Source organism: Superficieibacter sp. (assembly GCF_032071645.1).
In the GTDB taxonomy this organism is placed as follows: domain Bacteria; phylum Pseudomonadota; class Gammaproteobacteria; order Enterobacterales; family Enterobacteriaceae; genus Superficieibacter.
In genome coordinates, this window is sequence record NZ_DAMAPU010000003.1 from 51,282 (window position 1) to 108,952 (window position 57,671).

General features: G+C 56.5%; 54 protein-coding genes and 1 pseudogene (1 of these 55 only partly in view). 29 read left to right on the top strand and 26 right to left on the bottom strand.

Features of this window, described 5'->3' with window-relative positions:
• Positions 1-485: 485 nt before the first annotated feature.
• The 4 genes from RT197_RS07055 to poxB all read right to left on the bottom strand — a co-directional run bounded on the left by RT197_RS07055 (position 486) and on the right by poxB (position 5,780).
• Entirely contained in the window at positions 486-1,499 is a 1,014-nt protein-coding gene (locus RT197_RS07055) for an NAD(P)-dependent oxidoreductase (RefSeq protein WP_312948707.1), read from the bottom strand.
• 85 nt (positions 1,500-1,584) lie between these two features.
• Positions 1,585-3,015, bottom strand: coding sequence for a DUF2867 domain-containing protein (locus RT197_RS07060; RefSeq protein ID WP_312948708.1), 1,431 nt, complete (start codon positions 3,013-3,015; stop codon positions 1,585-1,587).
• A 10-nt stretch (positions 3,016-3,025) separates the two neighbouring features.
• Positions 3,026-4,024, bottom strand: a complete 999-nt coding sequence (ltaE, locus tag RT197_RS07065) for a low-specificity L-threonine aldolase (protein WP_312948709.1) — start codon at positions 4,022-4,024, stop codon at positions 3,026-3,028.
• 37 nt (positions 4,025-4,061) lie between these two features.
• Positions 4,062-5,780 (bottom strand): ubiquinone-dependent pyruvate dehydrogenase, encoded by a 1,719-nt coding sequence (poxB, locus tag RT197_RS07070; RefSeq protein ID WP_312948711.1) that lies wholly within the window; start codon positions 5,778-5,780, stop codon positions 4,062-4,064.
• A 150-nt stretch (positions 5,781-5,930) separates the two neighbouring features.
• Between poxB and RT197_RS07075 the strand changes: the two genes are divergently transcribed.
• The gene (locus RT197_RS07075; RefSeq protein WP_312948713.1) at positions 5,931-6,365 is read left to right on the top strand and encodes a DoxX family protein; all 435 of its coding nucleotides are present in this window, start codon (positions 5,931-5,933) and stop codon (positions 6,363-6,365) included.
• A 34-nt stretch (positions 6,366-6,399) separates the two neighbouring features.
• Here RT197_RS07075 and hcr read toward each other — a convergent pair whose 3' ends face one another.
• The 3 genes from hcr to RT197_RS07090 form a co-directional block, all read right to left on the bottom strand.
• Positions 6,400-7,368 (bottom strand): NADH oxidoreductase, encoded by a 969-nt coding sequence (gene hcr, locus RT197_RS07080; protein WP_312948715.1) that lies wholly within the window; start codon positions 7,366-7,368, stop codon positions 6,400-6,402.
• 11 nt (positions 7,369-7,379) lie between these two features.
• Entirely contained in the window at positions 7,380-9,032 is a 1,653-nt protein-coding gene (gene hcp / locus RT197_RS07085) for a hydroxylamine reductase (RefSeq protein ID WP_312948717.1), read from the bottom strand.
• A gap of 143 nt (positions 9,033-9,175) precedes the next feature.
• A complete protein-coding gene (locus RT197_RS07090; RefSeq protein WP_312948719.1) occupies positions 9,176-10,075 on the bottom strand; it encodes a lysine exporter LysO family protein in 900 nt (299 codons plus the stop codon).
• Between the two features lie 201 nt (positions 10,076-10,276).
• On the opposite strand from RT197_RS07090, the gene RT197_RS07095 reads away from it, so the two are divergent.
• The 3 genes from RT197_RS07095 to macB all read left to right on the top strand — a co-directional run bounded on the left by RT197_RS07095 (position 10,277) and on the right by macB (position 15,081).
• Positions 10,277-11,935 (top strand): ATP-dependent endonuclease, encoded by a 1,659-nt coding sequence (locus tag RT197_RS07095; protein WP_312948720.1) that lies wholly within the window; start codon positions 10,277-10,279, stop codon positions 11,933-11,935.
• 90 nt (positions 11,936-12,025) lie between these two features.
• Positions 12,026-13,141 carry a macrolide transporter subunit MacA gene (gene macA / locus RT197_RS07100; RefSeq protein WP_312948721.1) on the top strand — a complete coding sequence of 372 codons (1,116 nt, stop codon included), beginning with the start codon at positions 12,026-12,028 and terminating at the stop codon, positions 13,139-13,141.
• Positions 13,138-15,081, top strand: a complete 1,944-nt coding sequence (gene macB, locus RT197_RS07105) for a macrolide ABC transporter ATP-binding protein/permease MacB (protein ID WP_312948723.1) — start codon at positions 13,138-13,140, stop codon at positions 15,079-15,081. The genes macA and macB overlap by 4 nt, the downstream gene beginning before the upstream one ends.
• Positions 15,082-15,149: 68 nt before the next feature.
• Here macB and cspD read toward each other — a convergent pair whose 3' ends face one another.
• The gene (gene cspD, locus RT197_RS07110; RefSeq protein ID WP_312948725.1) at positions 15,150-15,371 is read right to left on the bottom strand and encodes a cold shock-like protein CspD; all 222 of its coding nucleotides are present in this window, start codon (positions 15,369-15,371) and stop codon (positions 15,150-15,152) included.
• 179 nt (positions 15,372-15,550) lie between these two features.
• Between cspD and RT197_RS07115 the strand changes: the two are divergent.
• From RT197_RS07115 to clpA, 3 genes and pseudogenes are all read left to right on the top strand, one after another.
• Positions 15,551-15,596 (top strand): annotated as a pseudogene (locus RT197_RS07115) (hypothetical protein).
• A gap of 100 nt (positions 15,597-15,696) precedes the next feature.
• Positions 15,697-16,017, top strand: coding sequence for an ATP-dependent Clp protease adapter ClpS (gene clpS / locus RT197_RS07120; protein WP_312948727.1), 321 nt, complete (start codon positions 15,697-15,699; stop codon positions 16,015-16,017).
• A gap of 29 nt (positions 16,018-16,046) precedes the next feature.
• Positions 16,047-18,323: an ATP-dependent Clp protease ATP-binding subunit ClpA gene (clpA, locus tag RT197_RS07125; protein ID WP_312948729.1), complete on the top strand. Its 2,277-nt coding sequence runs from the start codon at positions 16,047-16,049 to the stop codon at positions 18,321-18,323.
• Positions 18,324-18,368: 45 nt separating this feature from the next.
• On the opposite strand, the gene RT197_RS07130 is transcribed toward clpA, so the two are convergent.
• The gene (locus tag RT197_RS07130) at positions 18,369-18,758 is read right to left on the bottom strand and encodes a helix-turn-helix domain-containing protein (RefSeq protein ID WP_312948731.1); all 390 of its coding nucleotides are present in this window, start codon (positions 18,756-18,758) and stop codon (positions 18,369-18,371) included.
• A gap of 81 nt (positions 18,759-18,839) precedes the next feature.
• Between RT197_RS07130 and RT197_RS07135 the strand changes: the two genes are divergently transcribed.
• Positions 18,840-19,625, top strand: coding sequence for an NAD(P)H-dependent oxidoreductase (locus RT197_RS07135; protein WP_312948733.1), 786 nt, complete (start codon positions 18,840-18,842; stop codon positions 19,623-19,625).
• A 93-nt stretch (positions 19,626-19,718) separates the two neighbouring features.
• On the opposite strand, the gene RT197_RS07140 is transcribed toward RT197_RS07135, so the two are convergent.
• Together RT197_RS07140 and RT197_RS07145 are read right to left on the bottom strand one after the other, a co-directional pair.
• Positions 19,719-20,273, bottom strand: a complete 555-nt coding sequence (locus tag RT197_RS07140) for an NUDIX hydrolase (RefSeq protein WP_312948734.1) — start codon at positions 20,271-20,273, stop codon at positions 19,719-19,721.
• Positions 20,274-20,284: 11 nt separating this feature from the next.
• Entirely contained in the window at positions 20,285-21,061 is a 777-nt protein-coding gene (locus tag RT197_RS07145; RefSeq protein WP_312948735.1) for a DeoR/GlpR family DNA-binding transcription regulator, read from the bottom strand.
• Between the two features lie 156 nt (positions 21,062-21,217).
• Between RT197_RS07145 and RT197_RS07150 the strand changes: the two genes are divergently transcribed.
• Together RT197_RS07150 and RT197_RS07155 are read left to right on the top strand one after the other, a co-directional pair.
• Positions 21,218-22,366: an MFS transporter gene (locus RT197_RS07150; protein WP_312948736.1), complete on the top strand. Its 1,149-nt coding sequence runs from the start codon at positions 21,218-21,220 to the stop codon at positions 22,364-22,366.
• A gap of 239 nt (positions 22,367-22,605) precedes the next feature.
• A complete protein-coding gene (locus RT197_RS07155) occupies positions 22,606-23,679 on the top strand; it encodes an iron-containing alcohol dehydrogenase family protein (RefSeq protein WP_312948738.1) in 1,074 nt (357 codons plus the stop codon).
• Positions 23,680-23,699: 20 nt separating this feature from the next.
• Here RT197_RS07155 and RT197_RS07160 read toward each other — a convergent pair whose 3' ends face one another.
• On the bottom strand, positions 23,700-24,719 hold the full coding sequence (locus tag RT197_RS07160) for a malate/lactate/ureidoglycolate dehydrogenase (RefSeq protein ID WP_312948740.1): 1,020 nt from the start codon (positions 24,717-24,719) through the stop codon (positions 23,700-23,702).
• A 275-nt stretch (positions 24,720-24,994) separates the two neighbouring features.
• On the opposite strand from RT197_RS07160, the gene RT197_RS07165 reads away from it, so the two are divergent.
• The 3 genes from RT197_RS07165 to RT197_RS07175 are packed head-to-tail and all read left to right on the top strand — an operon-like array spanning position 24,995 to position 27,672.
• Positions 24,995-25,972, top strand: coding sequence for an ABC transporter substrate-binding protein (locus RT197_RS07165; RefSeq protein WP_312949464.1), 978 nt, complete (start codon positions 24,995-24,997; stop codon positions 25,970-25,972).
• A gap of 19 nt (positions 25,973-25,991) precedes the next feature.
• Positions 25,992-26,834 (top strand): ABC transporter ATP-binding protein, encoded by an 843-nt coding sequence (locus RT197_RS07170; protein WP_312948742.1) that lies wholly within the window; start codon positions 25,992-25,994, stop codon positions 26,832-26,834.
• Positions 26,806-27,672 carry an ABC transporter permease gene (locus tag RT197_RS07175; RefSeq protein WP_312948743.1) on the top strand — a complete coding sequence of 289 codons (867 nt, stop codon included), beginning with the start codon at positions 26,806-26,808 and terminating at the stop codon, positions 27,670-27,672. The genes RT197_RS07170 and RT197_RS07175 overlap by 29 nt, the downstream gene beginning before the upstream one ends.
• A gap of 177 nt (positions 27,673-27,849) precedes the next feature.
• Here RT197_RS07175 and RT197_RS07180 read toward each other — a convergent pair whose 3' ends face one another.
• Complete coding sequence (locus RT197_RS07180; protein WP_312948744.1) at positions 27,850-28,776, bottom strand: AraC family transcriptional regulator; 927 nt, start codon at positions 28,774-28,776, stop codon at positions 27,850-27,852.
• A 158-nt stretch (positions 28,777-28,934) separates the two neighbouring features.
• Here RT197_RS07180 and RT197_RS07185 point away from each other — a divergent pair, with 158 nt between their 5' ends.
• From RT197_RS07185 to RT197_RS07215, 7 genes are all read left to right on the top strand, one after another.
• Positions 28,935-29,072, top strand: a complete 138-nt coding sequence (locus RT197_RS07185) for a hypothetical protein (RefSeq protein ID WP_312948745.1) — start codon at positions 28,935-28,937, stop codon at positions 29,070-29,072.
• 123 nt (positions 29,073-29,195) lie between these two features.
• Positions 29,196-29,942: an SDR family oxidoreductase gene (locus RT197_RS07190; RefSeq protein WP_312948747.1), complete on the top strand. Its 747-nt coding sequence runs from the start codon at positions 29,196-29,198 to the stop codon at positions 29,940-29,942.
• 18 nt (positions 29,943-29,960) lie between these two features.
• Positions 29,961-30,674 (top strand): SDR family oxidoreductase, encoded by a 714-nt coding sequence (locus RT197_RS07195; RefSeq protein WP_312948749.1) that lies wholly within the window; start codon positions 29,961-29,963, stop codon positions 30,672-30,674.
• Between the two features lie 112 nt (positions 30,675-30,786).
• Complete coding sequence (locus RT197_RS07200; RefSeq protein ID WP_312949499.1) at positions 30,787-30,975, top strand: hypothetical protein; 189 nt, start codon at positions 30,787-30,789, stop codon at positions 30,973-30,975.
• A 281-nt stretch (positions 30,976-31,256) separates the two neighbouring features.
• On the top strand, positions 31,257-32,246 hold the full coding sequence (locus RT197_RS07205; protein ID WP_312948750.1) for a hypothetical protein: 990 nt from the start codon (positions 31,257-31,259) through the stop codon (positions 32,244-32,246).
• Between the two features lie 558 nt (positions 32,247-32,804).
• Positions 32,805-33,251: a DUF3290 domain-containing protein gene (locus tag RT197_RS07210; RefSeq protein WP_312948752.1), complete on the top strand. Its 447-nt coding sequence runs from the start codon at positions 32,805-32,807 to the stop codon at positions 33,249-33,251.
• 9 nt (positions 33,252-33,260) lie between these two features.
• Positions 33,261-33,896: a DUF421 domain-containing protein gene (locus RT197_RS07215; RefSeq protein ID WP_312948754.1), complete on the top strand. Its 636-nt coding sequence runs from the start codon at positions 33,261-33,263 to the stop codon at positions 33,894-33,896.
• Positions 33,897-34,095: 199 nt separating this feature from the next.
• Here the strand turns inward: RT197_RS07215 and RT197_RS07220 are convergent, their stop codons facing one another.
• The 8 genes from RT197_RS07220 to RT197_RS07255 form a co-directional block, all read right to left on the bottom strand.
• Positions 34,096-35,349 (bottom strand): thioredoxin family protein, encoded by a 1,254-nt coding sequence (locus RT197_RS07220; RefSeq protein ID WP_312948755.1) that lies wholly within the window; start codon positions 35,347-35,349, stop codon positions 34,096-34,098.
• Between the two features lie 37 nt (positions 35,350-35,386).
• On the bottom strand, positions 35,387-36,829 hold the full coding sequence (gene tldD / locus RT197_RS07225) for a metalloprotease TldD (protein WP_312948757.1): 1,443 nt from the start codon (positions 36,827-36,829) through the stop codon (positions 35,387-35,389).
• Between the two features lie 11 nt (positions 36,830-36,840).
• Complete coding sequence (locus RT197_RS07230; RefSeq protein ID WP_312948759.1) at positions 36,841-38,190, bottom strand: metallopeptidase TldD-related protein; 1,350 nt, start codon at positions 38,188-38,190, stop codon at positions 36,841-36,843.
• A 118-nt stretch (positions 38,191-38,308) separates the two neighbouring features.
• The gene (locus RT197_RS07235; protein ID WP_312948761.1) at positions 38,309-38,728 is read right to left on the bottom strand and encodes a biopolymer transporter ExbD; all 420 of its coding nucleotides are present in this window, start codon (positions 38,726-38,728) and stop codon (positions 38,309-38,311) included.
• A 12-nt stretch (positions 38,729-38,740) separates the two neighbouring features.
• Positions 38,741-39,469 (bottom strand): MotA/TolQ/ExbB proton channel family protein, encoded by a 729-nt coding sequence (locus RT197_RS07240; protein ID WP_312948763.1) that lies wholly within the window; start codon positions 39,467-39,469, stop codon positions 38,741-38,743.
• 36 nt (positions 39,470-39,505) lie between these two features.
• A complete protein-coding gene (locus RT197_RS07245; protein WP_312948765.1) occupies positions 39,506-40,357 on the bottom strand; it encodes an energy transducer TonB in 852 nt (283 codons plus the stop codon).
• 127 nt (positions 40,358-40,484) lie between these two features.
• Positions 40,485-41,462, bottom strand: a complete 978-nt coding sequence (locus RT197_RS07250) for a FecR family protein (protein ID WP_312948767.1) — start codon at positions 41,460-41,462, stop codon at positions 40,485-40,487.
• 4 nt (positions 41,463-41,466) lie between these two features.
• Positions 41,467-42,003, bottom strand: a complete 537-nt coding sequence (locus tag RT197_RS07255) for a sigma-70 family RNA polymerase sigma factor (RefSeq protein ID WP_312948769.1) — start codon at positions 42,001-42,003, stop codon at positions 41,467-41,469.
• A gap of 558 nt (positions 42,004-42,561) precedes the next feature.
• Between RT197_RS07255 and RT197_RS07260 the strand changes: the two genes are divergently transcribed.
• Together RT197_RS07260 and RT197_RS07265 are read left to right on the top strand one after the other, a co-directional pair.
• Positions 42,562-44,763: a TonB-dependent receptor gene (locus RT197_RS07260; RefSeq protein ID WP_312948770.1), complete on the top strand. Its 2,202-nt coding sequence runs from the start codon at positions 42,562-42,564 to the stop codon at positions 44,761-44,763.
• Positions 44,753-46,531 (top strand): ABC transporter ATP-binding protein/permease, encoded by a 1,779-nt coding sequence (locus tag RT197_RS07265; protein WP_312948771.1) that lies wholly within the window; start codon positions 44,753-44,755, stop codon positions 46,529-46,531. The genes RT197_RS07260 and RT197_RS07265 overlap by 11 nt, the downstream gene beginning before the upstream one ends.
• Before the next feature lie 13 nt (positions 46,532-46,544).
• Here RT197_RS07265 and RT197_RS07270 read toward each other — a convergent pair whose 3' ends face one another.
• Positions 46,545-47,480, bottom strand: coding sequence for a LysR substrate-binding domain-containing protein (locus RT197_RS07270; protein ID WP_312948773.1), 936 nt, complete (start codon positions 47,478-47,480; stop codon positions 46,545-46,547).
• A gap of 168 nt (positions 47,481-47,648) precedes the next feature.
• Between RT197_RS07270 and RT197_RS07275 the strand changes: the two genes are divergently transcribed.
• From RT197_RS07275 to RT197_RS07305, 7 genes are read left to right on the top strand one after another with little or no spacing between them, the layout of a single operon-like run.
• Positions 47,649-48,599, top strand: coding sequence for a branched-chain amino acid ABC transporter permease (locus RT197_RS07275; RefSeq protein WP_312948774.1), 951 nt, complete (start codon positions 47,649-47,651; stop codon positions 48,597-48,599).
• Positions 48,600-48,607: 8 nt separating this feature from the next.
• A complete protein-coding gene (locus tag RT197_RS07280; protein ID WP_312948776.1) occupies positions 48,608-49,717 on the top strand; it encodes an ABC transporter permease subunit in 1,110 nt (369 codons plus the stop codon).
• Positions 49,714-50,481 carry an ABC transporter ATP-binding protein gene (locus RT197_RS07285; RefSeq protein WP_312948778.1) on the top strand — a complete coding sequence of 256 codons (768 nt, stop codon included), beginning with the start codon at positions 49,714-49,716 and terminating at the stop codon, positions 50,479-50,481. The genes RT197_RS07280 and RT197_RS07285 overlap by 4 nt, the downstream gene beginning before the upstream one ends.
• Positions 50,474-51,196 (top strand): ABC transporter ATP-binding protein, encoded by a 723-nt coding sequence (locus RT197_RS07290; RefSeq protein WP_312948780.1) that lies wholly within the window; start codon positions 50,474-50,476, stop codon positions 51,194-51,196. The genes RT197_RS07285 and RT197_RS07290 overlap by 8 nt, the downstream gene beginning before the upstream one ends.
• 25 nt (positions 51,197-51,221) lie before the next feature.
• On the top strand, positions 51,222-52,379 hold the full coding sequence (locus RT197_RS07295; protein ID WP_312948782.1) for a branched-chain amino acid ABC transporter substrate-binding protein: 1,158 nt from the start codon (positions 51,222-51,224) through the stop codon (positions 52,377-52,379).
• Positions 52,380-52,396: 17 nt separating this feature from the next.
• Positions 52,397-52,879 carry an L-2-amino-thiazoline-4-carboxylic acid hydrolase gene (locus tag RT197_RS07300; RefSeq protein WP_312948784.1) on the top strand — a complete coding sequence of 161 codons (483 nt, stop codon included), beginning with the start codon at positions 52,397-52,399 and terminating at the stop codon, positions 52,877-52,879.
• Complete coding sequence (locus RT197_RS07305) at positions 52,876-54,102, top strand: Zn-dependent hydrolase (protein ID WP_312948786.1); 1,227 nt, start codon at positions 52,876-52,878, stop codon at positions 54,100-54,102. The genes RT197_RS07300 and RT197_RS07305 overlap by 4 nt, the downstream gene beginning before the upstream one ends.
• Before the next feature lie 233 nt (positions 54,103-54,335).
• Here the strand turns inward: RT197_RS07305 and infA are convergent, their stop codons facing one another.
• The 4 genes from infA to cydD form a co-directional block, all read right to left on the bottom strand.
• A complete protein-coding gene (gene infA, locus RT197_RS07310) occupies positions 54,336-54,554 on the bottom strand; it encodes a translation initiation factor IF-1 (RefSeq protein ID WP_001040187.1) in 219 nt (72 codons plus the stop codon).
• A 262-nt stretch (positions 54,555-54,816) separates the two neighbouring features.
• Positions 54,817-55,521 (bottom strand): leucyl/phenylalanyl-tRNA--protein transferase, encoded by a 705-nt coding sequence (gene aat / locus RT197_RS07315; RefSeq protein WP_312948796.1) that lies wholly within the window; start codon positions 55,519-55,521, stop codon positions 54,817-54,819.
• Positions 55,522-55,564: 43 nt separating this feature from the next.
• Positions 55,565-57,286, bottom strand: coding sequence for a heme ABC transporter ATP-binding protein/permease CydC (gene cydC, locus RT197_RS07320; protein WP_312948797.1), 1,722 nt, complete (start codon positions 57,284-57,286; stop codon positions 55,565-55,567).
• Positions 57,287-57,671, bottom strand: partial view of a heme ABC transporter permease/ATP-binding protein CydD gene (gene cydD, locus RT197_RS07325; RefSeq protein WP_312948799.1) — the 3' portion only. 1,382 nt of this gene lie beyond the right edge of the window; the window shows 385 of its 1,767 coding nt (coding positions 1,383-1,767); the start codon falls outside the window, past its right edge; its stop codon occupies positions 57,287-57,289.

Genomic DNA, 57,671 nt, shown 5'->3' on the forward strand with positions numbered 1-57,671 from the left:
ATGCACCAACCCTGTTGCGGGGCACTGACCACTCCCTCTCCCTTGAGGGAGAGGGGGAACATCTGGTGAAATGGGGTGAGTGCGGGGATACGTCTTCGCCCTCTCCCTGACCCTCTCCCCCGGGAGAGGGGACCGACCGGCGTGGTGAGTGGATTTGTTATTTTTACTCAGGCTTGAGTGATGCACCAACTCTGTTGCGTGGCACTGACCACTCCCTCTCCCTTGAGGGAGAGGGCAGGGGAGAGGGGGAACGTCTGGTGAAATGGGGTGAGTGCGGGGATACGTTTTCGCCCTCTCCCTGACCCTCTCCCCCGGGAGAGGGGACCGTCCGGCGTGGTGACTGGATTTGTTATTTTTACTCAGGCTTGAGTGATGCACCAACCCTGTTGCGGGGCACTGACCACTCCCTCTCCCTTGAGGGAGAGGGCCGGGGAGAGGGGGCGAGTCCGGTGACATCAGGCAGGCACAAGGATATCCATTCCCCGTCAGCGGTGTAACTTCCCGTGATCCCGCAGCCACGCCGCAGTGCGCTCGATCCCTTCATTCAGTGTGATCACCGGCTGATATCCCAGCTCCTCCCGCGCCCGCGTAATATCGAGCGTGAAATCGAAATTCAGTTTGGAAACGCCGTAGTGGGTAAACGCCGGTTCTTTAGCGGTTTTATTGCCGAAGCGCTCCATGCTGCGGGCGATAATGTCCAGCATTGGATACGGCACCGAGCGGATGCGGCAGTGAATATTCAGTTCATCAATCAGCGTCTGCACGATGCTGCGCAGTTTTTTCGACTCGCCGTTGGTGATGTTATAGGCCCGTCCTGACAGCAGGCCGTCGCAGGCAGGTTGACTGGCCAGCCACATGGCGTGGATGGCGTTCTCGTAACAGGTCATATCCACCAGCGCATCGCCGCCGCGCGGCAGCAGCACGCTGCCGTAGTGGTGCATCATCTGTGCGAGGCGCGGGATAAACACTTTGTCATGCGGGCCGAACAGACTTTGCGGGCGCAGAATAGTAAAGCGGGTTTGCGGATTTGCCCGCGCCAGAAGCTGGATCACCTCTTCACCCGCCGCTTTACTGCGGGCGAATTCGTTGGCGAAGCGGTGCGGACGAAACTCTTCGTTCACATTGCGATGATGATGGTAGTCGAAGTACAGCGAGGGCGAGGAAATATGAATAAAGTTGCGCACCCCCCAGGCCACGGCCCATTCGCCCAGACGGCGGGTGGCGCGGACGTTAGCGAGATCAAACGCTTCCTGCGTCCCCCACGGGGAGGTAAAGCTGGAACAGTGCCACAGGGTATCAATACCGGCGAGCATCACTTTAGCCTGCGAAGAGACCAGCTCGGTAAGATCGGCCTGAACGAACTCCGCGCCCATTTTTTCCAGCAGCCTGCCCATCGCTTCATTGCGACCGGTTGCTCTGACGCTGATGCCTTTATGCCGCAAAAACTCGACCGCGTTTCGGCCTAAACCGCTGGTTGCGCCCGTGACCAGAACCTTCATATCAATCCGCTGTGTTTTAAAGAATTTCGTGCGCATTCTTCCGGTATTTTCGGCGCTATGCAATGGGAAAAATACAAGAAAGCGGTCAGTTTTGCATTTTTTCCGCCAGACGAGCGATACGTTTTGCCATTCCGCGAAAAATAAACAGATGCGCCGGGATCATCAGCAGCCAGTAAAACAGCCCCGGCATTCCGTGTGGATGCCACCAGGCGCGCACGTCAAGCTCCCGGTAGTCGCCTTTGTCCTCCAGCGTAAAGCACAACCGCCCCAGCCCCGGCGCTTTCATGCCGAACAGCAGGACCAGCGATTTTTCCGACTCGACAATAATCACCTTCCAGCTATCGACCGTATCGCCCACCTGTAAATACGTCCGCGCCGGACGGCCTGTCGCCAGCGGATGCCCGATAAGTCTGTCCATCAGCGCCCGGGTTTGCCAGAGAGGATTGCCGAAGAAATACCGCTCGTCGCCACCGATCTGATTAACAACCTGCCACAGCGCGGCGCGGCTGGCGGAGGTTTTTACCGTGAAGCCCGCCTGTTTAGCAAAATAGCCATAGTCGGGCCGCCAGCGGGCGAATGCCTGCGCGTCATAGCCCCAGTCGCTGGAGTTGACCAGCTTCTCTTCCTCTTGCAACGTGCGGCGCACCGCCTCATCAAAGGTGATGAGCGTTTGCGGGATGAGCGCGCGCAGGGCGCGGTCATCGGCCAGCAAATCGTGCCTCAGACCCTGGATCAGCGCTTTCGCCAGGGTGGGGGGCACTGAGGTGATGACGTTTAAAAACCAGACTGAAATCCAGCTTGTTGGTAACGGGATGGGGATCAGCGGACGATGGCGACCGCTGACCGCCATAAAATGTTCAAACTGCTGCTGGTAGCTCAGCACCTGCGGACCGGCGGCCTCAAAAATGCGGTGTTCGCAGGCGGGGTGATCGAGCAGGCCCACCAGATAGCAAAGCAGATTTTCCAGCGCAATCGGCATCGTGCGCGAGCGCACCCAGCGTGGCGGAGTGAGAACCGGCAGGTTGTAGACCATATCACGCATCACCTCAAAGGCGGCGGACCCAGCGCCAACGATAATCCCGGCACGCAGTTCCGTGACCGGTACGCCAGCGTCGCGCAGAATGTCCGCCGTCAGCTGACGAGCGCGCAGATGATCGGAGCGCTCATGCTCTGGCACCTGAAGCGAGCTGAGGAAAATAAGTTGACTGATCGGATTTTCACGCAGCGCATCGCGCACGTTAAGCGCCACCTGGCGCTCATGGGCGACGAAATCACCACCTTCACCCATGCCGTGAACCAGATAATAAAGCGTATCAACGCCCTGAAGCAGATCCGGCAACCGTTCTGGCCAGTTGAGATCGAGTGGATGACAGCTTACGCCGGGCAGGGCCATTTTTTGCAGGCGTTCGACGCGCCGTGCCGCCGCCAGCACCTGATGCCCCTGCTGGCTTAGCGCCCTGATCAGATGCTGACCAATGTAACCACTGGCGCCCAGCACCAGAATACGTTGCGGCACGGCAGGCTCCTTAACGGTTTAAAAAGGTCTGCCAGTGGGCGACGACCTGCGCGAGCTGTTCCCGGCTGACGTCGATATGAGTGACCAGGCGAACTACCGGCGAGGCGTTGATCAGAATATCCTGCGCCCGCAGATGTTCACCGAGCGCGACGTGGGCATCGCCGACGCGGACAAACAGCATATTGGTGTCATGACGCATGACGTCTGCACCAATGGCACGCAGCTGCGCGGCAAGCCAGGCGGCATTGTCATGATCGTCGCGCAGGCGATTAACGTTATTTTGCAGCGCGTACAGTCCTGCCGCCGCCAGAATGCCCGACTGGCGCATTCCGCCGCCGGTCATTTTACGCCAGCGGTTAGCGCGTTTGATGTCGTCGTGGCTACCGACCAGCAGCGAGCCAACCGGCGCGCCCAGCCCTTTGGAAAGGCAGATGGTGAAAGAGTCGCAGTACCGGGCGATCTCTTCCAGCTCGCAGTCGTATTCCACCAGCGCGTTGAAAATCCGCGCGCCGTCAACGTGCAGCCCCAGATTGTGCTCGCGGGTAAATTCCCACGCCGCCTGAAGATAATCGCGCGGCAGCACTTTGCCGTTGTGGGTATTTTCCAGGCTAAGGAGGCGGGTGCGGGCGAAGTGGATATCATCGGCTTTAATTTTTGCGGCGACCTTATCCAGCGGCAGGGTGCCGTCCGCTGCGGCGTCGATGGGCTGCGGCTGAATACTGCCCAGCACCGCAGCGCCGCCTGCTTCGTACAGATAATTATGCGCACCCTGGCCGACGATATACTCTTCACCGCGCTCGCAGTGGGTCAGCAGGGCGACGAGGTTGGCCTGGGTGCCGGTGGGCAAAAACAGCGCGGCTTCTTTACCGGCTAAATCGGCGGCATAGCGCTGGAGCTGGTTAACGGTGGGATCGTCTCCGTAAACGTCATCCCCGACCGGGGCGGCCATCATGGCATCCAGCATGGCGCGTCCGGGGCGGGTGACGGTATCACTTCTTAGGTCAATCACGGCAATTCCTTTGTTGATTCAGGATGATGCCTTCTTTTTACCTGAGCCAGTTGGTTTTTGCCAGTTCCAGCACCTCATCGCCGCGCCCGTTAATGATCGCGCGCAACATATAGAGGCTAAAGCCTTTGGCCTGCTCCAGTTTGATTTGCGGCGGGATTGCCAGTTCCTCTTTGGCAACCACCACATCGACCAGCACCGGACCGTCAATGGCAAATGCCCGTTGCAGCGCATCGTCCACGTCGGCGGCCTTCTCAACGCGGATCCCGGCGATGCCGCAGGCGTCGGCGATGCGGGCGAAGTTAGTGTCGTGCAGATCGGTGCCGTCGGTCAGATAACCGCCCGCTTTCATCTCCATCGCCACAAAGCCGAGCACGCTGTTGTTAAAGACCACGATTTTCACCGGCAGCTTCATTTGCACAATGGAAAGGAAATCGCCCATCAGCATACTGAAACCGCCGTCGCCGCACAGCGCGATAACCTGACGGTCCGGCGCGTGAGCCTGCGCGCCCAGCGCCTGCGGCATGGCGTTAGCCATTGAGCCGTGGTTAAACGAGCCGAGCAGCCGACGCTTGCCGTTCATTTTCAGATAGCGCGCGGCCCAGACGGTCGGGGTGCCGACATCGCAGGTAAAAATGGCATCATCGGCGGCAAAGCGGCTAATTTCCTGCGCCAGATACTGGGGATGAATGGCTTTTTCGCCTGGTTTCGCCAGGTCATCGAGATCTTTGCGCGCCTCGCGGTAATCCTTCAGCGCTTTATCCAGGAAGCGGCGGTCGGTTTTTTCTTCCAGCAGCGGCAGAAGGGCGCTGAGCGTGGCTTTAATATCCCCAATCAGCGCCATATCCACCTTACTGTGCGCGCCAATACTGCCCGGATTAATATCAATCTGAATGATTTTCGCGTCGGTGGGATAAAACGCCCGGTAAGGGAACTGGGTGCCGAGCAGCACCAGCGTGTCGGCGTTCATCATCGCGTGGAAGCCGGAAGAGAAGCCGATAAGCCCGGTCATGCCGACGTCATAGGGGTTATCGTATTCCACATGCTCTTTGCCGCGCATGGCGTGGATAATGGGCGCTTTCAGCTTACCGGCAAATTCCACCAGTTCGCTGTGCGCCCCGGCGCAGCCGCTGCCGCATAGCAGCGCAATATTGCTGGAGTAGCGCAGTAGCTGCGCCAGCTTTTTCAGTTCCTCTTCGGCGGGGGTCACTACCGGCTGCGGGGCAGGATACCAGTGGCTGCTGGCGCTTTCCGGGGCGGCCTGAAGCGCCACATCGCCGGGCAATACCACCACCGAAACGCCGCGATTCAGCACCGCTTTACGCATGGCAATCGCCAGCACCTGGGGGATCTGCTCCGGGGATGAAACCAGCTCGCAGTAGTGGCTACATTCGCGGAACAGCTCCTGCGGGTGGGTCTCCTGGAAATAACCGCTACCGATCTCGCTGGAAGGGATATGCGCGGCAATCGCCAGCACAGGGACATGATTGCGGTGGCAGTCAAACAGGCCGTTAATTAAATGCAAATTGCCCGGTCCGCACGATCCGGCGCACACCGCCAGTTCCCCGGAAAGCTGCGCTTCCGCGCCTGCGGCAAAAGCGGCAACCTCTTCATGGCGCGTGGGCATCCAGTCAATGGTGCCCATTTTATTCAGGCTATCGCTCAGACCATTGAGGGAATCGCCGGTGACGCCCCAGATTCTTTTAACGCCCGCCTGCTCCAGGGTTTTGGCAACATAAGCGGCAACGGTTTGTTTCATGGTTTTCCATCTCCTTTGTGTGATACCGCTTACAAGCTTAGGTGAAATTTGTCTGTATGCGGGCAAATTGCTGTGATTTGCGCCGCTATTATTCCCTTCAGGAAAGGCGTAATGTGACGGAATTGATAATCAAAATAAGAGGCATTTCAGATGGTTAAAAGATTGTTAACTCGGACCAATAGCATCCTTGCACATGAAGACGTCGGCAAACTGTTGTTACGATTTGCCGTGGGGGGACTCATGCTGTTTCATGGCCTGCATAAACTCTTTGACGGAATCGACGGCATTCGGGGAATGCTGGTGGCGCAGGGCTTGCCAGGGTTTATCGCGTATGGTGTGCTGATTGGTGAGGTGGTGGTGCCGGTGCTTATCATTGTCGGTATTTTAACCCGCCCGGCGGCGCTGGTGCTGTCGTTCACCATGCTGGTGGCGTGGTTGATGGTCGGTATCAACAACACCTGGATGCTGGATAAAACCGGCGCGTGGGCGATTGAAAACATTGCCTACTTCTTTATTGGCGGGCTGGCGATTGCCTTTTTGGGTGCCGGGCGCTATTCGCTGGCGCGCGATCCCGCCTGGCGCTAAATGAATGGCCTGCGGTTGCAGGCCATAACAGCTATCAGGCAAGCACTAAATCGCTTTGCGGATGGCAGGAGCAGGCCAGCACGTAGCCGTCGGCGATCTCCGCTTCGCTTAGCGTCATGGTGCTGGTGACCGTATATTCCCCGGCAACCACTTTGGTTTTGCAGCAGCCGCACACTCCCGCACGGCAGGCGACGGTGACGGGCACCCTGTTGCTCTCCAGCGCGTCCAGCAGGGTAGTACCGACCGGGGCGTAGAACGCCAGCGCGGGCTGCAATTTGCTGAACTTCAGGCCCGTCGTCGTCGCTTCCGCAACCGGGGTAAAGAATTTCTCTTTAAAGAAACGCGTCACCCCCAGGGCTTTGACTTCCTGCTCTGCCAGTTCCATATACGGCGCGGGGCCGCAGGTCATCACGGTGCGTGAAGCCAGATCCGCGACGCCTGCCAACAGCTCCGCCGTCAGGCGACCCGCTGCAAAACCCTCAGCGGCGTTATTTTCCGCCACCAGTGTCACCGGATAGTCCTGCCATTCATCGGCAAAAATCACATCCTGCGGCGAGCGCACGTTGAAAATCACCTGCACGTCAGCCTGAGGACGATATTTCGCCAGCCAGCGGCGCATCGACATAATCGGCGTCACGCCGCAGCCCGCCGCCAGCATCAGGAATTTTTCGTCAGCTTTATCTTCACAGGTGAAATCACCCATCGCGTCCGACAGCCACAAATAGTCGCCGCGCTTCACGTCGCGGGTCAGCCACTGCGAGCCTGCACCGTCATTGATGCGCCGCACGGTCAGGGTGAGATATTCGCTGACGCCCGGTGTGGAGGAAAGCGTATAAGCACGCAGCGTATCCGCCGAATTGCGCACGCTGACCAGCGCATACTGCCCGGCGCGATACGGATAATAATCGTGGCACAGCAGCGAAATTGTCCACACATCCGGTGTTTCCTGATGAATGTGATGAACCTGCATCCGCCACGGACACTGTGGGGTTGGCATCGTCATGGCAAAACTCCTTACGCGCTTAACAGCTGCTTCATATCTTCTTCAACGGTGGTCACGGAACGCAGACCGAACTTCTCATTGAGTATCGCCAGCAGATCCGGGGTAAAGAAGCCCGGTGCGGTCGGACCGGTGACGATATTTTTGACGCCCAGCGACAGCAGGGTCAGCAGAATGACAATCGCTTTTTGTTCAAACCACGACAGCACCAGCGACAGCGGCAGATCGTTGACGCTACAGCCCAGTTTTTCCGCCAGCGTGACCGCCAGAATAATCGCCGAGTAGGCATCGTTACACTGACCGGCATCCACCAGACGCGGCAGACCTTCGATATCGCCAAAGTCCAGCTTGTTGAAACGGTACTTACCGCACGCCAGGGTGAGGATCAGGCAGTCGTCCGGCACGCTGGTGGCGAAATCGGTGAAGTAGTTACGCTCGCCGCGCGCGCCGTCACAGCCGCCAACGAGGAAAATGTGGCGCAGTTTTTCCCGGCTCACCAGGTCAATCAGCGTATCCGCCGCGCCCAGTAAAGTCTGGCGACCAAAGCCAACGGTGATCAGATGCGGGATCTCACTGTACGGGAAGCCTGCCATCTGCTGCGCCTGGGTAATGACCGGCGCAAAGTCGTCGCCTTCAAGATGGCTCACGCCCGGCCAGCCAACGATGCTGCGGGTCCAGATCCGATCGTCATACGCGCCCACGGTGGGGTCGATAATGCAGTTGGAGGTCATCACAATGGGGCCGGGGAAGCGGGCGAATTCCACCTGCTGATTCTGCCAGCCGCTGCCGTAGTTGCCGATCAGATGTTTAAATTTGCGCAGTTCCGGGTAGCCGTGGGCGGGGAGCATTTCACCGTGGGTATAAACGTTGACGCCGGTGCCCTCGGTCTGCTCCAGCAGGTTAAAGAGATCTTTCAGGTCATGACCGGAAATCAGAATGCATTTGCCTGCGGTCGCCTTGACGTTGACCTGGCCAGGCGTCGGGTGGCCGTATTTGCTGGTTTCTCCGGCGTCCAGAATGCGCATCACGCTGAAGTTCATCTGGCCGATTTCCATTGAGCACTCAAGCAGGGCGTTCATATCTGAAGGCCAGGTGCCGAGCCACGCCATGATTTTATGGTAGCGGGCGTAGATGTCGTTGTCATACTGGCCGAGCACATGCGCGTGCTCCATATAAGCCGCCGCCCCTTTCAGGCCGTACAGGCACAGCAGACGCAGGCCGAGAATGTTTTCGCCAATGTCGACTTTATCTTTATTCGGGGTGAATTCCGCCGCCTGACGTTGCAGATCGCCGAGATCGTCGCTGACCAGTTGCAGGTCGGCCATCGGGTTATCAACGCGAGCGCTGGCGTCCAGATTCAGGCACTGCGCCTTCAGCGCTTCACGCAGGGCGATGGCGTCACGCGCGTAGCCGACGATGCGCGGCGAGTCGAAGTTGACGTTGGTCAGGGTAGAGAAGAAGGCACGCGGAGCAAAATTATCGATCTGATGATCGATAATACCGTATTCACGCGCTTTTACCGCCCAGGCGGACAGGCCCTGTAAGGACGCAATCAGTAGATCCTGAAGGTCAGAGGTTTCAGCGGTTTTACCGCACATACCCTGCGCGTAAGAGCAGCCGTTCCCTGCCGGGGTACGGATGGTTTGTTCACATTGCACACAAAACATGGTCACACCTTTTAAAGTTATATTTAAAATACATGTTTAAGGTTATGCCTGTGAACGGTGGGAGAAAAGGGGTTTCTGGAACAACTTACAGGGAGATTGATTTAGCGCAATTTTGGCGGCAGCAGGCTACCGCCAAAGAGGTATTATGCCGAGAAAAGCGCCATTAACAGCGGCACCAGCAGGCTGAGCAGAAAACCGTGAACGATGGCGGCAGGGACGATTTCCAGCCCGCCGGAGCGTTGCAGAACCGGCAGGGTAAAGTCCATCGACGTTGCGCCGCACAGCCCCAGCGCCGTGGAGCGGCTGCGGCGAACTAAACCCGGGATCAGCATAATCGCGATCAACTCGCGCGCGAGATCGTTAAAGAAGGCGGCGCTGCCTATCACCGGGCCGAACGATTCGGTCAGCAGAATGCCGGAGAGGGAGTACCAGCCGAAGCCGGAAGCCATCGCCAGCGCGGTTTTCAGCGGCAGGCCCAGAATAAAAGCGTTAATCGCCCCGCCCAGCAGGGAGCTGACCACCACCACCACGCCGACCATCATCCCCCGGCGGTTAAGGACAATCTGCCGCAGCGTCATCCCGCTATTACGCAACTGGATGCCGACAAGGAACAGCAGGAAGATCAGCGTATATTCGCTGGCTTCGGTCGCGTGCTGTAAAAAGGTCAACCCGCTAAGCCCCAGCGCAAAGCCCAGCACCACCACCCCGCACAGTTTTAACGACTCCAGCGCCATCGCGATGCGCGAGGGCAGCTTTTCCTGCTGATGGGTGTGCCGCCACGGCACAACCCGCTCCAGCCACAGTAGCGCGGCGATGTTGCACAGCAAAATGACCGTAATACTGACGGCGGAATAATGAAAAATCGCCAGCAGATTACGCGACAGGTTTTCCAGAAATGCGAGGCTGATGCCCATAAAAAAGAGGATCACGTACACAATCCCGCTAAGCAGCCGGTTAATGGTTCTGAGGATGGCGGGACGATGCAGCGGAATTAAATAACCAACGATGAGCGGCAGAAGAATGATCAACAAACCCGAAAACATGAAACCCCAGTCCCTTAAATAAAATGAATGGCACAGTGACACTACCCAAAACGCCGAAATGAGTAAAGACGCAGGAAAAAAGAAAAGTTATGCATACTCTTCATCATTCAATATGTTATGGGTGATAAGCCCGTACCCTGCAAACCGTTTTGGTGCTATACAATGGGACCAGGGATCCCGATCAAAGGCTAAGGAGAAATTATGCTTCTCGAACGCGTGGAAATTGTCGGTTTTCGCGGTATTAACCGGCTGTCATTAATGCTCGAAGACAACAATGTCCTGATTGGCGAGAACGCCTGGGGTAAGTCCAGCCTGCTGGATGCGCTGACGCTGATCCTCTCCCCCGATGCCGAACTTTACCACTTCGTGCATAACGATTTCTGGTTTCCCGCAGGTGACGTGCAGGGGCGCGAGCACCATCTGCATATTATTCTGACCTTCCGTGAAGCCCTGCCGGGGCGGCATCACGCCCGCCGCTTCCGTCCGCTGTCCGCTGGCTGGGTGCCGGGTGATGACGGTTATCATCGTCTTCTTTACCGCCTTGAAGGGGAGCTGGCCGAAGACGGCACGGTGATGACCCTGCGCGGTTTTCTGGATGCCAGGGGCGACGCGCTGCCGCTGAATGACATCGACGCCATGGCCTGCCATCTGATGCGCCTGATGCCGGTCCTGCGCCTGCGCGATGCCCGCTTTATGCGCCGCATCCGCAACGGCACGGTTCCCAATCTGCCGGACGTGGAAGTTACCGCCCGTCAGCTTGATTTTCTGGCGCAGGAGCTGGTGACCAGCCCGCAAAATCTCTCTGACGGACAACTGCGCGAGGGGCTGTCGGCGATGGCCCAACTGCTGGAGCACTACTTCGCCGAGCACAGCAGCGCCAACACCCGGCAGCGCTTAATGCGCCGCCGCTCGCAGGACGAGCAGCGAAGCTGGCGCTATCTCGACGTCATCAACCGGATGATTGACCGCCCCGGCACACGCAGCCACCGGGTGATCCTGCTGGGGCTGTTCTCCACGCTGTTACAGGCCAAAGGCACGGTACGACTGGATAAAGACGCCCGCCCGCTGCTACTGATTGAAGATCCTGAAACGCGCCTGCATCCCATTATGCTTTCGGTGGCCTGGAACCTCCTCAACCTCCTGCCGCTCCAGCAGGTGACGACCACCAACTCTGGCGAACTGCTCTCACTCACGCCGGTAGAGCACGTCTGCCGTCTGGTGCGCGAATCCTCTCGGGTTGCCGCCTGGCGTCTGGGACCGGGCGGGCTGAGCGCGGAAGACGGTCGGCGCATCGCTTTTCACATCCGCTTTAATCGCCCTTCATCACTGTTTGCGCGCGTCTGGCTGCTGGTTGAGGGAGAGACGGAAACCTGGGTGATTAACGAACTGGCGCGACAGTGCGGTCACCATTTTGCGGCTGAAGGGGTGAAGGTGATTGAGTTTGCCCAGTCCGGCCTGAAGCCGCTGATCAAGTTTGCCCGCCGGATGGGCATTGAATGGCACGTGCTGGTGGACGGCGACGAAGCCGGGAAAAAGTATGCGGCAACGGTGCGCAGCCTGCTCGACAACGACCGCCAGCGGGAGCGCGATCACCTCACTGCGCTGCCCGCACTGGATATGGAACATTTTATGTACCGCGAGGGTTTTGCTGACGTTTATTACCGGGTGGCGCAGATCCCGCAGAACGCCCCGATTAACCCACGGCGGGTGATTATTAAAGCCATCCACCGCACCTCAAAACCGGATCTGGCGATAGAAGTGGCGCTGGAAGCCGGACGGCGGGGAACGGACGCTATTCCGGTTCTGCTGCGCAAAATGTTCTCCCGCGTGCTGTGGCTGGCGCGCGGTCGTGCGGATTAACCGCAGATTTCCTGTCATTAACCTTTCGTTGACAGCGTATTAATATAAAATGAGGACTTCTGTTAAAAGGATCGGTCATCTGGAATTTCTATGAATTTGAAGGGAAAGGGCAAAAAGCTCTGGCTGCTGCTGGGTGTACTGGTGGTGGTCGCCGCAATCTGGCTGTGGCAAACGCTGAACGCGCCGCAGCCGCAGTATCAGACGCTGATCGTGCGTAAAGGCGACCTGGAGCAGGCGGTGCTGGCGACCGGCAAGCTGGACGCGTTGCGCAAAGTGGACGTTGGCGCACAGGTCAGCGGGCAGCTCAGAACCTTATCGGTGAATATTGGCGACAAGGTGAAAAAAGAGCAGCTGTTAGGGGTTATCGATCCTGAACAGGCGGAAAACCAGATCAAAGAGGTGGAAGCCACGCTAATGGAACTGCGCGCGCAGCGTCGGCAGGCGGTTGCCGAAATGCAACTGGCGAAAGTGACGTTGTCCCGCCAGCAGCAACTGGCGAAAACCCAGGCCATTTCCCGTCAGGATCTTGACACTGCCGCCACCGAGCTGGAAGTCAAACAGGCGCAAATCGGGACACTGGATGCACAGATCCAGCGCAATCAGGCCACGCTCAGTACCGCCAAAACCAACCTCGACTACACCCGCATCATTGCGCCAATGGCGGGCGAAGTCACCGAAATCACCACCCTACAGGGGCAAACGGTGATTGCCGCGCAGCAGGCTCCGAATATTTTGACCCTGGCCGATCTCAGCACCATGCTGGTCAAAGCGCAGGTTTCGGAAGCCGACGTGATCCACCTCAGACCAGGGCTGAAAGCCTGGTTTACGGTGCTCGGCGATCCGCTGACCCGCTACGAAGGCACGCTCAAAGACGTCCTGCCGACGCCGGAAAAAGTCAACGATGCCATTTTCTACTATGCCCGCTTTGAAGTGCCGAACCCGAAAGGCGTGCTGCGCCTCGAAATGACCGCGCAGGTGCATATTCAGCTTTCCGGCGTGCGCAACGTGCTGACGGTGCCGCTCTCAGCCCTCGGCGATGCGGTAGGGGATAATCGCTATAAGCTTCGTTTGCTGCGCAACGGCGAAGTTCACGACCGTGAAGTTACTCTCGGCGCGCGCAACGACACCGACGTTGAGGTAGTGAAAGGGCTGGAGGAGGGCGATGAGGTGATCGTCGGTGAAAAGCTGCCCGGAGCTAAACCGTGACGGCATTGCTCGAACTGAATGACATCCGCCGCAGCTATCCTTCCGGCGAGGGCAGCGTTGAGGTCCTGAAAGGCATTTCTCTGCGCATCGAGGCGGGGGAGATGGTGGCGATAGTCGGCGCGTCCGGCTCCGGTAAATCGACGCTGATGAACATTATCGGCTGTCTTGATAAGCCCAGCGCCGGGACGTACCGCGTGGCCGGAACTGACGTCGCCTCGCTCGACGGCGACGCGCTGGCCCGCCTGCGCCGCGAACATTTTGGTTTTATCTTCCAGCGCTATCACCTGCTGTCGCATCTCACGGCGGCGCAAAACGTCGAAGTTCCGGCCGTTTATGCGGGAACCGAGCGCGCGGCGCGACTGACGCGTGCCCGCGAACTGCTGGCCCGGCTTGGCCTTGAAGATCGCTCCGAATACCAGCCGTCGCAGCTTTCCGGTGGCCAGCAGCAGCGCGTGAGTATCGCCCGTGCGCTGATGAACGGCGGTCAGGTGATCCTCGCCGATGAACCGACCGGGGCGCTGGACAGCCATTCCGGGGAGGAGGTGATGGCGATCCTCCACCAGCTTCGCGATCGCGGGCATACGGTGATTATCGTCACTCACGATCCGCAGGTTGCGGCGCAGGCGGAGCGCATTATTGAAATCCGCGACGGTGAAATTGTCAGCAATCCTCCGGCAAAAGCCACCGCAACGGCGGCGTTAAAGCAGGCCAGCAAAGCGGATGTTCCCGGCTGGCGGCAGTTCAGCAGCAGTTTTCGCGAGGCGCTGACCATGGCATGGCTGGCGATGGCGGCCAATAAAATGCGCACGCTGTTGACCATGCTGGGCATTATTATCGGCATCGCCTCGGTAGTGTCGATTGTAGTGGTCGGCGATGCGGCGAAAGAACTGGTGCTGGCGGATATCCGCGCCATTGGCACCAACACCATCGATGTCTATCCCGGAAAAGATTACGGTGACGACGATCCGCAGTATCAGCAGTCGCTGAAATATGATGATCTGACGGCGATCCAGAAGCAGCCGTGGACCAAATCTGCGACGCCTGCGGTGTCGCAGAGTTTGCGCCTGCGGTACAACAACCTGGATATGGCCGCCAGCGCTAACGGCGTCAGCGGGCAGTATTTTAATGTCTACGGCATGACCTTCAGCGAAGGGACCACTTTCAACGATGAGCAGCTCAAAGGCCGGGCGCAGGTGGCGGTGCTCGACAGCAATACCCGCCGTCAGCTGTTCCCCAATAAAGCCAGCGTGGTGGGCGAGGTGATCCTCGTCGGCAACATGCCCGCAACGGTGATTGGCGTGGCGGAAGAAAAGCAGTCGATGTTTGGCAGCAGTAAAATTCTCCGCGTCTGGCTGCCTTATACCACCATGGCCGGAAGAGTAATGGGCCAGTCCTGGCTTAACTCCATTACCGTGCGCGTGAACGACGGTTACGAAAGCGCGCAGGTCGAGCAGCAGCTTACGCGTTTGCTGACGTTGCGCCACGGCAAGAAAGATTTCTTCACCTGGAACATGGACAGCGTCTTGAAAACGGCAGAAAAGACCACACGTACTCTTCAGATGTTCCTGACGCTGGTGGCGGTAATTTCACTGCTGGTGGGCGGCATCGGGGTGATGAACATCATGCTGGTGTCGGTGACGGAGCGCACGCGGGAAATCGGCATCCGCATGGCGGTCGGTGCGCGCAAAAGCGACGTTCTGCAACAGTTTTTGATTGAGGCGGTGCTGGTCTGTCTGGTAGGTGGCGCGCTGGGGGTTGGGCTTTCTATGCTCATCGCCTTCACGCTCCAGCTTTTCTTACCGGGCTGGGAAATTGGCTTCTCGCCCGTCGCCCTGCTGACCGCTTTCCTGTGCTCAACGCTGACCGGGGTGCTGTTTGGCTGGCTTCCGGCACGTAACGCGGCGCGGCTCGATCCGGTGGATGCGCTGGCGCGAGAATAAACATAAAAAAATGCCAGTCATAAGGGCTGGCATTTTGACGGCGGGATGTACACAATGAAGCAGATGAGCTATGCAACAGCTTCGGCTTCGAGGGGCACAATCAGACTGGCATGATTGCCTTTCGGGCCCTGGTGGACATCGAACCGGACAACCTGCCCGGCTTTTAGCGTTCTGTAACCATCCATTTGAATGGTTGAATAGTGAGCGAATATATCTTCGCCGCCGCCTTCAGGGCAAATAAATCCAAACCCTTTGGCGTTGTTAAACCACTTAACTGTACCCGTTTCCATGCTTCGACATCCTTCATAATTCTTCTGCAAGTAAGATGGAATGAACCGGTGTTGGACTGGGAGCTGTTCAAAACCTCGCCAACTCCAGCTTGTACAATTTAGAGAAATCAGGCATCGCGTCAAGCGATTAGCGGAGTGAAGCGGGGGAAAATGCGCTAAAATTTGAAGCAGTTAACGCTATTGACCAGGAATGTGACAGAAGTCGCGGATGATAACGATAGATGATAGTTATCTAATATCTGTTGTAGATTCATGGTATGCATAGACTCAAGTCAGCGGCAGTGAAAAACGTGCCGGTATCCGTAACTGAAGATGACACCTGACAATGAGTAAACCGAACGATTGGTTGGATTTTGACCAACTGACAGAAGATGAGCTGCGCGACGCGCTAAAACCGCCATCTATGTATAAAGTTATGTTAATGAACGATGATTACACGCCGATGGAATTTGTTATTGACGTGCTGCAAAAGTTCTTTTCTTATGATGTAGAACGTGCAACGCAACTGATGCTTACGGTTCACTATCAGGGTAAGGCCATTTGTGGGGTCTTTACCGCTGAAGTCGCGGAGACGAAAGTGATGATGGTGAACAATTACGCAAGAGAGAATGAGCATCCGTTGCTGTGTACGCTGGAAAAAGCCTGATTAAGGCAAACTATTGAGGGGGGTGCCCAATGCTCAACCAGGAACTGGAACTCAGTTTAAATATGGCTTTCGCCAGAGCGCGCGAGCACCGACACGAGTTTATGACCGTAGAGCACTTACTGCTGGCTCTGCTTAGCAATCCCACTGCCCGCGAAGCGCTGGAAGCCTGCTCCGTGGACCTGGTAGCGCTGCGTCAGGAACTTGAAGCCTTCATCGAACAAACCACGCCCGTGTTGCCCGTGAGTGAAGAGGAGCGCGACACACAGCCTACGCTTAGCTTTCAGCGCGTCCTGCAACGCGCGGTTTTCCACGTTCAGTCTTCCGGCCGCAGTGAAGTGACCGGCGCGAACGTGCTGGTGGCTATTTTTAGCGAGCAGGAATCGCAGGCCGCCTATCTGCTGCGTAAACATGAAGTCAGCCGCCTTGATGTGGTGAATTTTATCTCTCATGGCACCCGTAAAGATGAGCCGAGCCAGTCTTCCGATCAGGGAAACCAGCCGGGTAATGAAGAGCAAGCAGGCGGGGAGGAACGTATGGAAAACTTCACCACCAACCTCAACCAGCTTGCGCGCGTGGGCGGTATCGACCCGCTGATTGGCCGCGACAAAGAACTGGAGCGCGCTATTCAGGTGCTGTGCCGCCGTCGTAAAAATAACCCGCTGCTGGTCGGTGAGTCCGGCGTCGGTAAAACCGCCATCGCCGAAGGGCTGGCGTGGCGCATTGTGCAGGGTGACGTGCCGGAAATCATGGCCGACTGCACCGTCTATTCGCTGGATATCGGTTCGCTGCTGGCAGGCACCAAATACCGTGGCGATTTTGAAAAACGCTTTAAGGCGCTACTCAAACAGCTTGAGCAGGATGAAAACAGCATTCTGTTCATTGATGAAATTCATACCATCATTGGCGCGGGTGCCGCGTCCGGCGGGCAGGTAGACGCCGCGAACCTGATTAAACCGCTGCTCTCCAGCGGCAAAATCCGGGTGATGGGGTCGACCACCTATCAGGAATTCAGCAATATCTTTGAGAAGGATCGTGCGCTGGCGCGTCGCTTCCAGAAAATCGATATTACCGAACCTTCGGTGGAAGAAACGGTGCAGATCATCAACGGTCTGAAACCGAAATACGAAGCGCATCACGACGTTCGTTACACCGCGAAGGCGGTACGTGCGGCGGTTGAGCTGGCGGTGAAATACATTAACGACCGTCATCTGCCGGATAAAGCCATCGACGTGATCGACGAAGCGGGCGCGCGGGCGCGTCTGATGCCGGTCAGCAAACGCAAGAAAACCGTTAACGTGGCGGATATCGAATCGGTGGTGGCACGCATCGCCCGTATTCCAGAGAAAAGCGTTTCGCAAAGCGATCGCGATACCCTGAAAAACCTCGGCGACCGCCTGAAAATGCTGGTCTTCGGTCAGGATAAAGCGATTGAAGCGCTGACTGAAGCCATCAAGATGGCGCGTGCGGGTCTTGGTCATGAACACAAACCGGTTGGCTCGTTCCTGTTTGCAGGGCCGACGGGGGTGGGTAAAACCGAGGTCACGGTGCAGCTCTCCAAGGCGCTGGGCATTGAACTGTTGCGGTTTGATATGTCCGAGTATATGGAGCGTCACACCGTCAGCCGCCTGATTGGTGCGCCTCCGGGATATGTTGGTTTCGATCAGGGTGGGCTGCTGACCGATGCGGTCATCAAGCATCCGCACGCGGTCCTGCTGCTTGATGAGATCGAAAAAGCGCACCCGGACGTCTTTAACCTGCTGCTTCAGGTCATGGACAACGGCACGCTGACCGACAACAACGGGCGTAAAGCGGACTTCCGCAACGTGGTGCTGGTGATGACCACCAACGCCGGGGTACGTGAAACCGAGCGTAAATCGATTGGCCTTATCCACCAGGATAACAGCACCGACGCGATGGAAGAGATCAAAAAGATCTTTACGCCGGAATTCCGCAACCGTCTCGACAACATCATCTGGTTCGATCACCTGTCGGGTGAAGTGATCCATCAGGTTGTCGATAAGTTCATCGTCGAGTTGCAGGTCCAGTTGGATCAGAAAGGCGTGTCGCTGGAAGTCAGTCAGGAAGCCCGCAACTGGCTGGCAGAAAAAGGCTACGACCGCGCGATGGGCGCACGTCCGATGACGCGTATTGTTCAGGACAACCTGAAAAAACCGCTGGCTAACGAGCTGCTGTTCGGCTCGCTGGTGGACGGCGGCCAGGTCACGGTTGCGCTGGACAAAGAGAAAAATGCGCTGACCTACAGTTTCCAGAGTGCGCAGAAGCACAAGGCGGAAACCGCGCATTAATCGCGTGAGTTAAAGTGAAAGGCCAGCCCTGTGGGCTGGCCTTTTTTATGGCTTATGCGCCCCGTCAGCAGTGCTATTTTGCCGATCGTATTTGATTCGTGCAGCATCCAGTTCAGGAAAATTCACCTCCGCCCAACGGTCAAGGGCAACCAGGGTGTCTACCAGAGAGGCGGCAACGTGAGTGAGGCTGTATTCCACACAGGCAGGCTTTTCACCATAGTCGATTCTGTTTACCAGCCCATGACGTTCAAGTTGCCTGAGCGTCTGAGTCAGCACCTTTTGTGAAATTCCCTCTATTTTCCGCAGCAGTTCCCCGTTACGCATGGGGCCTTCGGCTAAAGCAGGCAGTATAAGCATCACCCATTTCCCAGCGATCAGCGCCAGAGCATCGCGTGCTGAACACTTTTCAGAGTAAACGTTTCCTGGATACGGCATGTATGGTTACCTTGAGGTGCGTAATTGCATATGGCATTAAAAAAAAACACTATGGATGAACAGTCATTACGGAGAAAAAGTATGAATGTACTGATTATAACTGCACATCCCGAACCTGATTCATTTAATGCGTATCTGGCAGCCCGAGCCGGGGAGATATTTACCGGCCAGGGCTTAAACGTTCGCACGGTAAATTTATACACTGAAAATTTCGATCCGCGCGAAGGGAAAATTTTTTATCCCCATCTGCAAGAAACAGATCGCTTTGATGCCCTGCGCGAGCAACGGCAACACTGGAATAGCAATAATTTGCCGGAAGACATTACGCGACATATTGAACTATTAAAAACCTCAGACCTGCTATTACTGCATTTTCCTTTCTGGTGGTTTGGTATGCCAGCAATACTGAAAGGATGGATGGACCGGGTTTTTGTCTATGGCGGAATATATGACAGCAGGCATCGGCATGAAAATGGCGTAATGCAAGGTAAGCGTGCATTAATCACGGTGACTGCCGGTGCCTCTGCGGGAGCCTGCAGCTATAACGGACGCGATGGTGACATGCGGTTTATGCTCTGGCCGCCTCTGCACGCTCTGCATTATATAGGTTACACCGTACTTGAACCTTACCTGATCCACGGCGTTCGCGGAGGACTTGATGGCTGCGAGAAATTAAAACAACAGCAGTTCCTCGACCAGAGCGCTAAAGATTTTGCCGACAGGCTGGCGAATATCAGTGTATGGCCGACGATCCCTTTTAATAAACAACAAGATTTTAACGATGATATGACGCTAAAATCTGATGCGCCGGAGTATAGCCCTTTTGTACGGCACCGCCCGGATAAATGGCATCAGATATCGCGCTGAGGTTCTTACATTTAATGACGCCAGAGCCGCTCACTCTGATAGCAGTGAGCGGGCGTAATAGTAAAGCGGCAACGCGTTTATTCCGCGCCGCCGTCAGCTATTTTCCGTAATCATATTTTTAGCCTTCGCCAGCAGGAAAGCGGTAACAGAAGTCGCGTCAGTGATTTCACCGTTAACGATTAATTGCGTGAAATCGCTGATTTTGATTTTTTTCACCGTCAGGCCATATTCTTCCTTATCAAGCTGCTGTCCAACAAACGTCAGTTGCGTGGCAAGATAAATATGGTAGCCCTGCGCTGAATAACCCTGCGCGAGCTTCTGATAGCCAACATATTCCAGCTTTCCGGCGCTCAGACCGGTTTCCTCTTTCAGTTCGCCTGCCGCGACGTCTTCTGGCGCGGCATCAGGAGAACATTCCCAGCTTCCCTGCGGAAGCTCGGTGGTTCTCTTATTCAGCGGGTAGCGGTACTGCTCAACCACGTAAATCTCATCATTTTCGAGCGCAATAATGACGACAAAATCGCTTTTTTCAATAACCGAATAGATCCCCTCACTGCCATCGGCCCGGAGGATCCGGTCTTCCTTAAGCGCCATCCAGCGGTTACGGTAAATTTCTTCTGATGCGAGTGTTTTTATTTCTGCGTCCACTATGTTGTCCCTTATTTCTGTGTAAGGTGATCCGCCACAATGACGTTAACGCCTTCGCTTTTGAACAGCGCAATATCATCAGCCGGGGCATCCCCGTCGGTGATGATGTCGTTAATGTCACCGGGCGCGGCGTAAGAGAAGGGGGAATGTTTTCCCATCTTTTCACCGGAAATAACGCACACGCTGCGCTCGGCTGCCTTCGCCAGGGCACGTTTCACCTGGATTTCGTCATAATCGATACTGCTGAAGCCGGTAGTGAGGTTTGCTGCTGCCGCACCGATAAAACAGATGTCGAAAGCCATCGTGCGTAACTCCTCACACACCTTATGGCCCGTCATATCCATCGCTGGCTTAAACAGTTTTCCGCCCAGCACAATGACTTCGACATCCGGGTGCCCGGCCAGCGTCATGGCGGCGGGCAAATTGTTTGTGACCACGGTGCAACGCAATCCTGGCGGGATCGCCTGCGCAATGGCCAGCGTGGTGGTTCCGCCGTCCAGGCCGACCACATCATCCTGGCGGATAAGCGATACCGCCACCGCAGCGATAGCGCGTTTTGACTCTCCCGTTCTGCCCAGTCTTTCCTGATGATGCAGCGGAACCTGGGAACGGGGAATGGCCCCGCCCCGCACGCGACGCAGCATCCCGGTAGACTCAAGCCGTATCAAATCGCGGCGCACCGTGTCTTCTGAGATCCCCAGTTTCTCAGCCAGCGCCGAAGCCTGTAGCTCACCGTGATGGTTCAGTAAATCAAGGATCTTCTGCCTTCTTGCATCGGGTAATTTCATCTCATTGCGCCAAGTTGCATTTTATATTGCTTTAATATGCGTAATTTTGCAGGATAATGCAACATGAAGTCTGATGAACGAGGTGCACAATGATCGGGTTGACGGGGACGGGCAGAATCGGGATGCCGCTGAAACAGACGCAGGAGGCTGGAAAAGATGATTAAGGCGTTATCTGTCCTCGCCGCAGGCGCGTTTGTCTCGCAGACAACAGAATATCTGCCGGTCGGCCTGCTGAATCAGATTGCAGAGCATCTTGAGATTAGCGGAGCCAAAGCGGGCACGCTGATCACCGTGTATGCCTGGGTCATTACCTTATCCGTCATACCGGTGACGCTGCTCACCCAGAAAATCGACAGAAAAAAGCTTTTCATTTTTTTGCTCGGTCTTATCGCGGTATGCAACGGTTTAGTGATGCTCACCGACAGTTTCATCATGCTTCTGCTGCTGCGAGTCATTGCCGCCCTCGGGCATGGGGTGTTCTGGGCGGGCATCGCTTCTTATGCCATTAAGCTTGCAGGCAATATGCCTGCCAGCAGGGCGACGGCTATCGTTTTCTCCGGCATCTCTATGGCCGTGGTCATGGGGGTGCCGGTAGCCACCGCGATGGGTAATCACTATGGATGGCAGCAGGGCTTTGGTTTATTCGGCCTGTTTTCGCTGATTATCATGTGCTTTGCTTGCAGGTGGCTGCCTTCCGCCCATGAAACCGTGCGTAAAACAAAGCCCTCTGATGTGCGAAAACCTGCCTTGTCCGGCCTGCTCTGTCTGCTGGCAGGCGTAACGCTGTTACTGATCACCGCCCACTTCAACAGCTATACCTACGTCACTGTTTTTTTGCCGGGAATCGCTGGCGTGAATGCTGACGTTCTGACCGTATTACTTTTTGTCTTCGGCGTGGGCGGGGCCTGCGGAACCGTGCTTATAAGCCGCTTTGCTCTCCGGCCTCACATCCTGACGCTGGCAGGCGGAGCCGGTATCGCGCTTGGTCAGGCACTTTTGCTGACAAAACTGCCCGGCCCCCTCAGCGCCGGTGGGGTAATGTTTCTCTGGGGATGCGCCATTTCAGTGGTCATCGTCGGGCTGCAATCCTGGGTAATTGAAGCGTCGCGGGATAACCCGGAACTCGCATCTGCACTTTATGTCATGTCGTTTAATATTGGCATCGGGGCAGGAGCTGTGACGGGAGGACGATTTACCGGCACCGGTGACTACAGCGATTTGTTTTTGGTCAGTATTGTTTTGAGTGTTGTGGGGGTGTTGTTGGCGGCGGCGGGGCTTTTGGGAAAGCGGGGGAATGCGAAATAAGGTCAGGGGAAGGGAATGCAGAGATATCTGGAAGCGGCGCGGGCTTACTCTTTTTTATCGTCTGCTGTCGGGTATTTAAATACAAGCGCTTTGCCACGTTATCAGTTTTTTATCCATGATCAGTAAAAATAGTGATAATAAAATCCGCGGCGACGGATTGCACATTATTATATATGTCGTAGCATGGCTAGACCCTTAAATAATATCCCACAAGGGATATTGCATGATGGAATTTCCCAATGCTGGCGATTAAATCTCCGGATACCTATTACCACGAAGCAGGGCTGCGCCATGAGGCAGGAAAAATCATTGCCGCGCTAAGCCAGAATATTTTACTGATCACCACCCCGCGCGCCTGGGCGCAGGCTGGCCCGGCACTGGAAGTCAGCCTGCGCCAGCATCACGTGCGCTGGCAGGTGGAGATGATGAACGGTGAATGCTCCGACACGGTGATCGCGCATTTCAGCCACAGAGCGAAGCAGACGGGCGCGGGTCTGGTGCTGGGCGTTGGCGGTGGGCGGGTGCTCGACACCGCGAAAGCAGTAGCTAATGGGCTGGAACAGGTCGTATCGGTTACCTTTCCCACTATCGCAGCAACCTGTGCGGCCTGGTCGCCGCTGACCATTATTTATGATGATGCCGGACGCTATCAACGCCGCCTGCTGCTGGACAGACTGCCGAAAGCAGTGCTGGTGGACAGCGAAATTATCGCTCAATCCGACGTGCGTTATCTGAAGGCCGGTATCGTTGATGCGCTGGCCAAATGGTATGAGTTCGCCCCTTATCAGCGCCTGGAACCAGCCAGTCTGGCACTGAATCTTAAAGTGCAAACCGCCCGTCAGGCACTGGACACTTTCCGTCAGCACGGAGCCCAGGCCCTGATCGATAATGCGCAGGGAATCGTCAGCGAAGCACTGATTCAGGTGATCGACGCCAGTATTGCCATAGCCGGAATGGCGAACAGCATCCGGGAAGACAACTCCACGCCGGGCGTGGCCCATGCGATTCATAACCGCCTGACCTGGGAACCTGAACTGCATCACTGGCTGCACGGGGAAAAGGTCGGCTTCTGCCTGCTGGTACAGTCGCTGCTGGAGCGCGGCGATGCCGGACCGGACCCGGAACTGCTGGCGTTTTTGCGTCAGTACGATATGCCGCTGACGCTTGCGCCGCTCAGTGCATCGGCTGCGACGGTATTCAGGGCGATTGCTGAAGGGGTGACTATTCCAGATTCGGCGGCGAAACGGTTGCCATTTGAGGTATCAACTGCCGCACTGGAGCAGGCGCTGCACGCCAGCAGCGTGCAGTTCTGACAGGCAATGTGCGCATTCACTCAGACCGGCTGGTTCGGGTCCAGGTCAAGGAACTGCTGCCAGCTGACCTCATCGACATAAATCCCCGTTTCGCTGCGTTGTGCATAGTGGCGGGCCTCAGGTTCACCGGGGATCTGTACCTCGTCACTGGATGAGCGCAGCCAGGCCAGTTGCGCTTCCATTTCCTGCTGCCAGGCTTCACCGGCACCGAGACGCAGCGGGTCGAAGATAATCGACAGCATATTATTGATAATGCCGGGGCGTGGCGGGAAGCGGTGGCTTTCAGTCTGTCCGCCAGTGAGCGCGGCTCCCAGCAGGGTACAGATTAACGACAGTCCGGCCCCTTTATGGCCGCCGAAGGCCAGCAGGGAACCGCGTGGATCCTGCATCAGGCTACTGGCGTCAGTGGTCGGGTTGCCCTGGTGATCCACCGCGCAGCCTTCCGGTAGCGGACGGCCCTCATTCCAGGCAATCCGGGCTTTATTTCCGGCAATCGCGCTGGTAGCAAAATCGAGGATCACCGGATTGTGACCGGCGCGCGGGATCCCCACACACAGCGGGTTGGTGCCAAGTCTTGGCTGCTTGCCGCCAAACGGCAGTACCGCTGACGGGGCGCTGACGTTGGCGAAGTGCAGCGACACCAGCCTGGCTTCTGCGGCCTGCTCCGCCCAGGCACCGATACGTCCCAGGTGGTGGGCTTCATGAATCCCGATAATCGCTACCCCATAATCACGCGCCCGACGGATACCCACGCTCATCGCCTGCTGACCCAGCACTTGACCGAAACCGCACTGTCCGTGGAAGGAGACCAGCGGGCCTTCATCGCGCAACAGACGCAGTTCGGCATACGGGTTTAAATCCCCGACCTGAATGGCGTTGATATAGCGGGGCAGCAGGGTGACGCCATGGGAGTCATGGCCTTTCAGAGAGGCCTCGACCAAATTATCCGCCACCTGACGGGCGGTATCGACAGGGGTATCTACCCGTAAAAGATGGTGTTGTAACAGATGACGAAGTGTTTGCGCACTGAGTACGGGCATAACGCGTCCTTAGCAACCAGCATTGCTCGTGGATATTTAAAAGCAAAGCCCAACTATAAACAGAATGGTTTTTTAACATAACCATAAAAAATAACTTAGCTATTCCGCTGGCTGGCAAAGGAATAATACAGCAAAGATTTTTATATTGCCGGATATGATATAAGCAATGCCGGTTAAATTATTTCTTTTTTGCAGGCAATATCGCCAATTATTTGCCTTTCGTGACAGACCTCCGGGGAATATAAATGAAAAAACGTCATCATCTTTTAGCCGCGATGGCTATTGCCATGACCCTTAACGCAGTTAGCGGCCAGGCGCAGGCGGAAGGGAAAATCAGTATTGCGCAGCAGTTTGGTATTGGGTATTTAATCCTTGACGTGGTGCGGGATCAAAATCTAATCGAAAAAGAAGGAAAAAAAGAGGGGCTGGATATTGAGGTGGACTGGCGCACCTTATCCGGCGCTACCGCCATGAATGAAGCGCTACTCTCAGGGGCACTGGACGTCGCTTCGGCGGGCGTGCCGCCGCTGCTGACCCTCTGGGATCGCACCCGCGGCAAACAGAACGTTAAGGCTATCGCCTCGCTGGGCTCGATGCCCAACTATCTGTTAAGCAATAATCCGGCGGTCAAAAGCGTGCGTGACCTGAGCGATAAAGATCGCATTGCCGTGCCTGCTGCTGGCGTAGGATTCCAGTCGCGGACGCTGCAAATTGAAACCGCAAAGCTGTTCGGCAACGCCGACTTTAAGCGCTTTGATCGGATTAGCGTCAGTCTGCCGCATCCGGATGCCAGCGCGGCGCTGATCGCCGGTGGTTCGGAGATCAGCACCCACTTCTCCAGCCCGCCGTTCCAGTATCAGGCTCTTGAGCACAGCAACGTGCATAAAATTCTCAGTTCCTATGATGTGCTGGGCGGTCAGGCGACCTTTAACGTGCTTTATACCACCCAGAAATTCCATGATGAAAACCCGAAAACTTACCGCGCTTTTTATCGGGCGCTGAGTGAAGCGGCGAAGATAATCAATGCCGATAAGAATGCGGCGGCGGAAACCTATATCCGGGTTGAGAAGTCGCGTCTGCCTCTGCCGCTGGTGCAGAAAATCGTTAACGATCCAGAAATCAGCTTTACCGTTTCGCCCGAGCGCACTTTTGTGTATGCGGAGAAACTCCATGAGCTGGGTGTTCTGAAAAATAAAGCAGACACCTGGAAAGACTATTTCTTCAATGAAGCCGGGGACAATCCCGGCAGCTAACGTGAGACAGGAGAGCCCTATGCCACAGCTCACCACAGCGGAACCGTTGCTGCAGGTCAACGCGCTTGATATTGAATACCGCACCCGTGAACGCCGGGTGCGCGCGACCCATGATGTCAGCTTTGACGTCTGGCCCGGAGACCGTTTTATCCTGCTGGGTCCCTCCGGCTGCGGAAAGTCGAGCCTGCTGAAATCGGTTGGCGGGTTTATCAAACCCCTGCGCGGTGAGATTACGCTGGAAGGAAGTCGTATCAGCGCGCCGGGGCCGGATCGGATGATGGTGTTTCAGGAGTTCGATCAACTGCCACCGTGGAAGACGGTGCTACAAAACGTGATGTTTCCGCTGATTGCCAGCCGCAAGGCAACGCGGGCGGAAGCCCGCGACCAGGCGCTGTATTTTCTCAATAAGGTCGGGCTGGCGAACTTTGCCGATGCCTTACCGCATACGCTTTCCGGCGGCATGAAGCAGCGGGTGGCGATTGCCCGCGCGCTGGCAATGCGCCCGCGAATGCTTCTGATGGATGAGCCGTTTGCCGCCCTCGATGCTCTGACCCGGCGCACCATGCAGGAAGAGCTGCTTTCCCTGTGGGACGAGGAGCGTTTTACCCTGCTGTTCGTGACCCATTCCATTGAGGAAGCGCTGGTGGTCGGCAGCCGTATTCTGGTGCTGTCGCCGCATCCGGGGCGGGTGCGGGCAGAACTGAACTGCCACCAGTACAGCCTTAATGATTTCGGCAGTCCCGCCTTCCAGGCGGCGGCGAGCCATATCCACCATCTACTGTTCCCGCCTGCGGTGAACACGCTTTCATCGTCTGCCACCCAGGAGCTGGATTATGTCGCAGCCACCGTTCATTCGTCCTGAATATGAGCGCGCGCTGAGCCCGCTGCGCGATGTTGCCGTTGATGAGGCGTTGCCGCTTTCCCGACGGCTGTGGAATCAGACCTGGCTGCGCAAAGGCGTGGTGGTCCTGCTGGTGCTGGCGTTGTGGGAGGCGGCGGCGCGCTATCAGCAAAACGACCTGATGCTTCCCGGCGTGCTTGATACGCTGCGGGCCTTCATCGACGATATGCGCAGCGGCGAACTGCCGGAAAAGATTGTCAACTCACTCAGTACGCTGCTGAAAGGTTATCTGATTGGCAGCGTGCTGGCGCTGGTCGCCAGTGCGCTGGCGATCACTACCCGCTTTGGTCGCGACCTGCTCAGCACCCTGACCGCGATGCTCAACCCACTGCCCGCCATAGCCCTTTTGCCGCTGGCGCTGCTGTGGTTCGGGTTGGGCAATGTCAGCCTGGTGTTTGTGCTGGTGCATTCGGTAATGTGGCCGATTGCGCTGAATACCTGGTCGGGGTTTAGCAGTGTACCGGAGACCCTGCGTATGACCGGGCGCAATTACGGGCTGAGCGGCCCACGCTATGTGGTGACGATCCTGATCCCGGCATCGTTGCCATCGATCCTTTCCGGGCTGAAGATTGGCTGGGCTTTTGCGTGGCGTACGCTCATTGCCGCCGAACTGGTGTTTGGCGCTTCAAGCGGCGAAGGCGGGCTCGGCTGGTATATCTTCCAGAACCGCAATGAGTTGTTTACCGACCGGGTCTTCGCCGGACTGGCAACGGTGATTATCATCGGCCTGCTGGTCGAGGGCGTGGTGTTCTCTACCCTTGAGAAAGCGACGATAAAACGCTGGGGGATGCAGCGCTGATGCCCCGTAGCTTACTGTCCGAAGCCATGTTGAACAGGGCCAGATCGGTCGTTTTTGTCCGATGATACGGTCCTTGTTCAACGGTGACATGTTCATACTCAAATCTCCTGCAATGTGGGCGATTTGAGTATGGTTGTCCCTCATGAGCGAAGAGCAGGCACCAAAGCCGTTACGATATTATTCAGGCCAGTATGACTCAGCTTTAACCTTTAATATGTGACGTAAGCGATGAGCTTCTTTTTGGGGCGGACAACCAAAGAACCGGCTAAATTCTCTGCTGAACTGTGTCGGGCTAGCATAGCCAACCCTCAAAGCGGCTTCGCTGGCAGTTACATTCCTTTTTACCATTAAAAAACGTGCCTGGTGCAGCCTGATGGAAATCAGATACTGTTTTGGCGTTGTGCCTGTGAATGTCCTGAAATGGCGGTGAAAAGAGGGAGCACTCATCCCGGCCACCTTCGCCAGCATGTCAATGTCAATATTATCCATAAACCGGGTATGCATCGTACGGATAGCTGCTGCAATTTGCCTGAAATGCCCCTTTCCAGAGAGCGCCGCTCTTATTGAGGCTCCCTGAGTATCTATCAGTACATGATAATAAAGTTCTTTCAGAATACCCGGCCCCAAAATCATGGCCTTCTCTTCATCAGAAAGTGCCGCCAGAAGGCGATAAACCGTATCTGCCAGCGCTTCTCCCAGCGGGGTGGAAAACATTATTTCCGCCTTCTCAGTATCGTTTATGGCTCTTTCTCCCATTTCAATAAGTAATTCGGCGATAAGGGAGACATCAAGCGATACAGATATAGCCAGAAGAGGTTCCTCCTGGCTGGCAGTGGTCTGGCTGGTAAAAGGAAGAGGAACCGGGACAACCAGATAATGACCGGCATCATAGATAAATTCCCGTCCGCCCATCAAACCAGTTTTCTTTCCCTGCAGAACAATAACGATGCACGGCTCATAAAGGACGGGCGTATGGGGCATAGACTCATTTACCCGTAACAGCTTGACCTCTTTCATACAGGTGCGTGAGTAGCCTTCATCCGGTGCAAGCGGCAGAAAAGCAGAGATCATTTTTCGCGTAAATATTGAAGTAAATGCGGACACCACGCCCCCTGGAAACACGAAAGGATAATTTTTGCGGATAAAAACAGTTTACTAAAAGTGATTATGAGAGAAAACGATAATGTTTGTACAGTAATCAACATTGTTACGTTTATCTGCTTCTCATATTCTTTTAGTCACAAAAGAAAGGAGGAGAGGTTATGCAACGTCATTCTGAATCGAGGATCTGGTTATTACAGGGCATTAGCCGTGGGCTGGGCCTGGCACTTGCAAAGGCGGTGCTATCAACCGGGGACAGCGTTGCCGGAACGACCCGTGATGGCAACGTTCCTTATTGAAACCGTCCGTTCTTCCAATCTTCCCCGGACACGGGTTCCGGGCATCCGCACGAGGGATTTTCAGTACCGGCTGATGAATGAGATGGCGCACTGGCAACGTAACACAGCAATTGAGGAATAAAAATGGCAGATTTTTTGGGTCTGAAAAACAAAGTCGCGATTGTCACGGGAGCGGCAGGCGATATTGGCAGGGCGACAGTAAAGCTACTGGTGAGTCATGAAGCGAAGGTGCTGGCTCTGGATATTAATCCGCAGGTGCATTCACTGGCACAGAATAATCAGGTAGTCACACATATTTGCGACGTCAGCCAGGAACATGAGGTTATCCGCGCGGTGACGCTCGCACAGGCAGAATTCGGTGACGTGGATGTTCTCATTAACAATGCGGGCAAAACCCTGAATAAACTTGCTACCGAGACCTCGGCTGAAGAATGGGACAGCATTATGACTATTAATGCCAGAGGGTATTTTCTCCTGAGCAGGGAAAGCCTGAAGGTCATGCAGCCTCGCAGGCAGGGAACGATAGTCAATGTAGCGTCCGTAGTTAGCATGGTTGGCATGAAAGCAACGTCCGCCTACTCGGCTTCAAAAGGCGCAATAGTCCAGTTAACAAAAGTTCTGGCTCTGGAAGCGGCTGAGTATGGTATCCGCGTTAATGCTGTCGCACCCGGCGTCGTCGAAACGAATATTCTTTCCGGCATTGTGGAAGACAGCCGGGCCACGCTGGCCAGCTATGGTGATGCTCATCCACTTGGACGAGTGGCTCAGCCGGAAGAAATTGCTGAAGCAATTATCTGGCTTGCATCACCTAAAGCCAGCTTCGTTACGGGGACGGTATTAATGGCTGACGGCGGTTATACCGCACAGTAAACCTGGAGCACATGAATAATGAAAAAACAGCGTATTTTGATTGTCGGATCGGAGAAAGGACTCGGGCTGGGCCTGGCTGAGGCCTGGCTGAGGAAGGGCTGGGAAGTTTTTGCCACGCACTTACCGAACACTGATGTCTCTTCCTTGCTCGCCCTGGCAGAGAGATATCCGGGCAGCCTCTCGACCGGTGAGATTGATGTAACTGATGCGTCCCATATCGCGCCACTTGTCGCCTCGCTCAGCGTTCGGCAGTTTGACATTATCTTTATGGTTGCCGGAATTTATGGCCCCCTGCATCAGTCAGTGTTGCAGGCCTCCGATGCTGAATTCCAGCAGATTATGATGACTAATGCTTTTGGTCCTGCCCGTCTGGCACGGCACCTTATGCCGATGCTTAAACCTGGCGGCACGCTGGTTTTTATGTCGTCGCACCGGGGCAGCATTGCCAGCAATAGCGAACCGGGAATAGGTCTGGAGCTCTACCGGGCCAGTAAAGCGGCATTGAATATGCTGGCTCGTTGTATTTTCATGGATATCAGTCAAAAAGGGCATACGGTTCTGTCAATTCATCCTGGCTGGGTAACGACGGCCATGGGCACGCTGGACGGCGCAGTTGAAGCAGAGATTGATGTAAAGACCAGCGTCAACGGAATGATCAGTGTGATTGAACAACACAGGAACGATAGAAACCATCTCTTCATCGACTATGCGAATAATATCTGGCCCTGGTAATAAACCCAGAAACCCGCCAGCAATACTGCTGGCGGGTTCATTCGAACGTGCGCTTCCGGCTATGAGTTCAACCGATGGATGCAGCGCTATCCTTAATCAAGGTGACGTTGCCATGAAACGAAGAACGCGCATTCACTCCACGCCGAAACAGAAAGCGATTGTCCGGGACAGAGATAAGCAAGGTGATTCCCTGCGTGGGATAAGCAGTATCTCCGCTCTCAATGTTCTGTTGGCATCTGAAGAATATTCGTATGTCTCCGGTCAGGTCTGGTGCTCAGACCGCAGCACCGACGTAGCGTAATTGATAAATCTAAGGCTCACTATAAAATCCGCCATCTTTAGCGGTAACGGATTTTTAACGCTCAAAGTCCATTTAGCAAAAAATTATCTACTATCCTTAGTGCATGGAATAAATTTCCATTGTGATATTTAGTTTTAAACTTTTTAAGTTTTATAGCTTTACTTTTTATAAATGACATCACCCGGCTCCTGAAGAGCCTTAGTGTTGAACGTGATTATGTTTCCTGTTTCTTCAAGTAGTTCCTGGTTCCGAACGCAAAGATTAATTAAAGGACAACAGCTATGACTCACATCCACGAACACTCCACCGTTAACACTACGTATCCCGATACGCGCCTGCCTCTGCCCGCCACGAGCAGCAGCGCTGTATCATGGGGTGCCATCTTCGCTGGCGCGGCAGCAGCGGCATCCCTCTCTTTGATTTTGCTTATGCTGGGTGCCGGTTTAGGTCTTACGTCCGTTTCGCCATGGGAAAGTCGCGGGCTTGACGCAGGTACGGTGGGTATCGCGGCCATAGCCTGGCTGACATTCACGCAAATTGTTGCGTCGGGCATGGGAGGCTATTTAGCCGGACGACTGCGCACGAAATGGATCGACACCCACACTGATGAAGTTTATTTCCGCGATACTGCACATGGGTTTTTGTCCTGGGCTGTGGCGGCGCTGGTATCTGCTGCGTTGTTAACGAGCACGATGAGTGCCATTGTTGGCGGGGGGGCTAAAATCGTGGGTACGGTTGCCGGGGGCGCTGCGGTGGCCACGGCGACGGGTGCAGCGAGTATGGCTAACGGGTCATCTGCAGCACCCGGTTCGTCAATGGACTATTTCGTTAACTCGCTGTTCAGGGCGAACGATCCTGCCACGCCAGCAAACGGTGCAGCCGATCCCGCCTCGTCAACCGCGGCTCCTGCTCCTGCAACGGAATCTGCATCTCACCAACCCGTCTCTCCTGCACAGTTAGGTGAAGTAACCGGCATATTTGCCAACAGCATTACCACTGGCGCTTTACCCCAGGAAGATCGTCAGTATGTCGCCCGACTGATTGCGCAAAATACGGGTATCAGTCAGCAAGAGGCTGAACAGCGGGTACAGAGCACCTATGACAAAGCCCAGGCTAAATTAAAAGAAACGAAGGAGAAAGCGCAGCAAGCTGCCGATACCGCACGCAAAACCACGAGCTATCTCATGCTCTGGACATTCATTTCTCTGCTGGCAGGTGCCTTTGTAGCTAGCCTGTGTGCGACCTTCGGTGGCCGTAAACGTGATTTATAATCTTTAATTATACGGGAGGTTTAAAATGCGCTCATTATTACTGTTCTTTTTAGGTGTACCTATTCCAATCATTATCCTGATTGCTCTGTTTTTTCATTAATGCTTGTGTAAAAACATGGCATTTTAAGCAGTCATCTCAGGATAGTTGCCAGCAAAACATAAATGCCCGGAAGGGCATTTATGTTTTTTCCTGTACTCTGTTAACACGTGCGCTTCAAACTGTCATTTAAGATACAGCCTGGAGATATTTCATTCCCTGTGGGAAGGTACGGCACGCTTTACCGCGATTGCTGGCTGGCAAATCAATACGTTGACTATCAGCTTCTGGCACGAGGCGGGCAGACGCTGCTATGAGCGAACAGCGGGAGTGTTGAACGCATACTTACATCGGGGTGCCCTGAGTCATAGAAAGCAGGTTATTTCAGCTGGCTTAAAGGATAATGACAAATCTCAGCTGATAACTGATAATTATTAGTTGTTAAGTAACATCAGAGCGGAAAATGGCAATGTGTTACTATAATAGAAATGGGGTCGTGAGGGTTTAGGGATTATACATATATGAAATTTTATAGCATCGATTATCTACAAATGCAGTCTAACATCAATGATTATTTAAAATACATCGTTATATTTAGTACTTTATTCATCCTGATCGTTGTTTTTAGTCTGTATATGCGCCATCGCTTGCAAACTAAATATCGTGACTTAACAATCATAGCCTTCTTATTTTTACTATTCATTTCTGGTATTCAGTATGCAGATTATACCGACAGTCAAAATATACACTCCCAATCATCACAAATGGTTAACTTTGTCAGGTTGTTATCACAAGAAAAACAGGTGAATGTGAATTCTATATTTTCCAGTTCAGTACAACTCTCTGATGGCATTATCGTTAAAATGAATGATCTTTATTATCGCGTTAACTTAAGTCTGGATCAAAAAACCTATAATTTAGTAGAGGTTTCGTTAGTAAACCCAGAAATAGAAATCATAAAAAAATGAGGAGTGGAAATGATAATTTATTTACCTATCATTATTAAGTTGGGTCTGGGGATACTGTGTTTAATTGTGCAAATAAATCTCATGGGGAAAGGAAACCTGGCCCCCTCATCCGCAATGGATCAGGTTCAAAACTATGTGCTGGGGGGGATTATAGGTGGCGTAATTTACAACGAATCGATAACCGTACTACAGTTTGTGCTGGTGCTAATTATATGGACTTTTTTGGTCTTTGTTCTTAAGTTCTTGAAAGAAAATAATCGGTTAGTCAAAAGAATAATTGATGGGAAACCTATCACGTTGGTCCATAATGGCAGCGTTAATGTTAAGGAGTGTTTACGGAATGGTGTTTCTGCAAATGATTTGATGTTCAAATTAAGAGCAAATGGTATTTATGAAATAGAACAACTAAAGCGTGTGGTTCTCGAACAAAATGGGCAGTTAACCATTATACAAAGTGGTGATGAAAATATACGCTATCCAATTATAGTGGATGGTTTAGCCAACCATGATCTGCTCGAAATCCTTAATAAGGACAATGAGTGGTTGGAAAACGAAGTTACAAAGCAAGGCTTCAATAAAATCAGTGAAGTATATTTAGGTGAGTATTTATCAGGTAGGATTAATTTATATGGATATGAAAAATAATATCCAAAATTAATGACCTTATTATCAGGAGGCAGCCATTCAGGTGTGCCTCTGCCTAAGAACACTAACATCAACGTTCGCTCCTGGTACTAAGCCGCCATTGCACACCGAAAAAATCCTGATACATCCCTTATCAGCCAAACACGCCTGCGGCGTTTGCCCCTCCAGCAAACGCCACACCCACACAGTTCCGCACCCCTCACACAACAAACTCAGGTGCTTCTCTCAGCAACCTCAGCAGATTCTCCTGCAGCGGCGCGTGCAAACGCTGCACATGCGCACCATAGTCGGCGTACAGCGCGTCTTCCCGTGCTGCAAAATCCCGGTTTTCCGACAGCCACAGATCGCGCATTTCCTTCAGTCGCTGATCGGTGAATGTTTGCTCCGGCTCCTGGGCCTGACGCGCCCTGAACCAGCGTTCGCGCAGGCCGGGGGCGGCGCGGTCTTCGCGGCTCCAGCCAGCGCGGATTTCGATAATCTGCGCCAGCGCAAAACCGAGCTGTATTTTTGCGCTGCCCCAGGCGGAGATTTCGGACGCATCAGGAAGCGGAGAAAGTGCGCCCAGTGCCGCGATCAGATTGTTTTCCAGCTCAAAGGCAGGCTGTGCAAATTTTTGCTCGTCGGTGGTGGCCTTCACCAGTGGCGTCCAGACGGTTGACGGCAACGTTTCACCTGCCAGATGGCGCGACACCCGTTCGCACCACTGCTTGCGTAAGGCATCGAGATCGGCATCCTGCAACCAGTCAGACCAGGCAAAATAACGGTCGCTGAGCAGGTCGAGCGTCCAGCGCAGCGGCACCTGCGACACGTCCTTGCCCGGCGTCAGCACGTTAAACAGGGCTTCCACTTCGTCCGGCGTGGAGAATGGCACCTGTTCAAGCACAAACGCCAGCGCGACGGGCAGCCCGGTGATCCGTTCAAATACTTCAGGCTGCTCATGATGGGCAATGACTGCGGAAAGCGTGCCCTGATTGTCGGTCCAGTAGGGCATAAAGCCCGGCTTAATTTCATTCGCCAGCGCGTGATTTTTCAGGCGCGTCGATAAAAAAGCGTGCAGCGAGGCATCGTTATAAAAAGCAGGCCACGGCGTGCGCGAGGGCGCTGGCGCGGCAGCGGCCTGCTCGTTCAGCGTAATGCCTTCCGCTTCCAGCCAGATGCGCAACTGGGTCAGCGATTTAACACCAACCTGCCGCGACGCCTCCTGACCGTCTTTGAACAGCAGAAGGGTCGGGATGCCGCGCACGGCAAAACGCTGCTGAATGTCAGGATAAAGATCCACATTCAGCTTGGCGATGGTGAAGCCCGTGCTGGCCTGTCGCGCCAGCGTTTCCAGATGCGGCGCTAATGCCCGGCAGGGCTGGCACCAGGGTGCCCACAGATCCAGCAGCACCGCCGGGGAGGAAGCGAGTAAAGTGGTCAGCGAATCATCGCTGACGGCAATAATGTCAGACATAGTGTCTCCATAGTCATCGGGGAACGGAAAAGCAGCGCTATTGCGAGCCGCCAACCGTCATATTGTCGATACGTAGCGTGGGTTGACCGACGCTGACGGGCAGGGTCTGACCTTCTTTGCTACAAACGATATTGCCCTCGTCGAGCGCGGGATCGTTGCCGACCATCGCGACGTGCAGCAGGGCTTCAGGACCGTGACCGATAAGCGTCGCTCCTTTGATCGGACGGGTGATTTTGCCGTTCTCAATCAGCCAGGCGGCGGTGGTCGAAAAAACATATTTGCCGCTGCTGATATCCACCTGACCGCCGCCGAAGCTGGCGGCGTAAATGCCCTGGCGGACCGAGGCGATAATCTCCTCCGGCGGCCTGTCACCGGCCAGCATATGCGTGTTGGTCATCCGGGGAAGCGGCAAGGAAGCATAAGATGCGCGGCGGGCGTTGCCGGTCGGCGCGGTATTCATCAGGCGGGCGTTCAGGCTGTCCTGCAAATAGCCGCGCAGGATGCCGTCTTCAATCAGCGGGGTGGATTGCGTTGGCGTCCCTTCGTCATCGGTATGCAAAGAGCCGCGACGGGTGGCAAGGGTGCCGTCATCCACCACGGTGATCCCCGGTGCCGCCACGCGTTCACCCAGCAATCCTGAAAAGGCGGACGTTCCCTTGCGGTTAAAATCTCCCTCAAGACCATGACCGATCGCTTCATGCAGCAGGATGCCGGGCGACCCCGCGCCGAGCACCACGCTGAACGTCCCGGCTGGCGCGGGATCGGCGTCAAGGTTATTCAGCGCCTGTCCGACGGCGCTGTTAATCCAGCCGGTCACGCGTTGCGGGCTAAAAAAGCCGTAATCAAGCCGCCGACCGCCGCCGCTAAATCCGCTCTCCCGGCGTCCGAATTGTTCCACCACTACCGAAATTGACAGATTAACCAGCGGACGATAATCCACTACCAGCCGTCCGTCGTGGCGGGCGATAATCACCGCCTCGCTGGAAGCCGACAGCTGCGCCGTGACCTCTTTGACGCGCGGATCGCGCTGGCGAGCCTGACGATCGATACCGGCAAGCAGCGCGTGCTTTTGCGCCTCATTCCACGAAGAAAGCGGACTGAGCGCCGGATAAAGCGGTTCGGCATGGGTGGACGGCACGCTTGCCAGCCGGGGAACCGTGGCAGTCTGCCCGTGGCGGGAAATTTCACGCACCGTGCGCGCGGCGTTAAGCAGCGCGGGCAGGGCGGTGTCATTGGTAAACGAAAACGCCGTTTTTTCACCGCTCACCGCCCGCACGCCTGTGCCCTGATCCTGGCTAAAGCCCGTCGGGCGGACAATGCCATTTTCCACCTGCCAGCTTTCCTGGGTCCGGCGCTGAAAATAGAGATCGGCGTAATCGACCTGTCGCTGCACGATCAGGCCGAGCGCCTGCTGGATCTCCGCCGGGGTGAGGGCGAAGTCGGCAGGAGTGGGATAAGCATTCAACGTATTGAGGGTCATGGGATCTCCTGTTACAGCCCGGCAAGTTGCATATCGTCAATCAGCAGGGAGCCGCAGGAGAGCGCCCCGCGCGTGTGCGTATCCGCGCCCAGCGCAATGCAGCGCTGCCACAGGGTTTTCAGATTTCCGGCGATGGTAATGCCAGTGACCGGGGAGTGAATTTCCCCGTTTTCAATCCATAATCCGGCGACCCCCTGCGAGTAGTCGCCGCTGATCGGGTTTAAGCCGTTGCCGAGCAGCGTCGTCACCAGCAGTCCACGATGCATCTGGCGGATCAGCCCCGGCAAATCGTCCTGTGGACGAGTAAGCGAGCTGCTGAGGCTGAGATTCCACGCGCCGCTGGCGTTGCCGGTGGTTTGCAGTCCGAGGCGGCGGGCGCTGTAGCTGCTGAGAAAATAACCGCAGGCCACGCCTTCATTCACCACCTCACGCACCGTTCCGGCCACGCCTTCAGCGTCAAAGCAGCCGCTGGCCCAGCCGCCGGGAATTAACGGATCCTCATGCAGACTGAGATGGGAAGCGGTAATGCGCTGGCCTGCGCATAATCCCAGAAAAGAGGTCGCGCGGTACAACGCGCCGCCGCTAAGTGCGCCAACGAGGTGATGCACCAGACTGTGCGCGACGGGCGCTTCAAACAGCACCGGACAGCGGCGGGTGGTCAGCGGAGCCGCTCCCAGTTGCGCGACCGCCCGGTCGGCGGCGGTGCGGCCAATGGCCTGTGGTGATGCCAGGCGCTGAGGCGAGCGTTGGGCGTCATGCCAGAATCCCTGCTGCCGCCCGTGTTCATCTCTTGCCAGCGCGTGCCCCTGAAGGGTGTGCGATGAGCCGGGAAAACCGGCGCTAAAGCCCTGACTGTTTGCCAGAATAAATTCTCCCTGCCATGAGGTGATTTCAGCGCCTTCGCTGGCGCAGCGTCCCGGATGCGCGCTGTCTGTCGCGGCTTCGGTCTGGCGGGCGAGGGCCAGCGCGTCGTCCACGCTGAGCGTCGCCGGGTGGTACAACGCCAGATCGACAATCTCCGTTGCCTGCCGCCGGGGATCGGGCAGGCCGCTGCACGGATCGTCATCGCCATAGCGGGCCAGGGTACTCGCCGCCGCCACCGCGTTTCTGAGTGCCTCATCGGTCAGCAGGGAGGTGGACACCGAACCGGCGCGCTGTCCGTGAAACAGCGTCAGTGAAAGACCCTGATGCTGATTCTGGATCAGCGTATCAATCTCGCTATGTCGCACGCGCAGCGTCCGGCTCTGCGCGTGCGACACGCTGACAACCGCGCTATCGGCACCCTCGCGCCGCGCGTAGTCCAGCACCTGCGCGGCATAGCGTTGCAGGCGTGCGGGGTCGGGGGAAAAATCAGAAGGCATTGTGGTATTCCTGCGCGTTCAGTGAGTTACTTGTTATGTGCAATGAGCGAGGAAAAGTGTTACCGCTGGCGGAGGTTTTTTATGTCCGGCAGGCGAACGGCACGCCTGCCGGGCTGCGTCAGGATTTATCCGGTTGCAGGACGAAATCGATTTTGGTGAGTCCGCGCTGCTGGGCGTTGGTCATTACCCAGGCCACCCGGCCATATTCTACCGCCCGGTCCGCGAACAGCCGGATATCGGGAACGGTCGTTTGTGCCGCGAGGGCATCCAGACGAGCGAAGAACTGGCTTTCGGTCAGGGCTTCTTTATTCCAGTGAAGGTCGCCGTTGGCTGAAATCGCCAGGTCTATCGCCTGCGTATCCTGAACCATTTTTTCCACGCTGGCCTTCGGTAAATCAACCTTCACCGCATGGTTGACCACCGGCAGGGTGATCATAAAAACAATCAGCAGTACCAGCATGACGTCTATAAACGGCGTCATATTGATATCGTTAAGCAGAGGATCGTTCTGCTCCTCAAACGGAGATGACATGCTCATGGTGAAACCTCATTATGCGGAGCGTTCAACGACAGGCTGGGGCGCGGTGCTCCACTCGGCCTGGCCGGATTCGACGCGTGCGCCGGTCAGCAGCCAGGCGTGCAGATCGTGGGCAAAGCGGGTCAGCGCCTGGTGGATCAGCCGGTTGCGGCGGTTAATGGCGTTATAACCGAGCACCGCCGGGATGGCGACGAACAAGCCGAAGGCGGTCATAATCAGCGCTTCGCCGACCGGTCCCGCAACCTGCGAAATATCCGGCTGGCCGATGGCGCTGATGGTTTGCAGGGCGTGAAAAATCCCCCATACCGTTCCCAGCAGACCGATAAACGGCGCGGTGCTGCCGATGGAGGCCAGCGTCCCCAGCCCGGACTGTAAGCGGCTGCTCCCCGCGTCGAGCGCATTGCTCAGCCCGCGCACCAGCCAGTCGCTTAAATCAACGTGACCGCCCAGGGTTGAGGCAAATTTATGCGGATGTTTCAGCAGGGCGTGGCCTTCGACCACCAGATGACGAAACGGATTAAACGCCGCGTTGCCAAAGCCGTCCGCCCCTTCCTGAAGGGAGGACGCCTGCCAGAAACGCTGGCGGCTATAGAGCACGCTTTTATTCAGGGCGTAAAGCTGTATTCCCTTGAGCAAAATGGTGGTCCAGGAAAGCAGAGACATAACCAGCAAAATAATGGCAATCGCATGGGTGACGGCGTCGCCCTGCTGCCAGAAATGGTGAAAATCGAGCGTATTCATGAGTAACCTCTTAACGAAATAGTCGGCAGCCGGGTATCAGCGCGCCAGCCTGAAATTAACGGGTTGCAGGGTCATGACCGTAATGGCCTGACCGTTTTCAACGTAGGGCGAGCAGCGCGTTTTCTGCACGGCCGCCAGCGCGGCCTGATCCAGCGCCTCAACGCCGCTACTGCGGGCAATCTCATAGCGGGTCAGCAGCCCCTGCGGGTTAACCACCAGCCGGACCAGCACTTCCCCTTCCTGTTTGAGCCTGCGCGCGCGTCGCGGGTAGTCCGGCTCCGGGACCGCACAGCCGATGGCGGAAACGTTTTTCGGCTGCGCGCTACTGTTGCTTTGCATCATTCGCCCGCTGCTGCTGCCTGCCAGCGGGGCGGGGGAGTGTCCGCTGGTGGTGGCCGGTCCCGGCGGCGGCGTTCTCACGGGCTGGGGAGGCGCAGGTTTTGACACCACGGGCTTCACCGGCGGCGCTTTTTTGACCTTCCGTACAGGTGCCGGAGCCACCGGCCTGGCTGGCGCGGGTTTTTGTTCCGCCTCCGGCGGTTTGCTTTCGCTTTTTGCCACTTCTCGCTCGCCGCGATCGGCGGTCAGCACCTGCGGCTGCGCGACGGGCGCAGGCGCGGGCGGCGGTTCGCTAAATTCAACCAGCGAGGCCTGAATGCTGGCGCTCTCCTGCGGCGTGACCAGATTTAACGGCGTATATTCCGTCGTTCGCGTGACCAGCCAGGCCGCCATCACCGCATGGAGCGCGATGACGCTGAGCAAAGCCAGCGCAGGTCCTGAGTAATCATGACGCGCCGCGCGCGGCGGGGTCGCCGGATTTACGGCGGCATACGCAAGCGGCTGCGGGAAATGTTCCCCAATCAGTGTTTTAGTTAATGCGCGTTGCACCTGTTGTCCTGCCATTGTTGCCCTGTCGGAAATTATCCTGCCCGTACTGATAAAGGCGCGTCCTGCCCCTTTCTGTCTGTGCGATGAAAAATGAAAAGTGACACCGGCCAGCTTAATTTTTTAGGTATCAGGCCGATCCTGCATAGCGGGCAGGCTGAATATGGACCCAGTAATCGGTGGTATGCACGATGGCAATCGGCATGGTCTGGGCCAGCGAGTCGAGGGTGAAGTTAATATCGTTAAGCGGAAAATTGCCGCTGACCCGCAGGTCGGCGACGGCGGGATCGACGCGAATAATGCCCGGCGTATAGCTGCGCAACGAGCGCACGACCGAGGCCAGCGAGCGGTCCTGCACCTCCAGCCGCCCGCGCGTCCAGGCGGTTTCCGCCTCTGCATTTACCGCAATACGGTACAGCGAGCGCTCGTCAAACCAGACGCCTTGTCCGGCCTGCAATAACTCGCTCTGACCGCGCTGGTTGGTAATTTTGGCGACGTTATCCAGCACGCCCACATGCACGCCGTCATCCTCATAGCGGATGTTCAGCCGGCTGCCCAGCGCGAGGATGGTGCCCTGGCGGGTGGTAATGTGAAACGGGCGCTGCCGGTCCTGCACCGCCTCCAGCAGCACGCCGCCGTTCAGTAGCGTAAGCTGACGCAGGGCGGTGTCGCGCCTGACGTCAAGATCAAGCGCCGTCCGCGCGTCCAGGGTCAGCGTGCTGCCATCAGCCAGCGCCAGGGTGCGGCGTTCGGCGGTAACGGTTTTGACATCGGCAAGCAGGGGCGAGAGCGGATAGTGCTGATTGAGCAACGTCGCGCCAAGTGTAAAGGTAGCAATCGCGCCCAGACCGTAATGCAGGGCTTTGCGACGGCTGGACGGGGCGAGCAGCGCCTGGCGCAGCGGCTCCGGCGGCATTGCTTTCAGCAGCGGCTGAAACTGCCCCAGCGTCTGTTCGATACGCTGGCAGGCGCGGTCGTGCGCGGGCTGCGCGCTTCGCCAGCTCAGGTACGCGTCGTAATCCCGTGAGGTGGCTTCCCCGGATCGTAACAGCACCATCCATTCAATGGCCTGCCGCGCCACGTCATCCTGTGGGTGTAATCTTGCCATCCTGTTAATCCTGATCGTCGGCGGGCCGGGTGGCGAGATAGCACTGGGTCAACGCGCTGGTGATGTATTTTCTGACCATACTGACCGACACGCCGAGTCGGGCGGCGATATCCGCATAGGTCAGGCCGTCCAGCTGGCTGTAGAGAAAGGCCTGCCGCGCTTTGACCGACAGCCCTTCCAGCGCCTGATCGATCGCCAGCAGCGCCTCCAGTAAAATTTCACTCTCTTCCGGGGAAGGATGGCTGCGCTCCGGCTCGCTCGCCAGCGCCGTCAGCCAGGCGCGCTCCAGATCGCGTTTGCGCCAGTTTTCAAACAGGACGCGCCGGGCAAGCGTGGTCAGCATGGCGCGTGGTTCGCGCAGCGCGTTGAGATCGGGCAGGGCGGCCAGCCGTAAAAAGGCTTCGGAGGCCACGTCCTCCGGCTCACAGCCGTAGGCAATATTTTTGCGTAACCGGTTTATCAGCCAGCGGTAATCGCTGCGGAATATTAATGAAAGCAGGTCGGGTGCTTTACCCTGAAAATTTTTTGATTCCGTATACATGGCATATCCCCGAGGCTAACAATAAATAATAAAACCCAAACCGGGATACCCCTGGCTGAATAAAAAAGAATGAGAATAACGTACCGCTCGTTAAAAAGTTTTTAAGGCAAAATAACGGCAAGTAAAAATATGTTTTTCAGATAACCTTATTCATTTATCGCATTTACGCATTAACGATGGAAAAACACCGCACTGGCGCAGGCGGTTGCGGGGGCGAATCAGAACGCCAGTAAGCCGGAGTACGCTGTTAATCCGTTGATTTATCAATAGCGTTAAAAAAATTTATCATTTTGAGTGTCGTTTTTTCCCCGTCGATGTACAGCCATTATGCAAACACATAAATCCAATTTTATAATTCTGTTGATGGTGATAAAGCACATGATTAAATCGAAGCAGTGTGTGAATCGGCAGGGCCGTTTCAATTTCAGCAATAATTTATATTTTACCGGGGTAATTAATATTCATTCTGCGCTATTAATCGGGGCCACTCTCGTTGCGCCAGCAATTTATGCTGCGGAACAAAATAATACGCACGATTTTTCAATTGCGGGCGGCAGCTTGCAAAGTGGTCTGCTGGCGATTGCCGATCAGAGCCAGCAGACGATTTCGTTCAGTCCGCAACTGGTGGCGAATCTGCAAAGCCCGCCGCTGAAAGGGCGCTACACCCCGCGCGACGCGATTTTGCGCCTGTTGCAGGGCAAGCCGTTGCTGCTGACGACCACCGATAATGGCACCCTGACGATTATTTCCTCCCGCGCCTCCGATCTGGATCTCGCCCAGCGCCAGCAAAATACGCTGCCAGCGATCACGGTGACCGGAGAAAGTGAAGATGAAACCGTCCTCAACCCGGCGAACTCTTCCTCGGCGCTGCGTACCGATACGCCGCTCCAGCAAACGGCGCAGTCGGTGGCGGTGATCAGCAATAAACTGCTGACCGAGCGGCAGGCGACCTCGCTTGAGGATGCGTTAAAAAATTCCGGCGGGACGGTGGCGGTGCGTTCGAACCGTGGCACCACCACCTTCTGGATGCGCGGACAAAATATCACTTCCGGGCTGACAGACGGCGTTTCCGACTCCAGCAACGTCGGCATCGGGCAGGGCACCGCGATTGAGGGCGTCGAGCGGGTTGAAGTGCTGAAAGGCCCGCAGTCGGTACTTTCAGGCAGCAGTTCGCCCGCCGGGACGATTAACATCGTGCGTAAGAAGCCGGTGACCGAGCCGCTGCGTCGGGTGAAAGTGGAGGCCGCGCGCTACGGCGAGTTTAAAACCGCTTTCGATTTGGGCGATGCGCTGACCGACGATAAAGCCTTCAGCTACCGCCTGAATGTCTCGACGATGAAATCCAGCAATGCCTTTCCTGACTTTAACGGCAACCATGCGGATTATCTCGCGCCGGTGCTGGCATGGCAGGGCGACAGTACCCGCGTGCTGGTGGGGGCGGAATTTAATCAGACGCGCGATTCCGGGCCAGCCGGAACGTTTTATACCGATGGTCAGATCCAGAAGCTGGGCAATTATCGCCTCGGCGATAAAGACGATCACTTCAAGACCCGCACCCGCAATGTCTATTATGAAATCGCGCAGGATCTGGTGGACGGCTGGACCTTTAACAGCAAGGCCAACTATCAGAGCACCTACGGTCAGGTGAAGATGAACGAGACGCTGGATATCGCCGATAACGGCGATAAAACCAGTCATCCGCTGGCGAACAAATACACCAACCAAACCTGGAGCCTGCAAAACGATGTTCGCGGCGTGATTGAGACGGGCCCGGTGAAGCAAACCCTGCTGCTGGGCCATGATTATAAGTATGAACGCTACGCCAGCTATGACGGCGATTTTAAAATCCTGACCAACGGCAACGTATACGATCCCGGCTCGCTCTCTTTCCCGGATATCGGGGAGCCGTCCGGTCAGACCTACACCAGTAAGTTGATCCAGAGCGGTTTCCTGTTCCAGGATCAGGTCGATTTCTGGGAGCGCCTGCATCTTCAGTTTGCCCTGAAGCGTTCGAGCTGGAATAACAGCTACCTGACCAACGGCAAGCCGTCCAGTTTTAATATCAGTAAATGGATCCCGAACTACGGGCTGAGTTTTGATATCACCCCGGACGTGACGGCCTACGTCAATTATCTCAACAGCTTTAAGGGGAATCCGCAGGTGGATACCCGCAGCGGCAGCATCTTCCCGCCCTCCACCGGGAAATCAAAAGAGGTGGGGCTGAAGTTTAATCTGCTGGAAGATGATTTAACCCTGACCACCGCGCTGTTTGATATTCGCGAGAATAACGTGGTGGTGTGGAGCAATGGTCGGGCAATTGGCAGCGAAGGGCGTAAAACGGAGGGCTTCGATCTCGATCTGAACGGCACTATTTTGCCCGGCTGGGAAGTCGCGGGAAGCTATACCTGGTCGCAGAATAAAGATCCGAATACGGTCTCTTCAACCGATATTCCGCGCCACAGCGCCAGCCTTTGGACGTCGTGGGAATTTCAGGAAGGGCGGCTGCAGGGGGCGGGGGCATCCATCGGCGCGCGCACCCAGTCCAGAACCACCAAAAATGGCAACAAGAGCGAATACTTTACTATTGGCAGCCAGACGGAAACCGATGTCGCCGTGTTTTACCGTCAGCCCGCGTGGTCAGTACAGTTAGGCGTTGATAACGTCTTTGACCGCGATATCTTTTACGGGACTTCAACGCCGCTGTACCTCGGCGTGCAGGACGGGCGGACCTGGCGTCTGACGGGCACCTATGCATTCTGATCGCGGGCTTCAGGCCACAAGACCCGGCGTCTGGCAGATCCTCTCTCCGTACTGGCGCTCTTCGGAACGCTGGCTGGCCTTTGCGCTGCTGGGCATGATGATCGGCATTAATCTGGGGTCAGCCTGGGTCAACGTGGAGTCGAACCGGGTCACGGGGGCGTTCACCGACGCGCTGATCGCGGTCGACTGGCAGAAAATTAAGCCGTTGTTCATCCTGAGCTTTGTCCTCGGACTGGGGGCGATGATGATGACCTGGATTAACGTGCTCGGTAATCAGTATCTGGCCCTGCGCTGGCGGACATGGATGACGCTGCGCTATGTCCGCCGCTGGACCAGTACCCGCGCGTATTATGATATTGAGCGCGATGGCAGCCTGAGCAATATCGATCAGCGCATCGCCGACGACGTTAACGAGCTGATCCCGGCAACGCTTAATTTCTTTTTAAGCCTGGTCATGGTGCTGATTAATACCGTGACCTATACCGCGCTGCTGTGGTCGCTCTCCGGGACGCTGCATTTTTCACTGCTCGGCGGGCAATGGTCGATCCCCGGCTACATGGTTTACGCCGCGTATATCGCTATCATTTTGCAGGTGGCGCTGTCGCACTGGCTGGGAAAATCGTTAATCGGGCTCAATATGCAACAGCAGAATGCGGAAGGGGATTTCCGCTTTCTCGGCGTGCAGGTACGCGAGAACGCGGAGCAAATTGCCTTTTATCAGGGCGGGCAGCGGGAAGGCGATCGGCTGATCCAGCGCTTTGCCCGCGTCAGGGCCATTGCGCTGGCGGTGATCGTTCGCGGCTTAAAAGTCTCGTTCGGGCAGAGCATCTTTTCGCATTTTCTGTCGCCGCTGCCGACGCTGCTGGCGCTTCCGCAACTGCTGCGCGGGGAGATCACTTTCGGCGACATGACCCGTATCCATATGGCTTATGGGTCGCTGGGTGCCACGCTAAGCTATTTTATGCAGGCGTATCAGGGCTTCACCCGTTGGCTGGCGCTGACTAACCGGCTGCGGGATATGGAAGCGGCGTTACAGGCGGTTGAGAACAAACCCTCGGCCCTGCGCCGTTATGAACACGATTTACCGGGTTTCGAATGCCGGGATCTGCGGCTGTACGCGCCCGACGCCACGCCGTTAACAGCAATTACCCACTGGCAGGTGATGCCCGGCGAGCGCTGGCTGATCCGGGGCGCGTCCGGGGTGGGTAAGAGTACGCTGCTCAGAGCCTGTGCCGGGCTGTGGAACTGGGGGGCGGGGGAGATCGTCTTTGCCAGAGATCGCAAAATCTTCTTCCTGCCGCAGAAGAGTTATTTGCCGGTGGGGACGCTCAAAGCGGCGCTTTGCTATCCCGATAACGAAGCGGCATTCAGCGATGAAGCCTGTCGGCAGGCGCTGATAACCGCCTCTTTGCCGGGCGTAGTGGCGCTGCTTGGCAGTGAAGACCGCTGGCAGCATCGGCTGTCCGGCGGAGAACAGCAGCGGGTGGCGATTGCCCGCGTTCTGCTGCATCAGCCTGATTTTCTGTTTCTTGATGAAGCCACCAGCGCGCTGGACCCGCAAACGGAAACGGCGGTCTATCAGGCGCTTATCGCCGGATTGCCGCACGCGGCAATTGTCAGCGTGGCGCATCATCAGGCTCTTACCGCGTTTCATACCCATCAGTTGACGCTGGAGGCCGCCGCGCCGCCGCTGCGTCAGGCGCGGGAAGAAACGCAGCACGCGGTAATCAAAGAGGGGCAGCGGCCTGAAAATGTCCTGAGCAACTGACGATCGCGCGGCGCTATTCCTCCACGCTTTTATGCATCCGCAGCCAGTTCTGAAGCAGTTTGCCCTCTTCGGTCATTTCGCTGTCCTGGCGCACGCAGAGGTAATAATGACGGCCATCGTCAATCGGCAAATCGAACAGCTTCACCAGTTCGCCACTTTCAAGATAGGAGGCGATTAACGGCTCGCGCATCAGCGCACAGCCCAGCCCGGCCTGTACGGCGGCGAGGGTCAGCAAGCCATCCTCAAACAGCGGCCCGCTCATTCTGGCGGGTCGCCGCACGTTCTGCTGTAAAAACCACTGCGGCCAGGTGGAACGTTCTTCATCATGCAGCAGCGGCATTTGCTGAAGCTGTTCCGGGGTATCGATATGCCCGTGCAGGCGCAGAAATGCCCGACTGGCAACCGGAACCATTTTGCCGGAAATCAGCCGCTCGCTTTGATAGCCCGCCCACTGACCGTTGCCAAACCGGATAGACATATCCGAGGCATCGCTCAGGTAGTTGCGGTGGTTGGCGTACACCACGTTGATTTCGGTTTGCGGATTAGCCCGCACAAAAGTAGGCAGGCGCGGAATAAACCAGCCCATGCCAAACAGCGGGATCAGGCTGATAGTCACCTGCCGGGTTTGCGCCTGTTCGACCAGATGCTCCGTCGCCTGGCGCAGCACGTTAAACGCGGAACGAATCGAGCGGTAATAATCTCTGCCCTGCTGACTTAAGATCAGCCGCCGCCCCTGGCGCTCCGTTAGCGCAATCTGCAAAAAATCTTCCAGCACGCGAAGCTGGTGGCTCACCGCCGACGGGGAAATCGCCAGCTCCTGCGCGGCGAGCGTGACGCTGCCGAGGCGGGCGATGGCCTCAAAAGTGCGTACTGCCCGCAGGGGAGGATCGTGGGTCAATGCCCCGGAAAGTGCCGGTTGCACGGCGGGCGATTGTTCTGTTTTTCTCATATGTTGACTTCTGTAAGGTTAATCCATCAAAAGGTGTTTTTATAATTACTTATAAAACAGAAAGATAAAAGACATCACAATTATCATAAGAAATAATATCTCCGTATTTCACAATTTAATTCAATTGTTGGAATGTACCTCAACATTGAGCACTTTGTCGGGTACGTTTTGGACACACTAATACAACAATTAATCAATGGCATTATGTTGGGGAGCATCTATGCGCTGATTGCGCTGGGCTACACCATGGTGTACGGCATTCTGCGCATCATCAACTTCGCTCATGGCGATATCCTGATGGTCGGCGCGCTGACCACTTTGTCGGCGATGAATATGCTGGAGAGCCATTTTCCCGCGCTGCCAGCGCTGGTGCGTCTCGGCCTCGCGTTGATGATGGCGATGGCGGTTTGCGCGCTGCTGGCGATGGCGACCGAACGCTTTGCCTACCGCCGCCTGCGCAACGCGCCGCGGCTGGCACCGCTCATTTCCGGCATCGGTGTTTCTGTCCTGCTGCAAACGGTGGCGATGATTATCTGGACCCGCAACCCGCTGATGTTTCCGCAAATCCTGTCTATGGAGCCGATTGCCATTACTCAGGGTAGCGACGCGCACCCGCCCGCCATCATTACCGTGACCGGCATGGTTACGATTGGTCTGGCGCTGTTGGTCATGCTCGGCCTGTGGGTGCTGGTCGAATTTACCCGGCTGGGGCGCGGAATGCGCGCAGTGGCGGAGAACCCAAAAGTTGCCAGTCTGATGGGCGTCAGCCCGAACGGCATTATCACCCTGACTTTCGCCATTGGCGGCGTATTCGCCGCGCTGGCAGGGGTGATGATGGCCAGCAACTACGGCAACGCCGGATTTTCGATGGGATTTCTGCCGGGGATTAAAGCGTTTACGGCGGCGGTGCTCGGCGGGATCGGCAATATTCGCGGTGCCATGCTGGGTGGGATCCTGCTTGGGGTTATTGAAGCGCTGGGCGCGGGGTATCTGGGCGAACTGACCGGCGGCGTTTTCGGCAGTAATTATCAGGACGTCTTCGCGTTCATTGTCCTCATTCTGGTGCTGGTCTTCCGCCCGGCGGGCATTCTTGGCGAGCGCGTGGCGCACAGGGCATAGGAGACGATATGACAACGCCAACATTACAGGCCGCTGCGCCATCGTCACGCCGCCCGTGGGCCGGCCTGGTACTCTTTACCCTCGCCGTGATCCTCGCACCGGTGGTGGCCGGGCAGCTTGGCGGCAACTATTGGGTGCGGGTCATCGACTTCGCGCTGCTGTATATCATGCTCGCGCTGGGGCTGAATATCGTGGTCGGTTTCACCGGCCTGCTGGACATGGGCTTTATCGCGTTTTATGCGGTGGGGGCTTATCTGGCGGCGCTGCTGGCATCTCCGCATTTACTGGAAGCCTTTCCGCTGCTTCAGGCCTGGTTTCCTGACGGCCTGCATTTTTCATACTGGCTGATTGTCCCTGCCGCCGCGCTGCTGGCGGCGGTGTGCGGGATTTTGCTGGGCGCGCCCACCCTCAAACTGCGCGGTGATTATCTGGCTATCGTGACCCTCGGCTTTGGCGAAATCATCCGCATTCTGATGCGTAACCTCGACCGCCCGGTCAACATTACCAACGGCGCGAAAGGTATTTCCGGGATCGACACGCTCTCGCTTTTTGGCGTGAAGTTCAGCGGCGTACAGCACTGGTTCGGGATGAAAATCCCTTCGCTGTGGCTGTGGTACTACCTGCTGGTGCTGCTGATTGTCGCGATCATTATTGTCTGCCTGCGTTTGCAGCACTCGCGCCTGGGTCGCGCATGGCACGCGATTCGTGAAGATGAGGACGTGGCGCGCGCCATGGGCATCAACGTGCGTAACTACAAGCTGCTGGCTTTCGCGATGGGCGCCTCCTTCGGTGGCGTTGCGGGCGCGCTGTTTGCCGCCTTCCAGGGATTTGTCTCCCCGGAATCGTTCACCTTACAGGAGTCGATTGCCGTGCTGGCGATGGTGGTACTGGGCGGGATGGGGCATATCCCCGGCGTGATCCTCGGTGCCGTGCTGTTAACGGCGCTGCCGGAACTGCTGCGCAGCCAGGCGGCACCCGTCCAGCAGGCGCTCTTTGGCAGCGTACTGATTGACCCGGAAATCCTGCGTCAGCTGTTCTACGGGCTGGCGCTGGTACTGGTCATGCTGCTGCGTCCCGCCGGGATCTGGCCGGTCCGTCACCGGGAGGTGCAGAAATGAATCTGTTGACCATTGATAGCATGAGCAAGCGCTTTGGCGGCGTTCAGGCCGTCGATAACGTGTCACTGGGCATTCAGCCCGGCGAGATTTACGGCCTGATCGGCCCTAATGGGGCGGGCAAAACTACCTGTTTCAACCTGATCACCGGGCTTTATCCGGCGGACAGCGGCACTTTTTTACTCAATGACGTGCCGTATTCGCCGCGAAATGTGGAAAAAGTGACCCGCGCGGGGGTAGCCCGCACTTTTCAGAACGTGCGCCTGTTTAACGAAATGTCGGTGCTGGAAAACGTCATGGTGGGGCGTCACGTCCGCACCCGCAATGGCCTGTGGGCGTCGCTGACGCGGCATAAGCGCGCACGTCAGGAAGAGGCGAAAACCCGCGAACTCGCCTGGCACTGGCTGGAATATACCGGCATCGCCCGGTTCGCCAGCTACCGCGCCTGCGATCTGGCTTACGGCCATCAGCGCAGGCTGGAAATTGCCCGCGCGTTAGCCAGCGAACCGCTGCTGCTGGCGCTTGATGAACCCGCTGCCGGGATGAACGCCGCCGAAAAAGTGGCGCTTGGCGAACTGCTGAAGCGCATTCGCGATGACGGGAAAACGCTGCTGATGATTGAACACGACGTCAAGCTGGTGATGGGGATCTGCGACCGTCTAACGGTGCTGGATTACGGCCGGGTAATTGCGACCGGCACCCCGGAAAACGTCAGGCGCGATCCGGCGGTGATTGCCGCCTGGCTGGGAGGACACAAACATGGCTGAACCTTTACTGCGTGTTTCCGGGCTTAGCGTTCACTACGGCGGTATTCAGGCGGTGCGCGAGGTCTCTTTTGTGCTCCATGAAGGTGAGCAGGCGACGCTGATCGGGGCCAACGGCGCGGGAAAAAGCTCAACGGTGCGGGCGATTACCGGCCTGCAACCCTGTGGCGGAGAACGGGTGTTTGCCGGGCGCTCAATGGCGAAACAGAAACCGGAAGATCTGCTGCGTGCCGGGCTGGTCATGGTGCCGGAAGGTCGGGGGATTTTTGCCCGCATGACGGTGATGGAGAATCTGCAAATGGGAGCCTGGCTGCGCCGGGATGCCCCGGCCGTCAGGCGCGAAATCGACGATATTTTCGCCCGTTTTCCCCGGCTGGGTGAACGGCAGCATCAGCTTGCCGGGCTGCTTTCCGGCGGCGAGCAACAGCTACTGGCGCTCAACCGCGCGCTGTTGAGTCGCCCGCGACTGCTGATCCTCGACGAACCCTCAATGGGACTCGCCCCGCTGATGGTCGAGAATATTTTTAATCTTATTGCCACCCTGCGCGAGCGCGGCGTCAGTCTGTTATTGATTGAGCAAAACGCCCGCCTGGCGCTGGAGGTGACGGATAACGCCTGGGTGATGGACAGCGGCAGTATCGTTCACCACGGCGACTCTCGCGCACTGCTTGCCGATGACAGCATTGCGCAAATTTATCTGGGCGAAGTGCCCGTTTAACAGCAACCAACACCAGGGAAACACCATGAAAAAAATAACGATCAGTGCGCTCAGCGCCGCCATTCTGCTCGCTAACTTCGCCGCCACATCCGCGTCGGCGCAGGAAAGTGAAACCGTCACTATCGGGCTTGCCGGTCCGCTCACCGGACCCTCGGCGCGTATCGGTAAAGATCTGGAGAACGGGGCGCAGCTGGCGATTGACGATATCAACAAGCAGCATCCGGTCATCGGTGGCAAAGCCGTCACCTTTAAGCTGCAATCCGAGGACGATCAGTCCGATCCGCGTACCGCCGTCGCCGTGGCGCAGCGTCTGGTTGATAGCGGCGTGGCAGGGGTGGTGGGTCACTGGAATACCGGCACCAGCATCCCGGCCGCGCGCATCTATCACGATGCCGGTATTGCGCAGGTCGCACCGGTCGCCACCGGGCACGCTTATACGCGCCAGGGTTTTGATACCAGTTTCCGCGTGATGGGGCATGACGACGACGGCGGTCAGTTTGCCGGGCAATATGCATTACAGACCCTGAAAGCCAAACGCATTGCGGTGATTGACGATCGCACCGCCTTTGGTCAGGGGCTGGCGGATGAGTTTATTAAATCCGTCGAAGGTCAGGGAGTTAAAATCGTCGACCGCCAGTATGTGGATGACAAAACCGTCGATTTCAGCGCCGTGCTGACCGCGATCCGCAGCAAAAACGTCGACCTGATTTTCTTTGGCGGCGTTGACAGCCAGGCCGCACCGCTGGCCCGCCGCATTAAACAGCTCGGTATTAACGCCACGCTGATGGGCGCAGGCGGCTTCGTCAGCCAGACCTTCCTGCAACTGGCGCAGAAAGAAGGCAACGGCGTTGTCGCGCTGGAGCCTGGCCTGCCGGTCGATCAAATGCCGGGCGGGAAAGGATTCGAGCAGGCTTATCAGTCCCGCTACCACACTCATATTGAACTGCATGCGCCGTTTGCTTATGACGCCACCCGCGTGCTGGTCGCCGCCATGGAAAAAGCCAATTCGGTGGAGCCGTCTGACTATCTGCCTGCCCTGCGAGCCATTAACTATTCCGGTGTGACGGGTCCCATCGCCTTTGATAAAGAAGGCAACCTGAAAACGCCATCATTCACCGTTTACAAAGTGGTGGATGGCAAATGGCAGCCGCAAACCGTGCTGGGCGGAACGGCTGCGAAGTAACGTCGTGAGGCAATGTGATGAGTGATAATAACGAGCTGGGCATTCTTGCCCGCCGTAAAATTGAAGCTGAAATTATTAAACCGATTTATGACATTCTGGTGCGCGATCTGGGAAAAGATCGCGCCCAGGCGATTATTGGCGAAGCCATTGAGCAGGCGGCTGTCGATGCGGGAGCGGAGTTTGCCAGACAGGAGCCGAACGGCGCAGATTTGCGCAGCTTTGTCGCACTGCAATATTTATGGGAAAAGGATAACGCGCTGGACGTCCGGGTGATTGACGATGATGACCAGCACTATAACTATGACGTTACCCGCTGCCGCTACGCCGAAATGTACCATGAAATGGGGCTGGGAGAGATTGGGCATCTGCTCTCCTGCGCCAGAGATGAAAAGTTCATCGTCGGCTATGCCCCTGACGTTGAACTTACCCGTACGACCACTATCATGCAAGGCGCGCGCTGCTGCGATTTTCGCTACCGCGTTAAAAAGGAAAAGTCATGATTTCCGTCAACGCCGACCGGCTGTGGGCGACGCTTGAGGAGATGGCGCAGATCGGCGCGACGCCTGCCGGTGGCGTTACCCGGCTGGCGCTGAGTGACGAAGACCGCATCGCCAGAGACCGGCTGCGCGACTGGGCGCAGCAGGCGGGTCTGCATTGTGATGTGGACACGCTGGGGAATATGTTTATCCGTCGTCCCGGCAGGCAGTCGCATTTACCCCCGGTTCTGATGGGATCGCACGTCGATTCGCAGCCGCTCGGCGGACGCTACGATGGCATTTATGGCGTGCTGGCCGGACTGGAAGTTCTGCGCACCCTCAACGATCGTCAGATTGACACCGAGCGCGATATTCTGCTGGTCAACTGGACCAATGAAGAAGGCGCGCGCTTTGCCCCGGCGATGCTGGCCTCCGGCGTCTGGACGGGGCACTTTAGCGAGGCGTTCGCGCTGTCACGCACCGACAGCGACGGGATGAGCGTTGATGAGGCGTTGCAGGCTATCGGCTACCGGGGCAGCCGTCCGGCGCGGTCGATTCCGCTCCATGCGTGCTATGAAGTGCATATTGAGCAGGGGCCGATTCTGGAAGAAGAGGGGATTGATATCGGCGTGGTGCGCTCCGCGATGGGCCAGCGCTGGTATACCGTCACCCTGAAAGGTTTTGCCGCTCACGCCGGAACTACGCCAATGCGCAGCCGCCGCGACGCCCTGACCGGCTTTGCCCGTCTGGCGCTGGGGGTGGAAGAAATTGGCATTCGCCATATTCCCGATGGCCGGGCGACGACGGGAATGGTACAAAACAGCCCCAATTCGCGCAACGTGGTGCCGGGCGAGGTGGTTTGCAGCGTGGAGTTCCGTCACCCGCAATCTGCCGCGCTGGAGGCGATGGAAAAAGATCTCCATGCTGCGGTGGCCGATCTCCGCGAACGCGGGCTGGAAGTGAAGGTTGAACGGATTTTTGACTATGCGCCCATCGCTTTCGATCCTGGCTGCATCAGGCGCGTTGAACAGGCGGCGAGTCAGTTAGGCTACGCCTGGCGACCGATGGTTTCCGGTGCGGGACATGACACCTGCTACCTGAACGCGATTGCCCCGGCGAGCATGATTTTCATCCCCTGCGAAAAAGGCATCAGCCATAACGAGGCAGAAAATATTCTCCCGCGCTGGTCTGAAAAAGGGGCGAACGTTTTACTTCACGCGCTGCTCAGCGCCGCCGGGGAAATATAAAGGAAGTGTTTATTGCGGGTTATTTAACCAGTGTCCGCATTCTGGCGATGAATAATACCGGATAACAGACGCTCGCGATTGGATAACAGCGTCATTAAGCTGCATCACAATAAAGCACCTGACCTCGGTTATCCGAATCGATAACTATCGCTGTTTATTCGTCAGCAACAAAAAAGGCCGGGAAATATCCCGGCCCTTCGGTATCTGTACGCCATTACGTGGCGTGAAAACAATCAGCGACTACGGAAGACAATGCGGCCTTTGCTCAGGTCGTACGGGGTCAGTTCTACAGTCACTTTGTCGCCCGTCAGAATGCGGATGTAGTTTTTACGCATTTTACCGGAGATATGCGCAGTGACCACGTGACCGTTTTCCAGTTCTACGCGGAACATAGTATTAGGCAGCGTTTCAAGAACGGTACCCTGCATTTCGATATTGTCTTCTTTGGCCATCTAGTCCTCGGGGGTATCACTACCATTGTTTTGAACCGGCAAGATAATGCCGAAGTTCATCAATTAAGTAAAGTTTTGTGCGCATAAAACGCAAAAAGTAGTTTTGGCTCATTGCCCTGTATCACACGGCTTCGCCGTACGACAAGCGCAAACGTAAAGGGTGACGAGGGTGTTTACTGTTCCCAAACGGTGGCGGGGCAACGGGCAAAAGCTACCTGGCGCGACAATTATAACACCCTGACAAAGATTGTGCCGAAAACATTTACCTTTCGGGCGTAAATAACGTGCGCGGATGCCAGCAACCTTCTGCCAGTGGCAGTGGCAGAAGCTTACTGAGGGATTCCAGATAGTTGCGCCGGGGGATTTCAACCGCACCGAGCGAGGCGGTATGGCTGTTTAATACCTGACAATCAATGAGCTTTCCGCCCTGACGGGTGAACTCGGCGCAGAAAACCAGCAGCGCGGTTTTCGACGCATTTTCTGCACGGCTGAACATCGATTCGCCGCAAAACAGCGCGCCCTGGCAGACGCCGTACATGCCGCCCACCAGCTCGTCGCCGCGCCAGACTTCAATAGAGTGGGCGTGGCCCATTTCGTGCAGGCGTTGGTAGGCGCGAATAATCTCCCGGGTGATCCAGGTGCCTTCATCGCGTTGCTCTGCGCAGCCCTCAATAACCCGATCAAAAGCCTGGTTGAGGGTAACCCGGTAAGGCGAGCGCTGGTGGAAGCGTTTCATGCTGCGGCTGAGGTGAAACGCCTCAGGCCACAGCACCGCGCGCGGATCGGGCGACCACCATAAAATTGGATCGCCGGGCGAAAACCATGGAAAAATGCCCTGCTGATAGGCCATTAACAGGCGCGCCGGACTGAGATCGCCCCCTAAAGCCAGTAACCCATTGGGTTCGCGCAGCGCTCCCTCCGGGGAAGGGAACGCCATTGAGTGTCGGGAAAGCTGAACCAGGCGCATGTGACTACCACTCCACCACAAAAACGAAACGCTTAATCATAGCCTACAGGCGCTGCCTGAACTGGTAATACCGCCCCTTATTCGCCAGCAGTTCTGCGTGATTACCATGCTCAATAATTTGCCCGTTGTCCATCACTATTATGCGGTCGAAACGCGCCAGCCCGCGCAAGCGATGGGTGACCATCAGCAGCGTTTTTTGTTGCGCCACTTCTTCCAGCAGATCAAGGATTTGGCTTTCGGTGGTCGCATCCAGCCCTTCTGTGGGTTCATCAAGCAATAACAGCGGCGCGTCGTGTAATAACGCGCGGGCAATGGCCAGGCGGCGCAGTTCGCCACCGGAAAGCTGACGTCCGCCTTCGCCCAGCCAGCCATTTAAGCCGTCATCGGCGAGCAGTTTTTCCAGCCCGGTCCGGGTCAGGACGGCGGCAAGCTGTTCATCGCTGGCCTGGGGAGCGGCAAGCCGCAGGTTATCACGCAACGTGGCGCTGAACAGATGAACGCGCTGCGGTACCATGCTGATGGTGCGTCGCAGGGCCATTTCATCCATTCCGCTAATCGGTGCGCCGTTCAGCAGAAGTTCGCCGCGCTGTGGGTCCCAGGCGCGAGTCAGCAGTTGCAGCAGGGTTGATTTCCCGCAGCCGGTGCGACCGAGAAGGGCGATATGCTCACCCGTTGCCACGCTGAGGTTGATGCCATTCAGCGCGGGCTGTGCCTGCTGCGGATAGGTGAAGGTAATATCGCGTAGATCCAGCGTGACCGTAGCGGGTGCGGCAGCGGCGGTCTGCGGAAAAACGACTTCCGGTGGCTGCTCGATAACTTGCGTCACTCGCCGGGCCGAGGCCATCACCTGTCCGAGGTGCTGGAATGCGCCCGTGACCGGGGCTAACGCTTCAAACGCTGCGAGGGCGCAGAAAACAAAAAGGGCGATCAGCGCACCAGGCTGAGCGTTATCACCGACCCCGCCCGAAGCCATCCACAGCATGACCACCACCGCAATGCCGCCGATCAGCATCATCAATGCCTGTGAAAGCGCGGTAAGCTCAGACTGCCGACGCTGGGCATCGTGCCAGGCCAGTTCGGTCTGTTCCATCTGCTGGCGATAGCGATCGCTGGCGTTAAACAGCGACAGTTCGGCCTGGCCCTGTAGCCAGGCGGTGATCTGCTGGCGATAGTGTCCGCGCAGATGCGTCAGACTCTCACCGGTGGGCTTCCCCGCGCGATAAAATAGCGGCGGCAGCAGCAGCAGGGTGAGCAGCATGATCCCGCCCAGCGTCAGGGCCAGCGTCGCATCAAGCAGGCTCAGACCGCAGGTGACGACAACGATCACCATCAGTGCGCCGACCAGCGGAGAAATCACGCGTAAATAAAGGTGATCGAGGGTGTCGACATCCGCCACCAGGCGGTTGAGCAGTTCACCCTGGCGAAAACGCGCCAACCCGGCAGGGGAGAGCGGCAGCACCTTGCTGAAGGTGTAAACGCGCAGATGCTGAAGAACGCGAAACGTGGCGTCATGGCTGACCACACGTTCGAAATAACGTCCGGCGGTGCGGATAATCGCCGCCCCGCGCACCCCGGCGGCGGGCAGCATATAGTTAAAGCTGTAGGCTCCGGCGAAACCGACCACCGCCGAAGCAGATAAAAACCACCCGGACAGGGTCAGCAGGCCGATACTCGCCAGCAGCGTGACGATAGCCAGGATCACGCCCAGCGTTAACAGTCCTTTATGCCGTTTGTACAGCGCCAGATAAGGTAGCAGTTCGCGCATTTAAATGTCCTCCTGGCGGTGCATCAGCAGGCTGGTGAAGGCTCCGTTGGCGTCAGCCAGTTCGCGCCAGCTCCCCTGTTCGACGATCAGCCCGTCCTGCATCACCCAGATAGCGTCCCAGTCGGCCAAATCTTCAAGCTGGTGGGTCACCATTAAAGTGGATTGCTGACGCGAAGCCGCGTTCAGCGCCTGCATGACGCGCTGCTCGCTGTGTGCGTCAAGGCTGGCGGAAGGCTCATCAAGCAGCAGAAGCTGGCAGGGGTTGAGCAGCGCGCGCGCCACGGCAACGCGCTGGGCCTGGCCTTGCGACAGACGCCCGGCATGATCGCCCAGCGGCGTATCCAGTCCCTGCGGGAGCAGGCTGACAAATTCACTGACCCATGCC

Coding starts and splice junctions, on each gene's coding strand:
- RT197_RS07190 (WP_312948747.1), top strand. CDS start 29,196: ATGGCAGATTTTTTGGGTCTGAAAAACAAAGTCGCGATTGTCACGGGA.
- RT197_RS07265 (WP_312948771.1), top strand. CDS start 44,753: ATGCATTCTGATCGCGGGCTTCAGGCCACAAGACCCGGCGTCTGGCAG.
- aat (WP_312948796.1), bottom strand. CDS start 55,521: ATGCGCCTGGTTCAGCTTTCCCGACACTCAATGGCGTTCCCTTCCCCG.
- RT197_RS07220 (WP_312948755.1), bottom strand. CDS start 35,349: ATGTCTGACATTATTGCCGTCAGCGATGATTCGCTGACCACTTTACTC.
- RT197_RS07055 (WP_312948707.1), bottom strand. CDS start 1,499: ATGAAGGTTCTGGTCACGGGCGCAACCAGCGGTTTAGGCCGAAACGCG.
- RT197_RS07155 (WP_312948738.1), top strand. CDS start 22,606: ATGCTGGCGATTAAATCTCCGGATACCTATTACCACGAAGCAGGGCTG.
- RT197_RS07185 (WP_312948745.1), top strand. CDS start 28,935: ATGCAACGTCATTCTGAATCGAGGATCTGGTTATTACAGGGCATTAGC.
- poxB (WP_312948711.1), bottom strand. CDS start 5,780: ATGAAACAAACCGTTGCCGCTTATGTTGCCAAAACCCTGGAGCAGGCG.
- RT197_RS07295 (WP_312948782.1), top strand. CDS start 51,222: ATGAAAAAAATAACGATCAGTGCGCTCAGCGCCGCCATTCTGCTCGCT.
- RT197_RS07240 (WP_312948763.1), bottom strand. CDS start 39,469: ATGAATACGCTCGATTTTCACCATTTCTGGCAGCAGGGCGACGCCGTC.
- RT197_RS07135 (WP_312948733.1), top strand. CDS start 18,840: ATGAATGTACTGATTATAACTGCACATCCCGAACCTGATTCATTTAAT.
- clpA (WP_312948729.1), top strand. CDS start 16,047: ATGCTCAACCAGGAACTGGAACTCAGTTTAAATATGGCTTTCGCCAGA.
- RT197_RS07195 (WP_312948749.1), top strand. CDS start 29,961: ATGAAAAAACAGCGTATTTTGATTGTCGGATCGGAGAAAGGACTCGGG.
- RT197_RS07130 (WP_312948731.1), bottom strand. CDS start 18,758: ATGCCGTATCCAGGAAACGTTTACTCTGAAAAGTGTTCAGCACGCGAT.
- RT197_RS07305 (WP_312948786.1), top strand. CDS start 52,876: ATGATTTCCGTCAACGCCGACCGGCTGTGGGCGACGCTTGAGGAGATG.
- tldD (WP_312948757.1), bottom strand. CDS start 36,829: ATGACCCTCAATACGTTGAATGCTTATCCCACTCCTGCCGACTTCGCC.
- RT197_RS07215 (WP_312948754.1), top strand. CDS start 33,261: ATGATAATTTATTTACCTATCATTATTAAGTTGGGTCTGGGGATACTG.
- RT197_RS07235 (WP_312948761.1), bottom strand. CDS start 38,728: ATGAGCATGTCATCTCCGTTTGAGGAGCAGAACGATCCTCTGCTTAAC.
- RT197_RS07250 (WP_312948767.1), bottom strand. CDS start 41,462: ATGGCAAGATTACACCCACAGGATGACGTGGCGCGGCAGGCCATTGAA.
- RT197_RS07255 (WP_312948769.1), bottom strand. CDS start 42,003: ATGTATACGGAATCAAAAAATTTTCAGGGTAAAGCACCCGACCTGCTT.
- RT197_RS07230 (WP_312948759.1), bottom strand. CDS start 38,190: ATGCCTTCTGATTTTTCCCCCGACCCCGCACGCCTGCAACGCTATGCC.
- RT197_RS07075 (WP_312948713.1), top strand. CDS start 5,931: ATGGTTAAAAGATTGTTAACTCGGACCAATAGCATCCTTGCACATGAA.
- macA (WP_312948721.1), top strand. CDS start 12,026: ATGAATTTGAAGGGAAAGGGCAAAAAGCTCTGGCTGCTGCTGGGTGTA.
- RT197_RS07165 (WP_312949464.1), top strand. CDS start 24,995: ATGGCTATTGCCATGACCCTTAACGCAGTTAGCGGCCAGGCGCAGGCG.
- cspD (WP_312948725.1), bottom strand. CDS start 15,371: ATGGAAACGGGTACAGTTAAGTGGTTTAACAACGCCAAAGGGTTTGGA.
- RT197_RS07290 (WP_312948780.1), top strand. CDS start 50,474: ATGGCTGAACCTTTACTGCGTGTTTCCGGGCTTAGCGTTCACTACGGC.
- RT197_RS07090 (WP_312948719.1), bottom strand. CDS start 10,075: ATGTTTTCGGGTTTGTTGATCATTCTTCTGCCGCTCATCGTTGGTTAT.
- RT197_RS07145 (WP_312948735.1), bottom strand. CDS start 21,061: ATGAAATTACCCGATGCAAGAAGGCAGAAGATCCTTGATTTACTGAAC.
- hcr (WP_312948715.1), bottom strand. CDS start 7,368: ATGACGATGCCAACCCCACAGTGTCCGTGGCGGATGCAGGTTCATCAC.
- RT197_RS07280 (WP_312948776.1), top strand. CDS start 48,608: ATGACAACGCCAACATTACAGGCCGCTGCGCCATCGTCACGCCGCCCG.
- cydC (WP_312948797.1), bottom strand. CDS start 57,286: ATGCGCGAACTGCTACCTTATCTGGCGCTGTACAAACGGCATAAAGGA.
- RT197_RS07300 (WP_312948784.1), top strand. CDS start 52,397: ATGAGTGATAATAACGAGCTGGGCATTCTTGCCCGCCGTAAAATTGAA.
- RT197_RS07095 (WP_312948720.1), top strand. CDS start 10,277: ATGCTTCTCGAACGCGTGGAAATTGTCGGTTTTCGCGGTATTAACCGG.
- RT197_RS07175 (WP_312948743.1), top strand. CDS start 26,806: ATGTCGCAGCCACCGTTCATTCGTCCTGAATATGAGCGCGCGCTGAGC.
- RT197_RS07200 (WP_312949499.1), top strand. CDS start 30,787: ATGAAACGAAGAACGCGCATTCACTCCACGCCGAAACAGAAAGCGATT.
- RT197_RS07170 (WP_312948742.1), top strand. CDS start 25,992: ATGCCACAGCTCACCACAGCGGAACCGTTGCTGCAGGTCAACGCGCTT.
- RT197_RS07150 (WP_312948736.1), top strand. CDS start 21,218: ATGATTAAGGCGTTATCTGTCCTCGCCGCAGGCGCGTTTGTCTCGCAG.
- RT197_RS07270 (WP_312948773.1), bottom strand. CDS start 47,480: ATGAGAAAAACAGAACAATCGCCCGCCGTGCAACCGGCACTTTCCGGG.
- clpS (WP_312948727.1), top strand. CDS start 15,697: ATGAGTAAACCGAACGATTGGTTGGATTTTGACCAACTGACAGAAGAT.
- RT197_RS07160 (WP_312948740.1), bottom strand. CDS start 24,719: ATGCCCGTACTCAGTGCGCAAACACTTCGTCATCTGTTACAACACCAT.
- RT197_RS07285 (WP_312948778.1), top strand. CDS start 49,714: ATGAATCTGTTGACCATTGATAGCATGAGCAAGCGCTTTGGCGGCGTT.
- RT197_RS07205 (WP_312948750.1), top strand. CDS start 31,257: ATGACTCACATCCACGAACACTCCACCGTTAACACTACGTATCCCGAT.
- RT197_RS07210 (WP_312948752.1), top strand. CDS start 32,805: ATGAAATTTTATAGCATCGATTATCTACAAATGCAGTCTAACATCAAT.
- infA (WP_001040187.1), bottom strand. CDS start 54,554: ATGGCCAAAGAAGACAATATCGAAATGCAGGGTACCGTTCTTGAAACG.
- hcp (WP_312948717.1), bottom strand. CDS start 9,032: ATGTTTTGTGTGCAATGTGAACAAACCATCCGTACCCCGGCAGGGAAC.